This is a genomic window from Polaromonas sp. CF318 (assembly GCF_000282655.1).
GTDB lineage: Bacteria > Pseudomonadota > Gammaproteobacteria > Burkholderiales > Burkholderiaceae_C > Polaromonas.
The window spans coordinates 1-41,635 of sequence record NZ_AKIV01000146.1; the positions used below are offsets into that span (position 1 = coordinate 1).

Annotated in this window: 43 protein-coding genes; 19 read left to right on the forward strand and 24 right to left on the reverse strand. The window is 64.0% G+C overall.

What is annotated here, in order from left to right; genetic code table 11:
• Positions 1–171: 171 nt before the first annotated feature.
• Positions 172–771 carry a DUF4142 domain-containing protein gene (locus PMI15_RS22470; RefSeq protein ID WP_007874583.1) on the reverse strand — a complete coding sequence of 200 codons (600 nt, stop codon included), beginning with the start codon at positions 769–771 and terminating at the stop codon, positions 172–174.
• Positions 772–1,216: 445 nt separating this feature from the next.
• On the opposite strand from PMI15_RS22470, the gene PMI15_RS22475 reads away from it, so the two are divergent.
• A complete protein-coding gene (locus PMI15_RS22475; RefSeq protein WP_007874585.1) occupies positions 1,217–3,667 on the forward strand; it encodes a glucose/quinate/shikimate family membrane-bound PQQ-dependent dehydrogenase in 2,451 nt (816 codons plus the stop codon).
• A 7-nt stretch (positions 3,668–3,674) separates the two neighbouring features.
• Here the strand turns inward: PMI15_RS22475 and PMI15_RS22480 are convergent, their stop codons facing one another.
• The gene (locus PMI15_RS22480; RefSeq protein WP_007874587.1) at positions 3,675–4,571 is read right to left on the reverse strand and encodes a LysR family transcriptional regulator; all 897 of its coding nucleotides are present in this window, start codon (positions 4,569–4,571) and stop codon (positions 3,675–3,677) included.
• A gap of 171 nt (positions 4,572–4,742) precedes the next feature.
• Here PMI15_RS22480 and PMI15_RS22485 point away from each other — a divergent pair, with 171 nt between their 5' ends.
• From PMI15_RS22485 to PMI15_RS22495, 3 genes are all read left to right on the forward strand, one after another.
• Positions 4,743–5,492: a glucose 1-dehydrogenase gene (locus PMI15_RS22485; protein ID WP_007874589.1), complete on the forward strand. Its 750-nt coding sequence runs from the start codon at positions 4,743–4,745 to the stop codon at positions 5,490–5,492.
• Between the two features lie 64 nt (positions 5,493–5,556).
• Entirely contained in the window at positions 5,557–6,456 is a 900-nt protein-coding gene (locus PMI15_RS22490) for an SDR family oxidoreductase (protein ID WP_007874591.1), read from the forward strand.
• Between the two features lie 13 nt (positions 6,457–6,469).
• The gene (locus PMI15_RS22495; protein ID WP_007874593.1) at positions 6,470–6,811 is read left to right on the forward strand and encodes a hypothetical protein; all 342 of its coding nucleotides are present in this window, start codon (positions 6,470–6,472) and stop codon (positions 6,809–6,811) included.
• A 15-nt stretch (positions 6,812–6,826) separates the two neighbouring features.
• Here PMI15_RS22495 and PMI15_RS22500 read toward each other — a convergent pair whose 3' ends face one another.
• The gene (locus PMI15_RS22500; protein WP_007874595.1) at positions 6,827–7,756 is read right to left on the reverse strand and encodes a LysR family transcriptional regulator; all 930 of its coding nucleotides are present in this window, start codon (positions 7,754–7,756) and stop codon (positions 6,827–6,829) included.
• Positions 7,757–7,891: 135 nt separating this feature from the next.
• Here PMI15_RS22500 and PMI15_RS22505 point away from each other — a divergent pair, with 135 nt between their 5' ends.
• Positions 7,892–8,902 carry an aldo/keto reductase gene (locus tag PMI15_RS22505; RefSeq protein WP_007874597.1) on the forward strand — a complete coding sequence of 337 codons (1,011 nt, stop codon included), beginning with the start codon at positions 7,892–7,894 and terminating at the stop codon, positions 8,900–8,902.
• Positions 8,903–8,920: 18 nt separating this feature from the next.
• Here the strand turns inward: PMI15_RS22505 and PMI15_RS22510 are convergent, their stop codons facing one another.
• Positions 8,921–10,078, reverse strand: a complete 1,158-nt coding sequence (locus PMI15_RS22510; protein ID WP_007874599.1) for a Fic family protein — start codon at positions 10,076–10,078, stop codon at positions 8,921–8,923.
• Between the two features lie 224 nt (positions 10,079–10,302).
• A complete protein-coding gene (locus tag PMI15_RS22515; RefSeq protein ID WP_007874600.1) occupies positions 10,303–11,487 on the reverse strand; it encodes an FAD-binding oxidoreductase in 1,185 nt (394 codons plus the stop codon).
• A gap of 214 nt (positions 11,488–11,701) precedes the next feature.
• On the opposite strand from PMI15_RS22515, the gene PMI15_RS22520 reads away from it, so the two are divergent.
• On the forward strand, positions 11,702–12,202 hold the full coding sequence (locus tag PMI15_RS22520; protein ID WP_007874601.1) for a hypothetical protein: 501 nt from the start codon (positions 11,702–11,704) through the stop codon (positions 12,200–12,202).
• Between the two features lie 118 nt (positions 12,203–12,320).
• Here the strand turns inward: PMI15_RS22520 and PMI15_RS22525 are convergent, their stop codons facing one another.
• Both PMI15_RS22525 and PMI15_RS22530 read right to left on the reverse strand, forming a co-directional pair.
• On the reverse strand, positions 12,321–15,077 hold the full coding sequence (locus tag PMI15_RS22525; RefSeq protein ID WP_238541174.1) for a polysaccharide deacetylase family protein: 2,757 nt from the start codon (positions 15,075–15,077) through the stop codon (positions 12,321–12,323).
• A 157-nt stretch (positions 15,078–15,234) separates the two neighbouring features.
• Entirely contained in the window at positions 15,235–16,146 is a 912-nt protein-coding gene (locus PMI15_RS22530; protein ID WP_007874603.1) for a LysR family transcriptional regulator, read from the reverse strand.
• 98 nt (positions 16,147–16,244) lie between these two features.
• On the opposite strand from PMI15_RS22530, the gene PMI15_RS22535 reads away from it, so the two are divergent.
• The 6 genes from PMI15_RS22535 (at position 16,245) to PMI15_RS22560 (ending at position 20,953) form a co-directional block, all read left to right on the forward strand.
• The gene (locus PMI15_RS22535) at positions 16,245–16,733 is read left to right on the forward strand and encodes an ester cyclase (RefSeq protein WP_007874604.1); all 489 of its coding nucleotides are present in this window, start codon (positions 16,245–16,247) and stop codon (positions 16,731–16,733) included.
• A 17-nt stretch (positions 16,734–16,750) separates the two neighbouring features.
• Entirely contained in the window at positions 16,751–17,674 is a 924-nt protein-coding gene (locus PMI15_RS22540; protein ID WP_007874605.1) for an NADP-dependent oxidoreductase, read from the forward strand.
• Between the two features lie 44 nt (positions 17,675–17,718).
• Complete coding sequence (locus tag PMI15_RS22545; RefSeq protein ID WP_007874607.1) at positions 17,719–18,189, forward strand: ester cyclase; 471 nt, start codon at positions 17,719–17,721, stop codon at positions 18,187–18,189.
• Between the two features lie 21 nt (positions 18,190–18,210).
• On the forward strand, positions 18,211–19,200 hold the full coding sequence (locus PMI15_RS22550; protein ID WP_007874608.1) for an MBL fold metallo-hydrolase: 990 nt from the start codon (positions 18,211–18,213) through the stop codon (positions 19,198–19,200).
• Positions 19,201–19,316: 116 nt separating this feature from the next.
• Positions 19,317–20,177, forward strand: a complete 861-nt coding sequence (locus tag PMI15_RS22555; RefSeq protein WP_007874609.1) for an AraC family transcriptional regulator — start codon at positions 19,317–19,319, stop codon at positions 20,175–20,177.
• Positions 20,178–20,254: 77 nt separating this feature from the next.
• Positions 20,255–20,953, forward strand: coding sequence for a B3/4 domain-containing protein (locus PMI15_RS22560; protein ID WP_007874610.1), 699 nt, complete (start codon positions 20,255–20,257; stop codon positions 20,951–20,953).
• 13 nt (positions 20,954–20,966) lie between these two features.
• Here PMI15_RS22560 and PMI15_RS22565 read toward each other — a convergent pair whose 3' ends face one another.
• Complete coding sequence (locus PMI15_RS22565) at positions 20,967–21,566, reverse strand: hypothetical protein (protein ID WP_007874611.1); 600 nt, start codon at positions 21,564–21,566, stop codon at positions 20,967–20,969.
• A 75-nt stretch (positions 21,567–21,641) separates the two neighbouring features.
• Positions 21,642–21,893, reverse strand: a complete 252-nt coding sequence (locus PMI15_RS22570; RefSeq protein ID WP_007874612.1) for a hypothetical protein — start codon at positions 21,891–21,893, stop codon at positions 21,642–21,644.
• Between the two features lie 167 nt (positions 21,894–22,060).
• Here PMI15_RS22570 and PMI15_RS22575 point away from each other — a divergent pair, with 167 nt between their 5' ends.
• The 3 genes from PMI15_RS22575 (at position 22,061) to PMI15_RS22585 (ending at position 24,203) form a co-directional block, all read left to right on the forward strand.
• Complete coding sequence (locus PMI15_RS22575) at positions 22,061–22,498, forward strand: universal stress protein (protein ID WP_007874614.1); 438 nt, start codon at positions 22,061–22,063, stop codon at positions 22,496–22,498.
• A gap of 237 nt (positions 22,499–22,735) precedes the next feature.
• Positions 22,736–23,152, forward strand: a complete 417-nt coding sequence (locus PMI15_RS22580) for a MerR family transcriptional regulator (RefSeq protein ID WP_007874616.1) — start codon at positions 22,736–22,738, stop codon at positions 23,150–23,152.
• Between the two features lie 52 nt (positions 23,153–23,204).
• Positions 23,205–24,203 carry an aldo/keto reductase gene (locus PMI15_RS22585; protein ID WP_007874618.1) on the forward strand — a complete coding sequence of 333 codons (999 nt, stop codon included), beginning with the start codon at positions 23,205–23,207 and terminating at the stop codon, positions 24,201–24,203.
• Positions 24,204–24,226: 23 nt separating this feature from the next.
• Here the strand turns inward: PMI15_RS22585 and PMI15_RS22590 are convergent, their stop codons facing one another.
• The 3 genes from PMI15_RS22590 to PMI15_RS22600 are packed head-to-tail and all read right to left on the reverse strand — an operon-like array spanning position 24,227 to position 27,065.
• Positions 24,227–25,513: a HAMP domain-containing sensor histidine kinase gene (locus tag PMI15_RS22590; protein ID WP_007874620.1), complete on the reverse strand. Its 1,287-nt coding sequence runs from the start codon at positions 25,511–25,513 to the stop codon at positions 24,227–24,229.
• Complete coding sequence (locus PMI15_RS22595; RefSeq protein WP_007874621.1) at positions 25,503–26,210, reverse strand: response regulator transcription factor; 708 nt, start codon at positions 26,208–26,210, stop codon at positions 25,503–25,505. The genes PMI15_RS22590 and PMI15_RS22595 overlap by 11 nt, the downstream gene beginning before the upstream one ends.
• Before the next feature lie 51 nt (positions 26,211–26,261).
• Positions 26,262–27,065 carry a MipA/OmpV family protein gene (locus tag PMI15_RS22600; RefSeq protein ID WP_007874622.1) on the reverse strand — a complete coding sequence of 268 codons (804 nt, stop codon included), beginning with the start codon at positions 27,063–27,065 and terminating at the stop codon, positions 26,262–26,264.
• Positions 27,066–27,275: 210 nt separating this feature from the next.
• Here PMI15_RS22600 and PMI15_RS22605 point away from each other — a divergent pair, with 210 nt between their 5' ends.
• The gene (locus PMI15_RS22605) at positions 27,276–27,458 is read left to right on the forward strand and encodes a hypothetical protein (protein WP_007874623.1); all 183 of its coding nucleotides are present in this window, start codon (positions 27,276–27,278) and stop codon (positions 27,456–27,458) included.
• A gap of 43 nt (positions 27,459–27,501) precedes the next feature.
• On the opposite strand, the gene PMI15_RS22610 is transcribed toward PMI15_RS22605, so the two are convergent.
• The 9 genes from PMI15_RS22610 to PMI15_RS22635 all read right to left on the reverse strand — a co-directional run bounded on the left by PMI15_RS22610 (position 27,502) and on the right by PMI15_RS22635 (position 35,034).
• On the reverse strand, positions 27,502–28,737 hold the full coding sequence (locus tag PMI15_RS22610) for a type II toxin-antitoxin system HipA family toxin (RefSeq protein WP_036840794.1): 1,236 nt from the start codon (positions 28,735–28,737) through the stop codon (positions 27,502–27,504).
• Positions 28,727–29,002, reverse strand: coding sequence for a helix-turn-helix transcriptional regulator (locus PMI15_RS22615; RefSeq protein WP_238541175.1), 276 nt, complete (start codon positions 29,000–29,002; stop codon positions 28,727–28,729). Before PMI15_RS22615 ends, PMI15_RS22610 begins: the two co-directional genes overlap by 11 nt.
• Before the next feature lie 225 nt (positions 29,003–29,227).
• Positions 29,228–29,818 (reverse strand): putative glycolipid-binding domain-containing protein, encoded by a 591-nt coding sequence (locus PMI15_RS22620; RefSeq protein WP_007874632.1) that lies wholly within the window; start codon positions 29,816–29,818, stop codon positions 29,228–29,230.
• A gap of 137 nt (positions 29,819–29,955) precedes the next feature.
• Positions 29,956–30,318: a hypothetical protein gene (locus PMI15_RS22625; RefSeq protein ID WP_007874634.1), complete on the reverse strand. Its 363-nt coding sequence runs from the start codon at positions 30,316–30,318 to the stop codon at positions 29,956–29,958.
• The gene (locus PMI15_RS22630; protein WP_007874636.1) at positions 30,318–31,097 is read right to left on the reverse strand and encodes a tRNA-uridine aminocarboxypropyltransferase; all 780 of its coding nucleotides are present in this window, start codon (positions 31,095–31,097) and stop codon (positions 30,318–30,320) included. Before PMI15_RS22630 ends, PMI15_RS22625 begins: the two co-directional genes overlap by 1 nt.
• Before the next feature lie 105 nt (positions 31,098–31,202).
• Complete coding sequence (locus PMI15_RS24525; RefSeq protein WP_007874638.1) at positions 31,203–32,297, reverse strand: Shedu anti-phage system protein SduA domain-containing protein; 1,095 nt, start codon at positions 32,295–32,297, stop codon at positions 31,203–31,205.
• Positions 32,298–32,360: 63 nt separating this feature from the next.
• Positions 32,361–33,488, reverse strand: a complete 1,128-nt coding sequence (locus PMI15_RS24530; protein ID WP_007874639.1) for a uracil-DNA glycosylase — start codon at positions 33,486–33,488, stop codon at positions 32,361–32,363.
• Positions 33,489–33,490: 2 nt separating this feature from the next.
• On the reverse strand, positions 33,491–34,198 hold the full coding sequence (locus PMI15_RS24985; protein ID WP_157214721.1) for a hypothetical protein: 708 nt from the start codon (positions 34,196–34,198) through the stop codon (positions 33,491–33,493).
• Positions 34,195–35,034 (reverse strand): nucleoside triphosphate pyrophosphohydrolase family protein, encoded by an 840-nt coding sequence (locus PMI15_RS22635; RefSeq protein WP_238541176.1) that lies wholly within the window; start codon positions 35,032–35,034, stop codon positions 34,195–34,197. Before PMI15_RS22635 ends, PMI15_RS24985 begins: the two co-directional genes overlap by 4 nt.
• 344 nt (positions 35,035–35,378) lie before the next feature.
• On the opposite strand from PMI15_RS22635, the gene PMI15_RS22640 reads away from it, so the two are divergent.
• Positions 35,379–35,801, forward strand: a complete 423-nt coding sequence (locus tag PMI15_RS22640; RefSeq protein WP_007874643.1) for a nuclear transport factor 2 family protein — start codon at positions 35,379–35,381, stop codon at positions 35,799–35,801.
• Between the two features lie 75 nt (positions 35,802–35,876).
• Here the strand turns inward: PMI15_RS22640 and PMI15_RS22645 are convergent, their stop codons facing one another.
• The 3 genes from PMI15_RS22645 to PMI15_RS22655 form a co-directional block, all read right to left on the reverse strand.
• On the reverse strand, positions 35,877–36,290 hold the full coding sequence (locus PMI15_RS22645; RefSeq protein ID WP_036840795.1) for an Hsp20/alpha crystallin family protein: 414 nt from the start codon (positions 36,288–36,290) through the stop codon (positions 35,877–35,879).
• Positions 36,291–36,436: 146 nt separating this feature from the next.
• Positions 36,437–36,874, reverse strand: a complete 438-nt coding sequence (locus PMI15_RS22650) for an Hsp20/alpha crystallin family protein (protein WP_007874655.1) — start codon at positions 36,872–36,874, stop codon at positions 36,437–36,439.
• A 297-nt stretch (positions 36,875–37,171) separates the two neighbouring features.
• Positions 37,172–38,299: a pyridoxal-phosphate dependent enzyme gene (locus PMI15_RS22655; RefSeq protein WP_007874658.1), complete on the reverse strand. Its 1,128-nt coding sequence runs from the start codon at positions 38,297–38,299 to the stop codon at positions 37,172–37,174.
• Between the two features lie 144 nt (positions 38,300–38,443).
• Between PMI15_RS22655 and PMI15_RS22660 the strand changes: the two genes are divergently transcribed.
• Positions 38,444–39,085 (forward strand): transcriptional regulator, encoded by a 642-nt coding sequence (locus tag PMI15_RS22660; protein WP_007874660.1) that lies wholly within the window; start codon positions 38,444–38,446, stop codon positions 39,083–39,085.
• Between the two features lie 298 nt (positions 39,086–39,383).
• Positions 39,384–41,486: a D-(-)-3-hydroxybutyrate oligomer hydrolase gene (locus PMI15_RS22665; protein WP_007874661.1), complete on the forward strand. Its 2,103-nt coding sequence runs from the start codon at positions 39,384–39,386 to the stop codon at positions 41,484–41,486.
• Positions 41,487–41,635 lie beyond the last annotated feature (149 nt).

Here is a 41,635-nt window from a genome sequence, read left to right on the forward strand (position 1 = left end):
CGCCAGCCGCAACGCGCAGCCGGCACGGGCGCGCGCCTTCATCGACCTGGCGGTCGAGCGGCTGGTGGGCAACACGCAGTTTTTCCTGGAGCCGCATGAGCTCGTGCCGGCCAGGCAAAAAGCAAAAGGCCGGCGCGCCAGGAAATCCTCAGCGCCCTGAAGCCAGCCGCATCAGGACTTGGCGGCGGCGGTCGAGGCCGCCAGTTCCTTGGCCATCTCCAGGTGGTGTTCCACCGCCGGCAGCATCTTGTCGGCCAGGGCCTTGAGGTCGCTGTCCTTGCCGTCCTTCTGGATCTTCTGCAGCAGCTTCACGGTGCTTTCATGGTCGCCCACGCCCGAGCGCTTGGCGTATTCCTTGTCAAACAGATTGCCCGACAAGGCCTTCAGCGCGGTGGCCTTGGTTTTGGCCATGGCGCCCGCGCCATCCGGCAGCGTGACGTTCTTGGCCCGGGCCAGGGCCTGCACACCGGCCAGGGCCGAGCCGTGCTCGTCGATCATCTGCTGCGCGAATTTTTTCACTTCGGCATTCTGCGATTTCTCCAGCGCCATCTTGCCGGCGTCGACCTCGGCCATATTGCCCTGGGCCAGGTCCTGCAGCATCTTGCGGTCGCTGCGGTCCAGCCTGGAATCGGCGTCGGACTGGGTGGTGGCGGGTGCGGGCGTGCCGCTGCTTTGCGCCTGGACGGCGGGCGCGGCAGACAGCGCCAGGGCCGCGGCGCTTGCCAGCGCCAGGCCGCAGCTGCGAAGTGTGGGTGATGTTTTGAACGGCATGGAAGACTCCTTGCAGGGGTTTGAAAGCGCGGCATGCGCGCGCATCGCGCGCGGGATGCCGCCGAATCCCCAGGATCGCCCCTGCGGCATACGCCCTGCGCCGGGCATTTCCGGCGCCGCGTGTAGGAATCCACTCACCGGGCGGGGCATCACGACTCGATGATTGCCTTCAGGCCCCGGGTGTCGGCGGCCTGGCTGAAAGTGTCATAAGCCTTCCGGATCTGTCTGGCCGCGTCGCCGTTCTCGTTCTGGTTGTCTCCGTGTCGCCGGCGCCAAAGCGCCTGGCCACGGCCTTCCTACAGATATCTCAGCCCCAGGCTGACGCGCGCGGCGGCATGCGCGGACTAGATTGGCTCCACAGCCGCTGTGTTTTTTTCAACGCCTCAATGCCAGGCCCATGGCTGAACCGCGCGGCCCAAACAACACAAAAACACGAAGAACAAAAATGCCGTCTTACAACCCCTCTCCCGTCAATCCCGCGCTCAAGCCTGTCGACCCGCTCAAGCGCCGCACAGCCTGGGCCGCGGGCCTGCTCCTGCTGGTACTCGGTGTGCCCCTGCTGCTTGCCGGGTGCTGGCTCGTGGTGCTGGGCGGCACCTCTTATTACCTGCTCGCGGGCCTGGGCTTTGTGCTGGCGGGCGTGTTGCTGGCGCGCCGCAGCCCGGCCGGCCTGTGGGTTTTTGCCCTGGTGGTCGGCGGCACACTGGCCTGGGCGCTGTGGGAGGCGGGGCTGGACTGGTGGCCGCTGGCGGCGCGCGGCGGCATGGTGTTTGTCATCGGGCTCTTCCTGCTGACGCCCCGGGTCGCCCGCACCTGGCCCATCCACTCCATCGGCCACGAGGGCTTTCTGGGCGCGCGCGGTGGCCGCTGGGCCCTCGGTTCGGTGCTGGGCGCCTTCCTGGTCGCGGCGGTCGTTACCTGGTTCCACGACGACAACCGCCTGGTGGGCATGCTGCCCCTGCCGCCCATGGGCGCCGGCACCGCCGCGCAACCGGCCGACACCGTGCCGGCCGATGAATGGCATGCCTACGGCCGCAGCGGCTTGGGCCAGCGCTATTCGCCGCTGGCGCAGATCACGCCCGACAACGTCAAGAGCCTGCAAGTGGCCTGGGAGTACCGCACCGGCGATGTTCGCGGCCGCCCGGGCGACCCGAAGGAAACCACGTTTGAAGTCACGCCGCTCAAGGTCGGCAACCGGCTTTTCTTTTGCACACCGCACCAGTCAGTGATCGCGTTGGACGCCACCACCGGCGCAGAGATCTGGCGCTTCAATCCCGAGATCCGGGGCCAGCTCGCGCTGCAGCACCTGACCTGCCGCGGCCTGTCCTACCAGCCGCCGGCCACCGCGCCCAAGCCCCCGGCGGCCGACGGCTGCACGGCCAAACTTTTCATGCCCACGGCCGACGGCCGCGTGATCGCGCTCAGCCCCGAGAGCGGCAAACCCTGCACGTCCTTCGGCGGCGGCAAGGGGCAAATCGACCTCTGGGCCAACATGCCCAACCTCAAGCCCGGCGCTTACTACTCGACCTCGCCCGTGGTGGTGAGCTCGCGCCTCCTCATCGTCGGCGGCACCGTGCTCGACAACGTCTCCACCCAGGAGCAGTCCGGCGTCATACGCGCCTTCGACATCAACACTGGCGCGCTGGTCTGGGCCTGGGATTCGGGACGGCCGGACAGCAGCGCGCCGCTGGCGCCCGGCCAGGCCTACACCGCCAACTCGCCCAACAGCTGGTCGATTTCCAGCGTCGACGAGGCCCTGGGCATGGTCTACGTGCCGCTGGGCAACCAGCCGCCCGACCAGTGGGGCGGCAATCGCAGCCCGGCGGTGGAAACCTATTCCTCTTCCGTCGTCGCGCTGGACCTGGCCACCGGCAAGGTGCGCTGGAATTTCCAGACGGTGCACCACGACCTCTGGGACTACGACGTGCCGGCACAGCCGAGCCTGCTGGACCTCAACATAGGCGGCAATAAGGTGCCGGCACTCGTGCAGCCCACCAAGCAGGGCGAGATTTTTGTGCTGGACCGCCGCACCGGCGTGCCGCTGCTGCCCATCACCGAAGTCCCCGCGCCGCAGGGCGCCGCGCAGGGCGACCGCAGCGCGTCCACGCAGCCGAAGTCGGCGCTGTCCTTCAACCCGCCGCCGCTGACCGGCCGCGACATGTGGGGCGCCACGATGTTCGACCAGCTGTATTGCCGCATCGCCTTCCAGCGACTGCGCTACGAGGGCCGTTTCACGCCGCCGTCCACCCAGGGCACGCTGGTCTACCCCGGCAATTTCGGCGTCTTCAATTGGGGCGGCGTGGCCGTCGACCCGGTGCGGCAGATGGTGTTCAGCACGCCGACCTACCTGGCCTTTGTTTCCAAACTCGTGCCGCGTACCGACGACACGACGCTGATGGTCCAGGGCAAGCAGCGGCCCGAAGGCAGCCTGCCCTCGCTCAATGAAAACTTCGGCGCGCCCTTTGCCGTCAAGCTCAGCGCCTTTTTGTCGCCGCTGGGCATTCCCTGCCAGGCGCCGCCCTGGGGTTATGTGGCCGGCGCCGACCTCATCACCGGCACCATCGCCTGGCAGCACAAAAACGGCACCGTGCGCGACCTCTCGCCCGTGCCGCTGCCCTTGCGCATGGGCGTGCCCAGCCTGGGCGGCCCGCTCGCCACGGCCGGCGGCGTCGCGTTTCTTTCCGGCACGCTGGACGACTATGTGCGCGCCTACGACGTCAACAACGGCGACGAACTCTGGAAGTCCCGCCTGCCCGCAGGCGGCCAGGCCACGCCCATGAGCTACACCGGCGCCGACGGCCGGCAGTATGTGCTGGTGGTGGCCGGCGGCCATGGCTCGCTGGGCACGCGCGCGGGCGACTATGTGCGGGCTTACGCGCTGCCGCGCGGCGGTTGAGGCAGGCTCAGCCGGCACGCCCCATCACGTCCGCCACCCAGTCCACGAACACGCGCACGCGCGGTGACAGCTGGCGATGGTGCGGGTACAGCACTGACACCGGCATGGGCGCCGGCCTGAATTGCGCCAGCACTTCCACCAGCGTGCCCGCTTCGAGTTGCGCGGCCAGGTGGTAGCGCGGCACCTGGATAAAACCCAGGTGCGCGGCGCAGCAGGCCTTGTAGGCGTCGGCGTCCGTCACCGCCACCGAGCCCTTGAGCTGCACCTGGCGCGCGGCGCCGTCCACGATGAAATCAAAAGGCAGCGCCTTGCCGGTGCGGCTGGATAAAAAATTCACCGCGCGGTGGCCGCGCAGCGCCTCCAGTGTCTCGGGCGTGCCGTGTTGGGCGAGATACTCGCGGCTCGCGCAGGTCACCTGCTCGAGCAGCGCCACGCGCCGCCCCACCATGCTGGACTCGGCCAGCTCGCCCACGCGCAGCACGCAGTCCACACCCTCGCGCACCAGGTCCACCAGCCGGTCGCCCATGCCGATCTCGAGTTCGATGTCGGGGTAGCGCTCAAAAAACTGCCCAATCACCGGCAGCAAAAAATGCTTGGCCAGCGTGCCGTGCAAGTCCACGCGCAGCTTGCCGCGCGGCTTGCTGCCCACGTTCACAAACGCCGATTCGGCCTCTTCGAGGTCCGTCAACAGCCGCAGGCAGCGCTCGTAGTACGCCGAGCCGTCCTGCGTGGGGCTCACATGGCGCGTCGTGCGGTGCAGGAGCCGCGCGCCCAGGCGTTTTTCCAGCTGCTGCAGCGCGTGCGTCACGGTTGCGCGCGGCAGATGCAGGTCGTCGGCCGCCTTCGTAAAACTGCCCAGTTCCACGATTCGCGTGAACAGCTGCATCGAATGAAACCTATCCATCTGGTGGTCGCCTGATTGTTGGTGTTGATTGAATAGTGATTACAAGTTTACGGTATTTATCACGTATGGACTGAATAGAACAATAGCTTCACTGGCTCACCAAAAGCGCACAACACATCGAGCGCCACGGGCAGTCAGAGCCAAGCCACTTTTCACCATCAGGAGTTTCAAATGACCGCTTCCGCATCCACCCAAGTTGCCATCGTCACCGGCGCCTCGCGCGGCATAGGCGCGGCCGTCGCCCAGCGCCTTGCGCAAGAGGGCTACGCCGTCGTCGTCAACTACGCCGGCCAGGCCGAAGAAGCCCAGGCCGTGGTGCAGTCCATTACCGCCGCCGGCGGCAAGGCCACTGCCGTGCAGGCCGACGTCGCCAGTTCCGCCGCCGTCAAAGCCCTGTTCGACGAAAGCATCAAGGCCTTCGGCCGCGTCGACGTGCTGATCAATAACGCCGGCATCATGCCGCCCACGCTGCCGCCGCTGGCCGATACAGACGATGAGACGTTCGATCGCCTCTTCGCCGTCAACGTCAAGGGCAGCTTCAACACGCTGCGCGAAGCCGCCGCGCGCCTGCAGTCCGGCGGGCGCATTGTCAACTTCTCGACCAGCGTGATCGGCCTGGCCCTGCCCGGCTATGCGGTCTATGGCGCGACCAAGAGCGCGGTCGAAACCTTCACCAACATCATGGCCAAAGAGCTGCGCGGCAAAAACATCCGCATCAACGCCATCGCCCCCGGCCCCACGGCCACCGCGCTCTTCCTCAACGGCAAGACGCCCGAGACGGTGGAGCGCATGTCCAGGATGGCGCCGCTCGAACGCCTGGGTACGCCGGAGGACATCGCGAGTGCGGTTGCTTTCCTCGTGAGCGAGAACTCTGCGTGGGTGAACGGCCAAACATTGCGTGCCAACGGCGGCGTGGTTTAAAGCCACGCGATCTCACCAGCGAATCAACAACCCTTTTCAAACCCTTTCCAGAAAGACACACATCATGAAATCCGTCATCCTCGTCACCGGTGCAGGCACCGGCATCGGCCATCTCACCGCCCGTTCACTCGCACAAGCCGGCCACACCGTGTATGCCAGCATGCGCGACATCCAGGGCCGCAACGCGCCCAAGGTGCGTGAGCTGCGCGACTGGAGTTTTGCCAATGGCTTTGACTTGCGCGCCGTTGAACTCGACGTGCTGTCGCAGCCGTCTGCCGACGCCGCCGTAGCACACATCGTGGCCGAGCAAGGCCGCCTCGACGTCGTCGTGCACAACGCCGGCCACCTGGTGGTCGGCCCCGCCGAGGCCTACACCCCCGAAGAAATCATCAAGGTGCTGGACACCAACTTCCTGGGCAGCCAGCGCGTGAACCGTGCCGTGCTGCCGGTGATGCGCCAGGCCGAAGCCGGCCTGGTGCTGTGGGTCAGCAGCAGCACGGTGCGCGGCGGTTTCCCGCCTTTCCTCGGTCCCTATGCGGCGGCGAAAGCCGCCATGGATTCGATGGCCGTCACCATGTCCTATGAGCTCGCCCGCTTCGGCATAGAGACCTCCATCGTCGTCCCCGGCGCCTTCACCAAGGGCACGGCCCACTTCCCCAGCGCCGGCAAACCGGCCGATGCGGCAAGGACCACCGCCTATGCGCGTTATGACGGCGTGATGGACAAGGTCGGCGAACGCCTCTCGGCCCTGAGTCCCGCCCACGCCGACCCGCAAGCCGTGGCCGACGACATCACCCGCATCGTCGGCCTGCCCGCCGGCACGCGGCCCTTCCGTTCGGTGATTGATTTCATCGACGACGGCGCCGCCGAAGTTACCGTGGTGGCTGAGCGTGTGCGTGAAGAGTTCGCCCAGCGCATAGGCATTGCCGACATGCTCAGGCCGGTAGTGCGCCGCGCGGCTTGAAGGAGAACGCACCATGAATCCCGCACTTGTCCTGGCCCTGGGCCGCGCGCTGATGGCCCTGGCTTTTATCGGCCCCGGTGCTTCGCACTTTCTTGCTTCGGCAAAACAGCGTAACTACACGGGCGCCGCGGTGGGCGCTGTCGAAGTCGCCACCGGCCTGGCACTTGCTTTCGGCTGGCAAGTGCGCTGGCTCGCCTTGGCCGCTGCCGCCTTCCTGCTGGTTGATGCCTTCGTCGCCCACAACTTCTGGGTGGCCACGCCGCAGGAACTGCGCAACCAGGTCCTGCACTTCTTCAAGAACCTGGCGCTGGCGGGCGGCTTTGTGTTGCTGGCCGCATCGGCTGCCGCCAGATAGCGCGCAAGGGAGCCATTACGGATACAGCGTCGCCCCCGCCGCGAACTCCGCCTTGAACACCTCCGCCACCCAGTCGGCAAAGGCCCTGACCTTGGCCGTCAGGTGGCGGTTGCGCGGGTACATCACCACCATGGGCAGGTCTTCGGGCTGCCAGTCGGGCAGCACGCGCACCAGCGCACCGCTCTCCAGCAGCGCGCAGGTGCGCCGTGTGAGTGGCGGTTGCGATAAGCCCAGGCCGGCCAGCACCGCGCCCATGTGGCTGTCGGCGTCGTTGCAGGTCACCCAGTGCGGGCGGTTGATTTGCCGCAGCTCGCCGTTTTTTGAAAACTCGAAGGGAAAAATCTTGCCCGTCTTGGCCGAGTGGAAGTTCACGAAGCGGTGCTGCTCCAGGTCTTCCAGGGTTTTTGGCGTGCCGTACTGCGCCAGGTAAGCGGGCGCGGCGCAGGTCACCACCTTGAGCCGGCCCAGCGGCCGAGCCACCAGGGTCTCGTCGTGCAGCAGGCCGCCGCGTATCACGCAGTCCACGCCCTCGGCCACCAGGTCCACCGGCCTGTCGCTGCTGCCCAGCTCCAGCACCATGTCGGGGTAGCGCCTGAAAAATTCCGGCAGCGCCGGCGAGATCACGTGGCGCCCCACGGCGGCCGGTACGTCCACGCGCAGCCGCCCCGCCGGCGTGGCCACGGAGCGGCGCAGCGTGCCCTCGAGCTCGCCCATGTCCTGCAGCATGGCCTGCGCGCGCTGGTGGTACAGCGCGCCGTCGTCCGTCAGGCTCAGCCGGCGCGTCGTGCGGTTCAGCAAGCGCACGCCCAGGTGCGCCTCGAGCTCCTGCACCGTCGTGGTCACGCGGGCCTTGGGCATGTGCAGCGCCGTGGCCGCCGCGGTAAAGCTGCCCAGCTCGACCACGCGGTTAAACACTTCCATCGCTTTGTAGCGGTCAACACTCATGAATCCGGCCTTATTGTTCTTTAATTTGATAACAGTTATTTAAGTGATTGGCAGTTTATTCCTGTAATTGAAATCAATACAGTCCTTCTACCAAGTCATCCATGCACTGACTCCAAATTCACTGAAAGGCTCCCCATGAACACCACCACCCTTGCCCAAACCCGTCTGGGCACCAAAGGCCCGCAATCCGTTTCCGCCATAGGCCTGGGCGCCATGGGCATGTCCGCCATGTATGGCGCGGCCGACGAAGCGCAAAGCATCGCGACCATCCACGCCGCGCTCGACGCCGGCATCAACCTCATCGACACCGGCGACTTCTACGGGATGGGCCACAACGAGATGTTGATAGGTCGCGCGCTTAAAGGCCGGCGCGACCAGGCGCTGGTCTCCGTCAAGTTCGGCGCGCTGCGCGACCCCAGCGCCGGCTGGATCGGCATGGACGGCCGGCCCGCCGCCGTCAAGAACTTCCTGGCCTACAGCCTGCAGCGCCTGGGCACCGACCACATCGACATCTACCGCATCGCGCGCTTGGACCCGAACGTGCCCATCGAAGACACCATTGGCGCCATCGCCGACATGGTCAAAGCCGGTTTTGTGCGCCACATCGGCCTGAGCGAGGTCGGCGCAGACACCATCCGAAAAGCCCACGCCGTGCACCCGATCACGGATCTGCAGATCGAATACTCGCTGCTCAGCCGCGGCCCCGAGGCCGGGATCTTTCCCGTGCTCAAGCGCCTGGGCATAGGCGTCACGGCCTATGGCGTGCTCTCGCGCGGTCTGCTGTCGGGCTCCAAACCCACGGGCCCCGGCGACTTCCGCGCCCACCTGCCGCGCTTTACCGGCGAGAACGCCGCCAAAAACCAGCGGCTGGTCGATGTGCTGCAGCAGCTCGCCGCCGGCCTGGGCGCCACCGCCTCGCAGGTCGCGATTGCCTGGGTGCTCGCGCGCGGCAAGGCCCTGGGCGTGGACATGGTGGCGCTGGTCGGCTCGCGCACCTTGAAGCAGCTGGGTGAATCGCTCGGCGCCCTCAAGCTCACGCTGGGCAGCGAAGACCTCCAGCGCATCGAAGCCGCGCTGCCGGCCGATGCCGTGGCTGGTACGCGGTATGCGGCTGAGCAGATGGCGCACCTGGACAGCGAGAAGTAAGAGCGACTCCAGGCACGGTCAGGTCGGCGCTTTTCCCTGATTCCAGCCTTCCACATTGACGGCGTAGCGTGTTGCCTTGCCAACGCCGGTCACCATGAGCAAGCCATGCTGCAGCAACTCCGTGAGGTCGCGGTTTGCCGTCGCTTTGGAGGTGCCCGTGATCTTGCTGTATTTGTCGGTCGTCATGCCACCCAGGAAGCCGCCGTCGCCGGCTTCCAGCAGGCGAGTCAACACCTTGCTCTGCCGCTCATTCAGGGACAAGCCGGAGGCGCGCAGGCGGAACGCCGTCTTTTGTAGCGCCTGTATCACCACGGCTTGCGACCTGAGGCAGCAGGCCGTGAAGGCACGCACAAACCATTGAACCCAAGGTGTGGCGTCCAGGCCGCCCCGCTGTGCCTGGTTCAACGCGTCGTAGTACGCCTCCCTTGACTCGAACATCTGCCGCGAGAGCCCGAACAGGCGTGCGGATGAGCCGATGTCCTGGGCGATCGCCATGTCGACGATGGCCCGTCCGACCCGGCCGTTGCCGTCTTCAAACGGGTGTATCGACTCGAACCACAGGTGCGCGATGGCGGCGCGGGCGATGCCGTTGATGGACGGGACTACGGACTGGGTCGCCGTGCGCTGCGCAGGCCGTGTGTCTTCAAACCAAGCCAGAAACAGCTGCATTTGCGCCGCGACGTCGCCCGATGCCGGCGCGATGTAGTGCACCTTCTCCCGTCCCAGCGGGCCGCTGACGATTTGCATTTCGTCCGCATGGTCGCGGTAGCGCCCCACAGCGACTCTGCGCAGGCCCGATGTGCCGCCGGGGAACAGGGCCGACTGCCAGCGGCACAAGCGGTCTTCATCCAGCGCGGATTGATAGCCATCCGTCGCGTCCTGCATCAGCTCGATTAAGCCTTCCACGTGACGGTCCTGCGTAGGGAGATCCGCCAGTCCCAGCCGCCGGCACACGGAGGACCGCACCGCGTCCAGGTTGAGTTTTTCACCCTCAATAGCCGCCGTGGCCATGGCTTCCTGCACCCACAATTCGCCGGTGATCGCCTGCGCGTCCGCCAACCCGATGGCCTGTATTTGTCCCAGCAACCGGCCTTGCTCCAGGCGCGCAATGTTCAGGTCATGCTCAAGAGCGCTGGCGTCAAACACCAGCGCCGGCCAGCCTGACTGTTGCCACACATAGGCCGGCTTGGGAAACGAGGTTTTAGCAAATACGCATCAAAAAATGAGGCGTATTTATCAAAATACGCCTCAGTCTCGGCCGTTTTCCCCGCAAACCTGTCTTTTCCGCCAGTTTGCTGCTGGTGGTGATGACCTTGGTGCTGGCCGTGCTCTCGGTGCGTACCCTGCATTGGGTGTTCAGCGGCAAGTTGTTCGCGGTGTGAGTCGGCGGCGTACCTGGCTTAGATCACATTCTTCTCAACCAGGGCCTCACCGCTTACCAGCCGCCCGGCCGCCAGCGGCGCCAAATCCAGGCTGGTGTAAGTCCCCTCGCAGATCCACTCCGCAAGCCCGCGCCCCACGGCCGGCGACTGTTGCAGGCCGTGGCCGCTGAAGCCGTTGGCCAGCAGCAGGTTGGGCAAGGCCGGGTGCGGCCCCAGCAGCGCGTTATGGTCCAGCGTGTTGTATTCGTAATAGCCGGCCCAGGCGCGCTGCAGGCGCAGAGCCTCAAAACCCGGCACGCGGTGCGCCAGCGTCAGCCAGGCCTGGTCGAAGAGTTCGTAGTCCACGTCCAGCGGCGCGTTGTTGTCGTCATGGCCCTCGGCGGGCGGCAGGCCGCAAATCCAGATATCGCCCTCGGGCCGGAACCACAGGCCGCTGGTGTCGATCACCAGCGGGCAGTCCGGCGTCTTCGCGGGGCTGGCAAACGCATAGACACAGCGCCTGCGCCCGTACACCGGCAGGTCCAGCCCCGTGCCTGCCATCAGCGGCCGCGCCCAGGCGCCCGCCGCGTTCACCGCCCAGTCGCAGGGCAACTGCGCGCCGCCCTGCAGCGCCACCGCCGTCACGCGGCCCGCGCTGTGCACAAAGCCCGTGGCTTCGGCTTTCACATATTGCACGCCCAGGCTGCGCGCCTTTTGTTTAAAGGCCATCAGCAGGCCGTAGCCGTCAAACCAGCCCTCGCCCGCCAGGCCCAAAGAGCCCAGCGCGAGGTCGTCCACATTCAGCCATGGAAAGCGCTGCCGCAACTGCGCGGGTTCCAGCAGCGCGACCTCCACGCCCATGGCGCGCTGCGTCGCATGGTTCGCGCGCAAGGTGGCCGCGCCGGCATCCGTGGCCAGATAAAGATAGCCGCGCTCGGCCAGGCCGATGTCGGGCACGCTGCCGTCAACGGCCAGGTGCTGCTCGATGTTGCGAAGGAACTCAATGCCGAACTGCGAGACCGCGATGTTCACCGACTGCGAGAACTGCTGGCGTATCGAGCTGGCCGACAGGGCCGACGAAGCCTGCGCATAGCTGGGGTCGCGCTCTATGACCGTGACCTCGCCGGCAAAGCGCGGATGGCTTGCAAGAAAGTAGGCGATCGCACTGCCGATCACGCCGCCGCCCGCGATGACGATTTTTTGGGGAGTTGTTGTGTTGCGCATGCCGTCTGTTCTTGTCCTGCATTTTCGATGCGCCACATCCTACATGGCGCGCGGGCAACACGCGCATTTGTCGCCGCACAGCGACAAAGGATGTAAAGCGCCCGCCGCAAATGCAAGCTTGTGTGTCCCGGGTCAACAAGGCCGCGTGCAGTCCGTTGAACACGAGGCTACGTGCTATCAACGTTTCAACCTTCCATATCCAAAGGACTCTCTCATGAACAAACTGCTCGCTACCCTGATCGCCACCCTGTTCGTCGGTATCGCTTCCGCACAAACCACCGCGCCTGCAGCGCCGGCCACTCCGGCCGCTACCAAAGCTGAAGTCAAGGCGGAAGCCAAGGCCGACAAAGCCGTCGCCGGCGCCGTGAAGAGCGAAGCCAAGGTCGATGCCAAGGCAGACGCCAAGGTCGCCAAGGCCGAAGCCGCAGCCGCTGACAAAACCGCCAAGGCCGATGCCAAGGCTGCCAAGGTGAAAGCCAAGGCCGAAGCCAAAGCTGCCAAGGCCGACGCTGACGACCAGGCCAAGGCCAACGCCAAGGCTGAAAAGACCGGCATCAAGGCAGACGCCAAGGCCGCTTCCACCAAGATCGATGCCAATGCCAAGGTCGACACCCTGAAAGTGGAAACCGGCGCCGACAAGGCCAAGGCCAAGCTCGACACCAGCGCCACCAAGGCGGAAGCCAAGACCGACGTGAAAGCCGCCGCTACCAAGTAATTTCGGTTGCGCACAATGATTCGCCGATCAAGTGATTAACTGATCAACTGATCGGCGAACAAAAAAAGGGGGCAGGTTTTAACACCTGCCCCCTTTTGCTTTTTGTCCCCGTAGCGGCTCAGCCTTTTTCCAGCGCCTGCTTCGCATGGCCCGCGCCCGGCCCCGTGGGCGCGAGCTCCAGGTAGGCGCGAAAGGCCTTCTTCGCCTTCTCGCCGTCGCCGGCCTTCGCATGGGCATCGCCCAGGTTCAGGTAGGCAATCGCGCGTGAAGGGTCCATCTTCACTGTGTTCTCAAACCAGCGCGCCGCTTCCTTGAACTTGTCCTGCTTGAAGTAGACAAAACCCAGGTTGTTCGCGGCCAGCGCGAAATCCGGCCGCAGCTTCAGCGCCTCGGTGAACTGCGCCTCGGCTTCGGCGTATTTTTTTTCCTTGTAGAGCTGCAGGCCACGGTCATTGGCGCGCTGCGCCAGCTGGCGCGCCGAGCTCGGCACGGCCAGCGGCGTGACGATCTTCTGCTCGCCGCCCTGCAAATCCTTGACCACCACCGTGGCCGATACCGGCAACGCCACGGGCACGTCACCACCGGTAGCGGTAGCGGGGGGGGCAGCAGCAGGTGCAGGCCGTGTCGCATCCAGCTTGCTGTTCAGCGCGATCGCGTCCACCGACAGCTGGCCGGTCTGTGCGCTCAAAAACTCCGCCTCCGCCGGCAGCGCGAACACAAAGTCGCCGCCTTCGGATCCCGGCAGGCTGCCGAAGGCCGGCGTCTGGCGCGAGACGGCCGACACCGCCGGCGCCACGTACGCGGCCAGCTCGGTCGCGGTGATCAGGCCGTCGCCGTTGAGGTCGGCCTTGCCGGCCATGGCCTGCAGCAGTGTCCAGGTGAACACCGAATGCCCGTTGGGCCCGCCGTCGGCCACCAGCTGGTCGGCGCCGCCGGCCGTCAGCATCTGCCGGCCCAGGCGCCTGGCGTTGTCGCGCAGGAAGTTGGCCGGGCCCGCGCCGCGCGTCAGCCCCAGGCCGCTGTAGCAGGCGTCCATCACAAACAGCACATGTTTGGCCGTCACGCTTTCGGCAATGTTCTGCAGCTCCGTCATCGGCACCGCGTCGGTCGCGAGCTTGTTCGGGTCCGAATCGGCCGGAATGATGTAGCCCAGGTCGCGGCCCGACGTCAGCTGGCGCGTCGCGCCGTGGCCCGCGAAGAACACAAACAGCCTGTCGTTCTTTTTCATGCCGCTGCGCGCCAGCTTGTCATTGAAGGCCGCGAGTATGCCGGCCCGCGTCGCTTCGCGGTTCTCCAGCGACAGCACATGCTCGGGGCTGAAGCCGAAGCGCTGCACCAGCGTCTCGCGGATCGCGCGCGCGTCGCGCACCGCGTACTGCAGCTTGGGCCAGTGGGCGTAGTCGTCGATGCCGATCACCACGGCCCATGAGTCGCTGTAACCCGGGTTGGCCGCCGCCGGGGCCGGCGCCGCCGCCGCGCCCTTGCTGATGCTGAAGCCGCTGCCGTCCCAGTTCGCGAACTGGTAGCCCTCGGCCACCAGCCGGTCCAGGATGGCCGGCAAGGCCTTCACCGTGCGCTCATGGATGTCGTGGAACAGGATGATCCCGCGGCCTTCCTTCTCCACCGTGCGCAGCACGCGCTCCACAATCGAGCTGGGCACCGGGTCGGCCCAGTCCAGCGAATCGATGTTCCACATCACCGAGCGCAGCTGCGCGCCCGACAGCAGGTCCAGGCCCTCGTCGTTGCGCGCGCCGTACGGAAAACGAAACAGCGGCGAACGCCGCGCATCCACCGCCTTGAGCAGCTCGTCGGTGCCCATCACTTCCGACTTGAGCCCGTCGCCCTTGAGCCTGGAAAGCTGCGCATGCGTCATGCTGTGGTTGGCCAGCGTGTGGCCCGCCTCCAGCAGCTTGCGGCTCACCTCGGCGCGCGGGCCCAGCTTGGTCTTGCCATCGGCCGCCACCGTGCCCAGGTTGCTGCCCACCTGGAAGAAGATGGCCGGTGCACTGTATTGCTTGAGGATGGCCGCGATCTCCGCCGTGTACACACCGTGCGGGCCGTCGTCAAAAGTCAGCACCACCGTCTTGGGCGGCAGGCTGTAGCCGAACACTTCGCCCTCCTCCTCGCCCTTGGCCTTGCGTGTGGGCGCCTTGGGCGCCGGGTAGGGCATCACCACGCCGAAGTCTTTCAGGATCTGCGCGCGCGTGTACAGCTTCTTGAGGCTGGCCACATAGTCTTCCCAGCGCTCGCGCTTCAGCTCAATCGCGCGCGGCTCGAAGCGGCCGAAGACCAGGCGTATTTCTTTCTCGTAAGTGCGCTCTATTTCCTGCAGCGCGTCCAGGTCCTCGCCTATGCGCTTGTGCAGCTTGATGGCCGGCAGCGAGGAATCCGCAGCCACCGCGGCCTGCAGGCTGCGCAGCAGCTCGCGAAAGGCCAGCCGGTCCGCGTCGAACAGGGACTTGTCGCTCTCGATATAGTCCAGCAGCCCGGCCATCGCGTCAAAGCGCTGCGCGTTACCTGAGGCCGCCAGCGCCGCCATCTGCGCCTCCAGCCCGGCCATACGCTCGCGGTTTTCATGGAACAGGCCCTGGCCCACCTGGTTGGCCATGGCGCGCTCATTCACGCCCAGGCTTTTTTCATCGGCAAACAGCACAATGATTTTCCGGTAGCCGGCCAGCACCTCCTGCATGCCCGAGAGGATTTTGCGGGTGTCCGGCGGCGCGGTGGTCGCCACCGCCACGGCGGCGGCCGTCGCCTTGTCCTGCTTGCCGCGCCAGGCCCGGCTGTCCACGCTGATCAGCACGGCGGTCGCTACTGTCAGCAGCAGCACGGCCCCGGCGGCCCCCAGTGCCAGTTTGGTGTTTCTTTTCATCATGGTTTTTGTGTTGTGGCCGTCCCGGCCGTCCGGGGCCTGCTTCATTTGCCCTCCGGCGCGCCGCAGGCCTGGCCTGTGGCGGTGCGCCCCCTCTGCGGTGGATCATAGCTTTGCGCCGCGGGCTGCCGGCCCCTCCCCAGCGGGGCAAGGCGCAAGGCTACAAGGCCTTCGCCAGCGACTCCAGCAATGCCCTGAGCCAGGCCTGGGCCGGGTTGGTTTCGCTGCGCCTGTGCCAGATCAGGTCGAACTGCACCTGCGGCAGCGCGACGGGCGGTGGAAACAGCACCAGCATGCGCCGGGCCGGCGAATGCAGGGCCACCCGCTTCATGACCGTGGCGGTCATCCGGGTCTGCGCGACCACCGCCGGCACCGCGAACATCTGCGGCAGGCTCAGTGCCAGCTTGCGGCGCTTGCCGAGTTGCGCGAGCGCTTCGTCCACCAGGCCATGGCGATCGCCTTCGGGCGAGGCCAGCACATGCGGCAGCGACAGAAAGGTTTTCAGGCTCATGCCGCGCCGCGCGTCGGGATGGTCGCGACGCACGATGGTCACGAAATCGTCGCGCAGGATGGGGCGGGTCAATATCCGGCTTTCCGCCTGCGTGGGCGGCACGCCGACCGCCGCATCGATCAAGCCGGCGTCGAGCAGGTCGACGGCGCTGTCCCGGCTGCTGAAGCTGCGCACGCTCAGCGAAATGCCGGGCGCCTTCTTCTCCAGCGCATTCAACAGCGCGGGCAGCAGCACGAAGGCGGGATAGTCCGACAGGCCGAGGGTGAAATCCATCGCCACCCGGGCCGGATCGAACTCGGGCTTTTTCACCAGGGCCGCCTCCAGCCGCCGCAGCGCATCGGCCACGGGCCCGGCGAGGTCCCTGGCGCGCGGCGTGGGCAGCAGGCCTTCGGCGCTGCGCAGAAACAAGGGGTCTTCAAACAGCGTGCGCAGGCGCGACAGCGCGGCGCTCATTGCCGGCTGGCTCACGCCCATGCGCACCGCGGCACGGGTCACGTTGCGCTCCTCCACCAACGCGTCAAAGGCCGCGAGCAGGTTCAGGTCTATCCCATGAAAATCCATAGATCAAATACTCATTTATACAGATCATTTGTTGGACAGATAGTAGCGCGATGCCCAGAATTCCGCCATTGCTTCATCACCCCACAAGGATCACCTTCATGAGCCATTCAAACCCCGGTAGCCGCGGCACGCAGGAGCAGGCGCGGCGCCAGGCCATAGACCTGCTGTACCGCGCGTTCAGCGACAAGAACCCCGACCTTCTGGATGCCGCCGTCACCGCCGACTGGGACGACATCCCGCTGGCGCCCGGCCAGGGCCCCGGGCCCGAAGGCCTCAAGCCCATCATCCGTGGCTTCATCGAAGCGTTGCCCGACGTGCGCATCACGGCCCACGACGTGCTGATGGACCAGGGCCGCGCCGCCGTGCGCGCCGAGATCACCGGCACCCACCGCGGGCCGCTCTTCGGCATTGCGGCCACCGGCAGGAAGGTCAGCTTTCGCATCCATGAGTTCCACGAATTCGAGGGCGAGCGCATCAAGCGGACCTGGCACCTGGAAGACTGGTTCGGCCTCTTCCTGCAGCTAGGCGCCTTTCCCGCGCTCGACAACACCGCCACCGACAACACCAACACGAACACCAACAGCTAAGCCGTCAAGTACCCGCCATGAAAACACTCCGTATCCACGAATTCGGCAACCCCAGCCTGGCCGTGCTCGAAGACCTGCCGCCGGCCGAACCCGGCCCCGGCCAGGTATCCCTGCGCATCGAAGCCGCCGGCGTGAACCCGCTGGACCTCAAGATGCTGGCCGGCCACATGCAACAGGTCTTCCCGGTGAGCCTGCCCTATGCGCTGGGCACCGACCTGGCAGGCGTGGTCCTGCATGTGGGCCCCGGCGTGGCCCGCTTCAAAGCCGGCGACCGCGTCGTCGGCCGCCTCGAGCCCACCGCCGGCGGTGCGTTCGCGCAGGCGGCCGTCGTCCCCGAGCAGGCCTTGAGCCTCATGCCGACCGACATGAGCTTCGAGCAGGCCGCCGCCTTGCCCACGGCCGCAGGCACGGCCTGGCTGGCCCTGTCTGGCGCGGGCAAGCTGCGGGCCGGGCAGCGCGTGCTCATCCATGCGGCCGCGGGCGGCGTCGGCAGCTTCGCCGTGCAGTTCGCCCGGCAGGCCGGGGCGCACGTCATCGCGACGGCCTCGGCGCGCAACCTGGGCCTGGCGAAGGAGCTCGGTGCCCATGAGGCCATCGACTACCAGCGCCAGGACTTCGCGGCCTTGCTGAGCGACGTGGACCTGGTCCTCGACACGGTGGGCGGCGACACGCTGGAACGTTCGTGGCGGGTGCTCTCGCCCCGGGGCGCCGTCGTGAGCACCGTCGACTTTGCCGTCGCGCCTCGCGGTCTTCAGCACGGCTCGTTTGTGTTCTTCAAGAACGACGCCGCGGCCCTGGACAAAATCCTGGACGCCTTCAAGGCCAAGCAATTGCAGATCGTGCTGGACACCATCCATCCGCTGGAAGACGCGCGCGCCGCGCTGGAGCAGGTGGCCGGCGGCCACGCCCGCGGCAAGGTCATCGTGCGGGCATCGCACTGAGGCCAATCCTCTTCTTACAGCTTACCGCTTACCGGAGCCAACCCATGAAAAAAACACTCACCGCCCTCGCCATGGCAAGCGGCCTCGCCGGCACGGCCCTGGCCGCCGACCCCGACGTGGTCCGGGCACTCTACAGCGACGTGCTGAGCGGCACCACCAGTCCCGACCTTCCCGCGCGCATGGCGAAAGTGCTCTCGCCGAACTGGCAAAGCATAGGCGACTACGCCAGCCCGGTGAAGACGCGCGACCAGTTCCTGGCGCAACTGCAGCGGGTGAGCGGCGCCGCCCCCAACCTGAGCTGGAAGGTCGAGGAAATGCTGCAGGTCGGCAATCGCTTTGTGGTCCGCGGCCGCGCCACCGCCACGCCCGTCGCACCCTTCATGGGCGCGCCCGCAACGGGCCGCGGCTTCGAGATCATGGCCATCGACATCCACACCGTCGAGGGCGGCCAGATCGTGCTGAGCTATCACGTTGAAGACTGGCATGGGGCTATTGAGCAGCTCCAGCGCCGCTGAACCCAACCCGCAGGAGCCCCCATGAACCATTACCGTCTTTCCACGGCCCTGGCGCTCTTCACCCTTCTGTCGGTGATGGCCTGCATGCGGGCTTTCGCCGCCGGCCCGGATGTCTCGCAGGAAAAGCTCGTCGACCCGACCCATCTCATCGAGGTCAGCCCGGGCGTGCAGGTGATCGAGGACAGGGACCAGATCGTCCTGGTTCCCAACATCACCCTCATCAGCGGCAGCGATGCCGTGCTGGTGGTCGACACAGGCCTGGGCCCCGACAGCGCCCGGCGCGTCCTGCAGGTGGCCAGGCGCCTGGCCGGCACCCGCCGCCTGTACCTGACCACCACGCACTTCCATCCCGAACACGGCTTCGGGGCGCAGGTGTTCAAGGGCGAAGCGACCATCATCTACAACCGCGCGCAGCGTGACGAGCTGCTCAAGAAAGGGCCCGCCTACCTGCGGCTGTTCAGCGAACGCCTGGGCGTAGGCGCGGCGCTGAAAGAAGTCCGCTTCGTGGCGCCCGACATCGTCTACGAGCGCGAAGCCGAGATCGACCTCGGCGGGCGCACCGTCCGCCTCAACCACTACGGCCGCGCGCACACGCTGGGCGACCAGGTGATCTCCGTCCCCGAACAGGGCGTGTTCATTTTTGGCGACCTGCTGGAGACAAAGTCCTTCCCCATCATGCCCTGGTTCCCCGAAATCCAGGACACGGATGTCGACCCGCTGAATTGGCGCGAAATCTTCCGCACCGTGGAGCGCGGCCATCCCCAAGTCGTCGTGCCGGGCCATGGCCGCGTGGGCACGGCGGCCGACCTGGCCGCGGCGGCCAGGCACCTGGACACCGTCCACGCCGAAGTCGCGCGGCGCTGCGCCGCGGGCCAGGACCTGCCCACCCTGCAGAAGGAGCTCACCCCCATGCTGCGCGCCCAGCACCCGGACTGGGACTTGCCGCAATGGATCCCGGTCTCGATCCAGGTTTACCATGCGCGCCTTTGTGCGCCGGACAAGGCGCCCTGAGAAATCGGTGCTGGGTTTCCTGCTCCTTCTTTCGTGGGGGAGGGAGTGAGGCCAAACCTGCGCCGTGTTTTCCACCGCGCATGGCGCACCGGCACAGCCGGTGGCATCATCCACCCATGCCCGCCCCGCCCCCGCACCAATGCCGCGTCCTGGCCACGCCGTGGGACGGCGTGTACGGCACCCACATCGACAGCGCGCGCCACTACCGCCGCCATTCGCACGCCGTGTTTGGTGTGGGGTGGTTGCAGCAGGGCGCGCAGACATCGGCCAGTGGCCGCGGGCAAGTGGAGGCCTATGCCGGTGACATCCTGATGTGCAACCCCGGCGAGGTGCACGACGGCCAGCCGCTGGGCGGGCCTTCGCGGCGCTGGCGCATGCTCTACCTTGAGCCTGCCGCCATGGCCGCCGCGATGGGTGCGCCTGATGCGGCCGCGTTGGAGCTGACCCGCCCCGTCGCCCAGGATGCGCGGCTCAGGCTGGCGCTGGAGCAGCTGCTGTTGCGCCTCCAGCAATGGAGCGGCGGCGGGCGTGCCGCAGGTGCCGATGCACTCGCCTGCGAAGAGTCGCTGGCGCGCGTCTGCGAACTGCTCACGCGGCGACACACTCTGGCCGCGGAGCGTCCCGCCGAATCCGCCACGGCCATCAACCCGCACATCCACCAGGTGCGTGAGTGCATCGCCGCCGACCTGCTTGCCCCGCCCACGCTCGCCGGGATGGCGCGCATGGCCGGCCTCAGCCGCTTCCAGCTCTTGCGCCATTTTGAAAAAGCCTTTGGCCTCACGCCCCATGCCTGGCTGCTGCAACAAAGGGCCGAACGCGCACGCAGCCTGATACGCGGCGGCGCCGGCCTGGCCCAGGCGGCTGCCGCCTGCGGCTTTGCCGACCAGAGCCATATGACGCGCCTCTTCACGCGCCAGTTCGGCTTCACGCCCGGCGCCTGGCAGCGGGCCACGGCGCGCACGGCCGGCCTGCAATAACGTTCAAGACGCCTGCCCGGCCCAGGGGCAGACTGCGCGGTGTTTCACCTCCTCGCCGACTCATGGAGCGCCCACGCATGTTGTTTCGCCATTCAGACGCCCTTTGGGCCGACTACCCCGCCCTGGTGCCCGGCGTGCTGCATGCCGGCGGCATCAGCGCCGATGTGGATGTGGGCGCGCAGCTCGCCCGCTTCAATGCCATCGCCCAGGCCCGGCTGGCCGTCGGCCCTGAAGGCGAGTTTCCCGAGGTGCAGGCCTGGCGGCGCGTGTTCTCCCGCATGGGCCTCAAGCCCACGCAATACCGCTGCGCGTCCGAGTCGCTGCTGCGCCGCTTTCGCAAAGACAATGCCCTGCCCCCGCTGCACCCGTTGGTGGATTTGTGCAATGCCGTCTCGCTGGCCTTCGCCATCCCGATCGCCGTGTTTGATGTTGACAAGGTGCAGCAGCAGCTCGAAGTGCGCTACGCCACCGGTGCGGAAAACTACCTGACATTCGGTGGAGAAATTGAGTACCCGGAACCGGGCGAGGTGGTATTTGCCGATGGCGCCGAACCAGTCAACGCCCATGCGCGCCGCTGGACGAACCGGCAAAGCGGCCTGTCCGCCGTCAGCGCGGGCACACGCGATGTGCTCATCGTGGCCGAAGCCCTGCATGCCTCGGCGGCCGAAGACGTGGGGCGCTTGCTCAACACCCTTGCGCGGGAACTGGCGGCCGCCTGGCCCACCGAACCCAGGGCGCAATTGCTGAGCCGGGCCTCCCCGCGCTTTGAGTTTTAAGAAAAACCGGGACTCAGCTCATGGGCTTGTTCACAAACGCGATCACCAGGCCCCTGGCCGTTACCGTGATGCTGCCCGGCTGCACGCCCATGCTGTCGGGCAGCGCCAGGTCTTGCGGCTTGAGGGTGTGCAGCACCGCGCCCTGCAGCGCCTGCTCGGCCAGCTGCGGCCCGTAGCTGGCCAGCAGCAGCGAGACTTCCGGCGGCACGCCCTCGAATTGCAGCGTGTTCACGCGCAGTTCGTGCGCGCGTATCGTCATGTCGCTGGCCTGATAGCGCAGCGCGAAGTCCAGGTCGAAGGTGCCGGGGTAGGCGCGCCGCAGCGACTGGCCGCCGGCTTCGACGGCCATCACCGCGCCCAGCCGGTTCTGCTCGGGCATCATGCGCAGCTGCGGCGCCTGCACCGTGATGTCCAGGATGCCGTTGGCGCGCTTGCGCAGCGGAAAGCGCCTGGCAACCGCGTCCTGCAACTGCGCCGTCGTCACCGTGTAGCTGGGCTGGGCCTGCGCGCCGGACAGCGCGAACCAGGCTGCGCCGCCTATCGCCAGGCGTGTGGAGGCGGCCAGCAGGCGGCGCCGTTGCGGGGAATGTGGTGGAGACTGTGCTTTCATCATCGCTTCGATGATGCGGTCCGCCCATGGGTTCCCGCGTCAGCCAATGCCTGGCCCTGCCGGAAGGCAACTACCTGTTTACCGCCCCACCACAGACCAGCCGGCCTTCTGGTTGGTCTTGTCGTTCTCGTACTCCCAGGCCGTGCCGCAGCGGTCGCATTTGTAGCGCGTGATGGTGATCAGGCCATGGCGGCGCGTTTCATGGCGCGGGTCGCCCTGCACCAGCTCCGGGTGGCCGGGCGCCTTGCGCCAGTGGCGCTGTATGCCCGCGCAGGACTCGCAAAGTTCCATTTTCTTGAGTTCCTGCGCGCGCTGGGGGTCTTGGGTCATGGGCTGCTTTGTGGGGTCGGGGAAATCGGGGCTGGGTTCCGATTGTCGCCTGTGTATTTCCCCGCCGCCAGCGCGGCGACCCTGCTGGCGCAGGGGCGATCATTTGACCGGCTCCGGGCACGGGCCTATTCTGGAATCGCCCAGTCACTTCATTCGGGAGACACATCATGTACAAACGAATCTTGCTGGCTTACGACGGTTCCGAACCCGGCCAGAAAGCCCTGCTGGACTGCCGCGAGATCGCGCAGTGGAGCGGCGCCTCCCTGACGCTGGTCGCCGTGATGTCCCTGCAGCGGCGGGTGGTCGCCGCCGAAGGCGTGATCTACGAACAAAGCATCATCGAGGAAGACAAGGCCAGGTACCAGGGCATCCTCAACGACGGCCTGCGCCGGCTCATAGAAGCCGGCCATGAAGCCCAGGGCGAAGTGCTCTACGGCGAAACCGTCGATGAAATCGTGAGCTACGCCAAACAGACGGACGCCGACCTGATCGTCGTCGGCCACAAACACCTCGAAGGCTGGGCCGCCCGCTGGTGGCGCGGCTCGGTGTCCAAATCGCTGATCGCGCATGCGCCCTGCAGTGTGCTGGTGGTGATTACGCGCTGAACAGACAACGCGAGCGGGGGCAGGTCAAAGTCTTTTGGTCCCGTTGCCGTATGTCTTTATCTGCGTAAATCTGCGTCATCTGCGGATGTGAGTATTTGAATTTATCCGCGGATCTGAATTCATCCGCAGATGACGCAGATTTACACAGATTGAAAACAAGGCGACCAACAACGCCAGCAGGGTTTTTTCGGCGGACCCGCTTGACTTCGAGCGCGCTCGAAGTCTTAAAGTCCCCCCATGACCGACGCCCCCACCATTTCCCTGACCATCGCCGAAGCCGCAGAAGCCTCGGGCCTGAGCGCCTACACCCTGCGTTACTACGAACAGATAGGCCTGATCGCCCCCATAGACAGGCGCAGCGGCGCGCGCCGCTACAACGACGCCGACATGCGCTGGCTCGATTTCCTCGTGCGCCTGCGCGCCACCGGCATGTCCATGCGCGACATGCAGCGTTATGCCCAGCTGCTGCGCATAGGCAATGCCTCCGCCGCCAGCACGGCCGAGCGCCAGGCCCTGCTCGAGGCGCACGCCGAACGCCTTGAGGCCGGGATACGCGCCCAGCGCGAGACCCTGGCCTATATCCGCAAAAAAATCCGCCTCTATGAAGAGATGCGCGCTCAACCCCAACACGCCAAACCCGCCAGACGTGCTTGAACTCCATAACCCTATAGCCCCATCCATCCAACCCATTCAAAGGACAAACATCATGATCAAAACCCGTACCCTGGGCCGAAACGGCCCGCAAGTCTCCGCCATCGGTCTCGGCTGCATGGGCATGAGCGAGTTTTACGCCAACCGCGACGACGCCGAATCCATCGCCACCATTCACCACGCGCTGGACCAGGGCCTCAACTTCCTCGATACCTCCGACATCTACGGCCCGCACACCAACGAGTTGCTCATAGGCAAGGCCATTGCCGGCCGCCGCAAGGACGTGTTCATCGCCACCAAGTTCGGCATCACCCGTGACCCGGCCAATGACAGCGTGCGCGGCGTCAACGGCCGGCCCGACTACGTCAAGGCCAGCTGCGAGGCCAGCCTCAAACGGCTGGGCATTGAACAGATAGACCTCTATTACCAGCACCGCGTCGACAAAACCGTGCCGATTGAAGACACGGTGGGCGCCATGGCCGGGCTGGTGCAAGCCGGCAAGGTGCGTTACCTGGGCCTGTCGGAAGCCTCGGCCGCCACCCTCACGCGTGCCTGCAAGGTCCACCCGATCGCCGCGCTGCAAAGCGAATACTCGCTGTGGACGCGCGACCCCGAAAGCACAGGCACCCTGGCCGCCTGCCGCGAGAACGGCGTGGCCTTTGTCGCCTATTCGCCGCTGGGCCGCGGCTTCCTCACGGGTGCCTTCAGCAAACCCGAAGACCTGCCCGCCGACGACTACCGCCGCAAGTTCTCGCCGCGCTTTGCCGAAGAAAACTTCAAACGCAACCTCGCCCTCGTCGATGCCGTCAAAAGCCTGGCCGCCGCCAAAGGCGTCACCGCCTCGCAAATCGCCCTCGCCTGGGTGCTGGCCCAGGGCGAAGACATCATCCCCATCCCCGGCACCAAGCGCCGCACTTACCTTGACCAGAACATCGCCGCGCTCGATGTGGTGCTAAGCCCCGCCGATCTGGCCGAGCTCGACAAAGCCTTCCCGCCCGACGCCGCCGCCGGCCTGCGTTATCCCGAATCGTTTTTGGGTTTGGTGAATGCCTGACGCTTGAAGGTAGAAGGTAGAGGCTAGAAGCGGATTTCCACCACCGAGCCTTTGCTCACCGCCGACGAAATCGCCAGCGACCATTTGAAGCGCTCACAGATCCGCTTCGTCAAAAACAGCCCCAGCCCCCGGCCGCCGCCGGGTTTCATCGACGTCTGCAAGGCCGCGCTGTAGCTGCGCGCGGCCTCCACCGCGTCGAAGCCCTCGCCGGAGTCGCTCACCTGCAGCCTTTGCGGCGTGAGGCTGACCGTGACGTCCCCCTTCTGCGTATTCTCGGCCGCGTTCCGCAGGAGGTTGGCAATGACGATCCTGACCATCGCTTCCGGCGCGTTGACGGAAAGGCTCACGCACTCCACCAGCACAAAGCGCGCGGGCTTGAAGGCCAGCAGGTGCTCATGGTCCTGCATCAGCTCCTGCAGTATCAGGTCGACCCGGGTGGTCTCCACCCTCGTGTTGCCGTCCGGCTCGCGCGACAGGTAAAGCAGGGCGCTCATGGTTTCGGTCAGGTTGTCGACCGTGCCGCGAATCCGCTCCAGCGGGCCTTTCGCTTGCGCGGGCAGGGCTTGCCGGGCCAGCACGTCCACCGCGCCGCTGATCACCGCGACCGGGGTGCGGAACTCATGGCTGGCCTGGTCCAGCAGGCTGCGCTCCCGCTCGATGAAGCGCTCCACCCTTTCCAGGTGGCGATTGACCTGCACCGCGATGTCGTGCAGCTCCGCCTGCGGGTAGTCGACCGACAGCCGCTGCGAGGGCTGCTCCGGGTCCAGGGCCTCCATGCGCTGCGCCAGCGCCCTGGCCGGCTTGCGCAGGCTGCCGTGAAGCCACAGCAGCGTGGCGCCCACCAGTGCCAGGTTGACCAGCACAAAGATCAAGCCGCCTATGCCCACCTTGTTCTGCAGGGTTTCGATGTCGGTCATGTCGATGACGGTGACCACGCGGCCGTCCGAGACCGGCGTGACCAGGGCCGCGTAGTCGTGCTCGTCAAACCGGTCCAGGTTCTCTTCGCTGTAGAACCCGGCGGGCAGCGTGGCCAGGTAGGGCGGCATGTCGGCCGGCAAGGCCGTGCCGCTCTTGAGGTGCCATCCCTTGTAGGCGCCCTGTGTCGGCAAGGGCACGGGCTGCTTGCCCGTGGTGCCGGCAATGTAATGCGCGGTGGTCGAGCGCAGTATCTGCTCCCACACCGGGTGCGTGATCATCACCTGGCCGAACCCGACCGCGACGGTGACCCCCAGGGCCAGCAACACCCCGAACGCGACGAACAGCGCGCTGATGCGCCAGTGCAGGTCGAACAGGCGCCGTTTATTCGCCATCCTGCACCCGTAGGCTGTAGCCCTGCCCGAGCACCGTGTGCAGGATTTTCGGGGCACCCTTGCCATCGACCTCTTTGCGCAGCAGGTGCATGTGCGACCTCAGGATGTCCTTGTCCAGCATCCGTTCGCCCCAGATCCGCGACTCCAGGTATTCGCGGCTCACGACATGCGGCGAACGGCGCATCAGCACCTCCAGTATCTGCCGCTTGATCGGCGACAGCGACAGCTCGCGGTCTCCCCGGGTCACGACCAGCGACTGCAGGTTAAAGCGCAGGTCGCCCACTTCCAGCACCTGCCCCGGGGCCTGCGCCGCATGGCTGCGCGTCACCAGCACGCGCAACCGCATTTCAAGTTCAGGCAGCGCGATGGGTTTGACGAGGTAGTCGTCGGCCCCGGCTTCAAAACCCTGCAGCTTGCTGTCCAGCTGGTCTTTGGCCGTCAGCATGATCACCGGCGTCCTCGACTTGAGCTCTTTCCGCAGCTGCGTGAGCATGGCCAGGCCGTCCATGCGCGGCATCATCCAGTCCAGCACGATCGCGTCGTAGTGGTGGGCCTGCACCATGCCCAGCCCTGATTTGCCGTCGGGCGCGGCGTCGGGTTTGTGGCCGCAGGCTTCCAGGTAGTCGTAGATGTTCGCCGCCATCGGCGCGTTGTCTTCGACGATCAGGATGCTTAGCGGGCCTTCAATCATGTCCATGTCGGTCCTCTATCTCGGGTCCTCGCGCGGTGGTGCGGTGCGCGGCGGGCGTCAGAATTTCCTCGAAACCCCGACAAACATGGAAGTTACCCCATTTGCGTCCCTGTCCACCAAGGGGCTGTTGCGGATCTTGCCCGGCAACGCGCTGTAAGACAGGCCGCCCGCCAGAATCCATTTGTCGGCGAAGGGCCGCATCACGTCGATACCGACACGCGGAATCACCGCGCTTCCCGGCTTGTAGTTCACCACACCCCGGGCGACTTCCGCGTCCAGCGTGCCGTAGTAGTAGTTGGCCAGCTTGCTGGAATAATGGCTGACCGCGATGTGGGGCGTGATCGTGGCCGGTCCCCACTGCAGCGGATAGCCGTATTTGGCCGAGGCCTCGTAACCCTTGCTCGCGCCCGACACGTCGGCCTTCAGCGCCAGCTCCACCACGCCCATCGGGCCCTTGAAGGACCCGGCAATCCCCAGGTCCAGGCCGCCGTCCCGGTCTTCCAGCAGGTTGCGGTTGATGCCCCGGGCCGCGAGTTCCGCCACGCCGAAGTCCTCTTTCTTGATGCCGCCCAGCCTGGCGCCCAGGGTGGCGTCCAGCGTGAAACCCTCGCGGCTGAGCAGGTGATAACCCCCGCTGATCCCGCGCCAGAAGAACTTCTCGCCCTGGTAGCTGATCAGCGGCACCGCGCGCAGCCTGGCGCTTTCCCCCGCGTAAATGTCGGTCCTGGCCGCCACGCCCAGACCCAGGCCCCAGGGTGAAGCCCCGGGCTCCGGCCTGGGCTGCGCATAAGCGCCCGTAGCGGCCGCGAGCGCCGACAGCAACACCACACCGGCGGGAACAACAACAGATTTGCGCTTCATAGGGAACTCCTCTTGGACGGTTTTGGGAAGAAAAAGGCCACCGGCGGACCGCCAGGCTGGACGCACTGTGCCGCTCCGCTGTCGCGGAGATGTCGCGGCCGTGGCGCGGGGTGCAAGCACGCATCGCGACATCCCGGCGACAGCCAGCGCCGACCATCACCGCCTTTCCTCCGTTCCTTTTTTTCTCTTTTTGAAACCGGACACACCAAGATGAACAAGCGCCAAGCCCGTCCTTACACCGCGCCGTCCCCGGCCGCGAAACCCGCCTCCCTTGCCAACGCAAAAGCAAGCCCGCGCCCGCTCAAACACGACCCGCCTGCCTTGCCGCTTTTCGCCATGTATTTCCTGGGGGCGTGGGCCGGCAAACCCGGCGTGGTACGCGGGCGCAAGTGATGAGGATGTGATGCCGGGTTGCCGAACCAGCCAGGGGACGGCATCAAGCGCCGCGGGCAATCTCCTGGGCCAGAAGCAGGCCCTTCTCCCACGCCGAGCTCATCTGGCCGTGCAGCTGCTTTGAAATACGAGGGTCGTTGCGGCACCGGGCAAGCGTCTGCGCCATGCCCTGGGCAATGCGCTCAATCACCGCCTGGGGGTTGGAAACCCCGCAGACCCGCCGGCCAAAGTCCAGCAAGTCCGCGGGAGAGGGATAGACTTTTGAGCCTTTGGGGCCGGCAAAGAGCTTGAGCGCCATGGTGTAGTCCTCCAGCTCCGGGCCGCCATCGTAGCGTTGGTATTTGTAGATGGAGGTTGTCACCACATCGAACATCGGGGCCAGGCGCACATCATCCGTGCCGCTATAAAGAACGCCGAAGTTTTTGAGATGGCCGTCCCCGTTGCGCACCATTGCCGTGAAGGCGACCTGCTCGTAGAAGCGCGCCAGTTCGGCGTCCGGCAGGTTGATCAACTTCAGGGCCGCAACGACCCGCTCGTAGCTGCCGTGGTACTTGCGGTCTGAGAGCGTGTCGCGCACCCGCTGCCCCATGAGCGAGGCCGCATCCTCAAACCCCAGGCGCGAAGCGTCCGGCGCAATGTCGAAACGCTCGATCACCAACAGCGAGCCGTCCGCGGAGAGGTCGAACGGCGCCACGTGAATGCCTGCTTCGCGGGCAGCGCTCAGGCACATGAACTCGTTGGCGGACAGGCCGGGATAGCGTTCAGCCGCCATCTTCACGATCAGGGTAGGCACCGGCACCGTGGCCCGGTCGGGCACCATGATCTTGGGCTGGATGCCCGAGATGCCCGCGCCGGTGGACAGGTAGGCGTGCATCAACTCCTGGAAGAGCGCGGGGCCGTTGCCGCTGGACAGCAGGTCGGCCTTGTTGACCACCGAAGAGAACGTGGGGGGTGGCGCATCCGGGAGCCGATAGCCCAGCCGCCCGATGCCGTTGTTGCCCATGAGGGCAAGCAGGTGCATCGGTGTGATCACCTGCTTGGGAAACAACTCGCGGATCTGCAGGAACAGGTAGCCTTCGGGGAGGTTCATGTCCATGGCCGGGAACAGCGCGCTGCCGCCGTCAAAGTGCAGGATGCTTGCCGGCATGAGCAAAGACACGCCGGGCTGGCCAGGGTCGTCGCGGCTGTAGTCAAACGTGAAGGTCGACGCGTGCGCAAGCCGCCCGCTGTGCGAACCGTTCACGTCCACATCAAGCAGGCGGATTCGCTCAGGCAGCATCGCCATCGTCTTCATCGGCGAACCGGCGCTGCATTTCCTCAAGCGTCGGCATGCCCGCCTTCTCAAGGCTCAGGCAAAGGCCCATGGCGCGCAGGATGTCGAACAGAGAGGCAACCGTCACGTCACCCCCGCGCTCAAGCTTGTGAAGCACGGTTCGGCTGCGCCCAGCCTTGCTCGAGACAGCGACCGCCGAAAGTTTGTTGTCTTCCCGGTATTTGGCGATGGCTTTGCCGAGATCAGCCGGAAGCCTTAATTTGTCCATCATAGTGAACATTATGGCAATAAATCAAAAAATTGTCCACTTTCATGAACATGATTGCCTGCTCGCAAAGGCTGCGGCTCTGGCTTGGCCAGTCCGCAGGCGCCTGCCCGCAGCAAGGGGGAGAAGAGGCTACACGCAGCGAGACGCAATGGGGGTAGGGGTGAGCCAATTTGTTCAAACGCTGGTGGGCAGCGTCTTCCAAATCCAAAGGCTGCTGCTGCTTGGCCTTTAAAGCCGCCGAAACAGCCCAGGGTAGTCCAGCACGATGCCACTTTCATCCACCGGCAGCTCCGCCTTGAAGCCGCTGCCGTCCAGGTTCTCAAAAAGGTACAGCCTGTCGCTCACGCGCGTATAGGCCTGTGCCTGCGGCTTCACCGTTAACTCCGTTCCCAGCACCCAGGCCATGCGAAACATGCGCCGCTCCCCCACGGCCAGGGGCTCGCGAAGAATCGGAAAGCTGTTGGTAAACGGCGTGGGCCAGATGTCGATGTCCATGCATCCATCCAGTTCGGCCAGCGGCCGGCCCTCGCCATCCTGCCAATGGCCCTTGCCGTCCGTGCGCAGGCTCAGCAGCCGGTTGAGGCCGGCTTTGGCCAGGAAGAAATCCGCACTGCGAAGCTGCCAGGCCTCGTCCCAATAGAGCCGGTAGGCCAGGCGAAATGGTTCGCCGTCTTCATCGACGGCAAGCACCACGCTGTCAGCTTGGCCCTGTGCCAGCAGCAAATGCTCCAGCCCCATGCCTTGCGAAGCATCGTTCCACGTGGGCTGCCAGCAAATCGTCCGGAAAGAAGAAGAGGAGGAAGAGGCTTCGTTCACCATGGGCACGGCCCTTTCGAAGGGCCACCATTGTGCGCCGGGCAGGCGCCGGCTTGCCAGTGTTTGCCACCCGAGACTTGTCTACAAACGTAAGCCGCGCAAACGCTGGTGCGCCGCGTCTTCCAGGTCCCCGCGCTTGCCTAGAGAAGAAGGCCCAGGCAGGCGCGGTAGCTGTCCATGGATACCCGGTCTTGAACAAACATCAAGACCACAGCACTGCCGAGAAGAAGCGCAACCCACAGCCAGCCTCTGAAAACCATGGCATTGAGCTCCGCATCCTCGAGTTTTTTATGCTCACCACGCCGCAGGTACTGATGCATGGCAGCGGTCTGCATGTCACCCTCCACAAACATGAGCTTGCGCTGGGCAAGGTCCGCCCACACCTCGGGATGCTTTTGCTCGAAATAGGATTCCAGCTTTCCGTCGTGGAGTGCTCCCCCAATAAAGCCACCCACCAGCCCGATGATGGCCAAGGCATGCAACAGAGCCAGGGGGCTGCACATCAGGCCGCGCCTGCGGAAGGCAGCAGCGTTGCCTCCGTTTGTAGCCCGCGCAAGCGCTGGTGCGCCGCGTCTTCCAGGTCCAGGGGCTGCTGCTGCTTGGCCTTTAAATAGTGGTTGGTGAACACGTCCAGGTAAGCCTCCAGCGTCTCGGCCACCTGCGCCTCACCCGCCAGCGCAAAGCACAGCGCCGCCACTTCCGAGGTGCAGAAATGCTCATCGCGTTGCGAGCGCCTTAGTTTGTAGCGCGACAGCTGCTCGCTCTGCAAACTGAGCACCGGCAAATGATTGAGGTAAGGGCTTTTGCGAAACATCTTTCGCGCCTCAGGCCAGGTCGCGTCCAGCAGCACAAACAGCGGGCGTTTGGCTTTGTGTTTGTTGTTGCCATCGACTGAAGCGATGGCCGGCAACTCCGTCACCACCCGCTCCGCCGCCACAAATTCGCCGGGGAAGACCAGGTACGGTTGCCACTGCGGGTCCGCCAGCAAGGCCAGCAAGCCGGGCTCCACCTCGGTGCGGGCCCAGCCAAACGCAAAAGTGTCGGCCACCACATCGGCAATCAGCCAGCCCGTGTTGCTGGGCTTGAGGGCCTCGATATCCGCCATTACGAGGCAGACACCGGCATTGACACCCGGCGTGACCGGCCGCAGGGCACACATGCAATGGCTGGGAATCAGCCGGCAACCCTCACAGCGTGCGTTGCGTGGGCCGCCGCGGGCTAAAAAAGGTTTGGAGGCGCGCGCCAGGCGGGCGGTGCGCAGGCGGGAGACGGCGTGGGGCATGGATATGGAAAGTTGCAATCTTGACGACGGAGGCATTTGCCGATTGAGGTGGCCTGCAGTGGCTACTGCACCGTAGTTTTCGAACTGATTGTGGTGGTCAATTATTCAAAAAAGCCGAAATCGCTCAATCGAAACACGTCCGTGCGTCAAATTTCCAAGCATGGTTCTGGCGCGCCTTGCAAGAAAGTCAAATCCTATGATCTGCAAGTTGGTTCGCGCCTCGTTTTCTCGACGAAGAGTTTCTAGCTGCTCAGCGTTAAGCGAGTTCTCCATGCCGACAATAACGAGCGCATCGGGAACCCGAAAATCCGGAAAGGTTTGCTGTGCACTTTGATATCGAATTTGTAGAAAATTTCGGTAGTCAAGCGCTTGTGCAATCGCATGCGAAGTTTCTGCAGAAACCTGATTTGAAAGTGTAATCAAACTCTTTGATGGAATTTCAATTTCAATTACCAGATATGTGCCATCTGCTCGTTGAATGAGAAAGTCTGGTTCCTTTTTTCCGTGTAAATCTGGTCGAGGCCATACGCGAACCGCTAAGGGATCTAGTAGTAACGGGTTGGACTCAAGAAAGTGTTGAAGAGCGGGTTCATCATTTGGTGATGCTCTAAGTAATTCCTCAAATTGTTCAATGATCGGAATGCCCACTGTTAGGGTTCGTAGTGCCATTGCACTGAGCAATTTTCTGGTTGAGGAAAAATTATTCCGACCTTGAAAGGCAAAAGACATTTGCAAAGTGACGCCGACCCATGAATTGAGATCGTCCTCATCGGTTATGGAGAGAACGACTTTATTTAGCATTGTTTCCGCAAACTGGCTGATTGAAGCTATAGGCGGCAAATGCGTGGTCACAAGCTCCGCCAAATCAAGTGGTAAGTCGCTGCTTAACGATGGATATTCACCGGACGCAAGTTGCGAAAGAATTTGCAAGATAAGCGTGGCATTGGAGAAACGCGGTTCTTGTTCGAATATTTCTACTAAGCTCGTGATACCTCTTTCTCCAAAAGTCAAAAGACAAAGTGCAGCGGCACGCTTCATCTCCGTTTTCATTGTGAAGCCACCGTAGTCATCACGGGTGAGCAACTGAAGAGATAGCAGCGCTTCCACGCTGTGCTCTTGAATGCAACGACCTAAGACTGCATCAAGTTCTCGTTTACCTCCCGACTCGGTAACCAATTTGGCATCGGTAAGTAGTTTCATTTCATTGATAAACAAGTTGGTAGATTGACTTGACAAACGAATCAATGTTTTGGTGATTTGGAGTTATTTCATTTTTTCCTGATAGGGAAGTACCGCTGCATTAAAAAGATTGACGCGTAAATCTCTCTCTTTACGGAGCAATGTTCGCATTGGCTTGGATAGATAGGTGGCACGTTTAAGATCGGCATCCGTAAGACCTTTGTAGCGGGAAAGAACCCCATCAATTGATTTCAATTCGGCCGCAGATAGTGAGGGCTTTATATCGAGTGATTCCAAGTCTCGTTGAGCATTGAGTCGTAGCCACACAGCACCTTTATGTCGTTCTATAACTAGGCCAGGAATAAGTCCAGGTAATTTAGCTATGTGTAGATCCACGCAGTAAGGCCCATCTTTTTGTCGAACAACATATGAATTAGTTATCCGCTCACTGGCGGCATCCATGTGTGCGACTTCAGCGAGAAAGTACATCTTATGAAGGGCGAAATAGCTCATTCCGTTGGGCTGTTTCTCTAGCAGCCTCTTTGCAACCAGCGCTAATTTTTCCGTGCCACTTCTTGGTCCAGGACGGGTGCTTTTCGTTGATCTTTTGGCTCCGCTCCCTCTCCGCGTCGATTCAGCTATGAATTGGTAGTCGGCTAGCTGATTGGCGAAACTCCGATGCATCATGGCCCGCTGACCGGGGTGATATGTTGGAAGCAATTTCCTGCCAAACCAGTTGTTACTCGTTCGAACGTGGCCCTTCAGCGTTAGCGAATGCTGCTCAATCATTGCGCAGGCTTTCAAAGCAGTGGCTCCAAGTGTCACAACGATTTCTGGCTCTAAGATTCCTAGCTGCTCCTTCAAGAAATGAGCGCAATTCGAAATTTCCGTCTGCGTAGGAGTCGAATTATTTCCTTGCTCATCTTTGGGATTGCAAAGTACCGCATTGGTAACAAACACCTGATATCGACTGATTCCGACTTGCTCTATGAGTGACTCGAAGTTGTGCCCAGACTTATCACCGTGAAACGGAAGATGAGAGCCATCCGCGCCGAGCCGTCCCGGAGCTTCTCCGATAAAGACGACCTTGGCATCGATAGGCCCGCATCCCAGGCCAAGTACGCGAGCACTGCCATTCATGCGTGGACATTTTTGACAAGCCTGCACTCGCTCCACTAGATTTAAAAATTTGGACTCTTTGACGTTTTTCATTTTTAAGCCGCCAGCGACTTGAGAGCTTGTTGCGTACTGTCGTGATAGGCATGAACGGAATGGCAGATAAGCTTGCCGGGATGCTTGCCTGATTGATCGCAGATAAATTGAAGCAACCGGCCGAGGCCGATGAAGTTTCCCAGGACTTTATTAAAAAAGTCGTGATTCCGATATACAACCACTAAATCGAGTGTGCTGTCTGCAGCCCAGAGCAATTCTCCGTAATGCCAGCATGGCCCCCCTCTGGTTCTTGGTGCATCCACAACCGGTGAAGAGAGGTGAAATACTAGCCCTGTTGTGCTACGGGTCGGCCAAGTACGGAGTTTTTCAATGACGCGTTCTAATTGGTTTACCTCTGTAGGAGGAAAGCGGATGAGCCGCTCAAAATAGGTTCCCCAGGCATGCCTCCCTCCTGCCCAACGGTGACTGCGGTCGTGCCGCGCTAAATACAATGCATAAAAGGCGGCCCTGTCTGCTGCTCGAATGGCCAGCCTTTCAGGAAAGATGGTGTTCGCGACATTACGAATGTCGTCACCCGACTCTTTAAAGCGATGTGGTGAATGATCTGCAAGCCACGATGGATCGATGACACATGGTTGCTCTATGGTCGTCAAAAGATTGTTGATCTCCCCACCACTCGCTAGCAACGCCGCTGTTCCCGCACGCCAAGCGTCCAAAGCATTGGCGCCGTCAATGGTTGGAACGCTCATGCTGCATTTCCGTTGGAGGACGGTCGCACATGTATCGTTTGAAGATCGAGGTCGACGACCACGTCGCCGCCATTGCCTTCTTTCAGTGCCGAGAAAGCTGCATACCCTTGGTGGATCGCTTTCTGCCATTGTTTGGCCGTGCACGCTTTCACTTCAAGGCCGTTAACCATACGACGGATGGTTTTCAGCAGAGCTATGTCAATTGATGATGCGTCTGTGTAGAACCCTCGCTCCTGTGCTTGATTGAATATCAGAATGGATACAGCCTCTTCAATGATGGCGGCGCGGGCACCGTCCTCCACTTCATCAATTTTGGAGTTGGACTTGCGTTTGCGCTTTAGCAGTGAACGGGTAACTGGTGACCAACCTAAGATGGCCGCGTAAGCTAAATGAAATACATCGTGATATCGGTAGCCATCGTCTTCGTGCGCGTTGTCTGTTAGAGCATCTCCGATCACAACGTCATTCACTGAAATTTTTACGTACACGCCGCGATCAAGTGGTTTCTCGTAAAAATTGACGACAAATTTCCTTGGAAGCCGCTCATCTGCTGGATAGCCTTCGTCAAAGACGATTACCCCACCCGCTGTATATAGAGACTCTGCCTTTTCGGCATTTGCCTCAGCGATTTCTTGCAACGGAATTTTGTACAGCGATGCTAGGCTCGTTAGATACCAGAGGACGTCCCCAAATTCTTCGCGGAGTTCGGTTCGGAATGAGGGGTTGTCCCTTTGAAGCAGCAGCTTCTTCATCATGCTATGCAGATCGCCAATTTCTCCTACAAGGCCCATCAACGCCACCGTTCGTTGCTTACGCTCATCAGTTTGCTCCACCATTTTTTGGTATGCGGCAAACGTCGCTATTTTTGTTGGAGTAGCCCCTCCGTTCCCATTCGTCCTAGGCATATCGCAGTCCCTATAGAGTGCGAGACCAGTTTGGTCCCAGCGAAGCCACAAACTCACTAACACTTTGTGACAACCATAATGGCCGCGAATGAGAGGCTGCGCTAGGGTGCTTCTGCGGTTAAACCTGTTGGTTCGGTCACTTTCGTTTGAATTTCGTAGGTGAATATTCACCAAACCGCCCACGCAGTACGACTCCTCCGCTTTCCCCCTCCTCCCTTGTCCTACGCCACGCCCCGCGCACCCGGCTTACCTTGGTGGCTTTAAGGGGACAAGTCATGAGCCAGCACCAGGACTTCCAGTCGTTTATGAAAGCGCGCCAGCATGCTGCGAGCGCGTATGTCAGCGGCAATGCCGCGCCGCTCTCGCGCGTGGTCGCGCATGCCTCGCCGGCCACTTTTATGGGGCCGGGCGGCGGGGCTGTTCAGGGGGCGGACGCGGTGTGGTCGCGTTATGAGCACGATGCCCAGCTGTTTGAGCCGGGCAGCACGTCCGAATTTGAAATCCTCGACATGGCGGCAGGCGACACCGTCGCCTACTGGACGGGTTACCAGAAAGCCCAGGCCCATATGAAGGGCCAGGCCAAGACCATTCCCATGACGCTGCGCGTGACCGAGGTGTTTCGCCTGGAGGGCGATGCCTGGAAGCTGGTGCATCGCCACGCCGACCCGCTGGCGGAGCCGGGGAAGAAGAAGCACTAGCTTCAAGAACTCCCTCCCCCGGCGGGGAGGGAGTCCATCAGGGGTGAGGACAGGGCGAGTGTCCCGCCGCCCCGCTCAAGCTACCTTGACGTTGATGCGGCGCGGCTGCGCGTGCGCAGCTTTCGGGATGCGCAGCTTGAGCACGCCCTGGGCGAGCTCGGCGGTCACGTTCTCGGTGTCCAGCTCCTTGCTGAGGCTGAAGACGCGGTGAAAGCGCCCCAGGCCCACCTCAGTGTGGCTGGACTGCAGGCCTTCGGGCGCGGCCAGGGCGGAGTCGGCCTCAATGGTCAGGGTGTCGGCCTCGACCTGGAGTTGGAGCTTCTCCTTGGGTACGCCGGGCAGGTCGGCATACAGGGTGATGCCGGTGCTGTCTTCCACCACGTCGACGGGCGGCGTGAGCGTGGCGTTGGCATAGCGGGCGGAGCGGCCTTGCTGTGTTGGCTGGCCGGCTTGCCGCGTGACCTCGCTGGACGAGCTGCTGTCCTCCATGGCGTTGCCGTTGTTGTTGTTGAAGTTGCCGACGCTGCGGCCGGTGTCGCTGGTGCTTTGGGGGGTGGATTTGCCGAACATGGTTACCTCCTTGTGTCTCTCTGGGTCTCTGTGTGCGTCAGTGCGTTAGTGCATCAGCCGGCACGTCAGTGGATGGTGATGCGGCGTGGCTGTGCGGCCGCGCGGCGCTGGATGCTGATGTGGACTAGGCCGTCCTTGAAGCTGGCGTCCACGGCGTCGGGGTCGGCGTCTTCGGGCAGGCTGATCACGCGGCGGAAGCTGCCGGCAAAGCGCTCGTTGATGTGAAGGGTGGACTGCTTGCCGGCTTCGGGCAGCTCGGATTTGCGTTCACCGGCGATGGTGAGCATGCCGCGCTCCAGGTCGATCTGCAGGGTCTTGGGATCGACGCCAGGGGCAAAGGCATAGACCTCGACGGTCTGCGGCGTGCCGCCTATGTTGAGGGCGGGAAAGCCGCCACGGCCAAAGCCGCGGATGTTGGGAGACAGGTCGAGCGCCTGCTGGATTTCGCGTTGCAGGCGGTCCATCTCCCCGAACATGTCGTACGGAAACAGGGATCGAAACATGGCGATTTACCTCCATTCATTCAGGTTGAACATGGTTCATGAATGGGCGCCGGACCGGCGGCTCGGCGCCCGGATGGAGGAATTAGGAGCCCGCCGGAGAATTTCAAGAGGGGCAAAAGCGCGTTTGCGTTTGCTTGTTTTTGAGGCGCTTTGTTGCAGGGATGAGGGGAATTTTTTAAGACTTTTTTCGCAAATCGGCGGGGTGGTTTCGCCGTGGGTGTTTGGGGGCCGCGCTGGCCCTCACCCTGACCCTCCCCCCAGCGGGAAAGGGAGTAAGAGACGCACGCAAAGACGCGCTCAGCCAGCAAACAACTCCGTCATGAATTGCGTCGACTTCAGCCCGGTACCCGTCAGCAGCACCACCGTGGTTTCATTCGCCTTGATCGCGCCCGAGGCGTGCAACACCTCCAGCGCCGCGGCGGCCGAGGCGCTGGTGGGTTCGGCATACAGGCCGGTGGCGGCCAGGCGGCGCACGGCGGCGGCGATCTGATCTTCCGTCAGGGCCACGGTGCCGCCGCCCGATTCGCGAATCGCCTTGAGCAGCTCCACCAGGCGTATAGGCCGCTTGATGGCCGTGCCTTCGGCGATGGTGGGTTTCACGGCGCGCTCCACGGGGCCGTCGCTGCCGGCGGTAAAGCTGGCATCTATCGGCGAGCAATTGAGCGGCTGGGACGCGAAGAGTCTGGGGATTTTTTTGATCTGGCCCGAAGCCAGCAGCTCGCTGAAACCGATGTGGCAGCCCAGCACATTGCTGCCGGCACCGCAGGGGATGATGATGTTGTCAGGCGCCTTGAAGCCCAGGTCTTCCCAGAGTTCATAGGCGATGGACTTGGTGCCCTGCAAAAAGAAGGGGTGCCAGTTGTGGCTGGCGTAGAAGATGTTTTCCGACTGGCGGATCGCCTCGTATTCGGATTCTTCGCGCGGGCCTTCGACGAACTGCACCTCGGCGCCGAAAGCGCGTATTTGCGCGACCTTGGGCAGCGGCGTGTAGCTGGGCGCGAGGATCTTGACTTTGATGCCGGCCGCCGCACCGGCCGCCGCAATCGCCGCGCCGCCGTTGCCCGAGCTGTCTTCGAGGATGTGGTCTATGCCCAGCTGCTTGAGGAAGGACACCATCACGCTGGCGCCGCGGTCCTTGAAGCTGCTGGTGGGGTTGAACCATTCAAGCTTGAACAAAGGCGAGAGCCCGCCCCAGGATTTTTCGACCAGGGGCGTGCAGCCTTCGCCCATGCTGGCGCGGCTGTCGATGGCCAGCGGCAGGGCGGCGCGGTAACGCCAGAGCGAGCGCTCGCGCGTGTCGATGTCGTCGCGGCCGATGCCGGGCAGCGCGCTCAGCATCAGCGGGTTGCCGTCGTCGGAGCGCCAGCGGCGGTCAGTCAGGGGGTAGTGTTTGGCGGTACGGGGGTCAATGTAGTGGGCTTGCATGGGGCTTTCGGGGACGTCAGGTGTTCGTCCATGTATTGGAAAATATATCCAATATTGGATAAATTGTCAAATAACTCCCCAAGGCGGAGACGCTGGGATACGATCAAAGCCAGACAATTTGTCTGAATTCTGAAAACCGCCGCCATGCCCAAAGCACCCGCCAAGCCCAGCAATGCCACCAACAAGCACCTGCTCGCCGAGCTGAAAAACATCGCCGAAGGCCTGGGCAAGACCTTCGCGCCGTTCTGCGAGGTGGTGGTGCACGACCTCACGCATCCCAAAAACGCCATCCTGGCGATTGAAAACAATTTGAGCGGCCGGCGCGTGGGCCAGCCCGCGACCGAGCTGGGCCTGGCGCGCATCCAGGACCCGGACTACCCGGCGGTGATCGCCAACTACGCCAACCAGTTCGCCGATGGTCGCAAGGTCAAAAGCACCTCGGTGGGCATACGCAATGAGGAAGGCGACTACGTGGCGGCGATCTGCCTCAATGTGGACCTGACTTTGTTCAACGGCTTCCAGGCCGCGATGTCGCAGTTCACCGCGATTGAAAGCAGCGCCGTGACCGAGACGCTGGACGCGGCGAATGCCGACCGCATCCAGCAGTGCATCGACGAGTTCGCCGCCGCGCGCGCGACGACCGCGCGCTCGCTGCGGCCGGCGGACCGCAAGCAGCTGGTGCAGGACCTGAAGAAGGCCGGCTACCTGGAGATACGCCGCGGCGCTGAGATCGCGGCGGCGCATATGGGCGTGTCGCGGGCCACGGTGTATAGCGACGCGAAGTAGCGGCTCGGCGGCTGCTGGTTTATCTGCAGATTCACACAGATTGAAGAAAAGAAATTTCTCGGATTTCACCTGTCCCATACCTTGGCCACGCGGCGTCACATCGGGACATCAGGATGTCTTCATCTGCGTAATCTGCGGATGAATCTCTTGATCCGTACCCGCACCCAACAGGCCTTGGCTGGAACAGAGGCAAAACCCTTACAAATCAAATCGTCCCCGTCGTGCAAATCACGGCGCTTGACCCGATGATGATGGTCGCGGCAGCAGCCGGACAACACCAACACCCACGGAGGACGAGATGCCAAACACCACCATCACCACAGGCCTGGGCCTGCTCACGGCGGCTGCCTTGCTGGCCGGCTGCGGCAGCGGCGCGGGCGAACCCAAAAACACCAAGCCGGCCTACCTGGGCCCCATCAGCGTCGGTGTGTATGACGGCGGCAATGACGACCTGCTGACCGCGGGCCTGGGCAAGAGCGGCCTGGGCGGCGCGGCGCCGCAGCCGGCGGACCCTTTGAAGCCGACGCCGGCCGAGCTGCGGCGCATCGCGATCTACAACAACTACCGCGCGATCCTCGACATCTCGCCGGCCGGCGGTTACGGCACGCTCTACGGCCCGAATGTGGATGCGCGCGGCGTGGCCACCACCGGTGAAGGCAAAATCCCCGGCACCGAATACATCGCCTATTCGGACGACGGCAGCGGCCGCCACAACGTGACCATGATGGTGCAGGTGCCGGCCAGCTTCAACCCGGCCAGCGCCTGCATCGTGACGGGCACCTCCAGCGGCTCGCGCGGCGTTTACGGCGCGATAGGCTCTTCGGGCGAATGGGGCTTGAAGAACGGCTGCGCCGTGGCCTATACCGACAAGGGCACGGGCAGCGGCATGCACGACCTGCAGAACAACACGGTGCATTTGCAGAACGGCCTGCGCGCCGATGCGGTGGCGGCCGGCATGACCTCCAACTTCACGGCCGCCATCAGCCCGGCCGAGCGCACGGCCTTCAACGCGGCCACGCCGAACCGCTTTGCCGTCAAGCATGCGCATTCGCAGCAGAACTCCGAAAAAGACTGGGGCCGCTTCACCTTGCAGGCGGTGGAGTTTGCCTACTATGTGCTCAACGAACGTTACGGCGCGCCGGCGCGCGACGGCGTCTCGCGCCTGAGGACGCTGACGCCGGCCAACACCATCGTGATCGCCTCCAGCGTGTCCAACGGCGCGGGCGCGGCGCTGGCGGCGGCCGAGCTCGACACGCGCGGGCTGATCAGCGGCGTGGCGGTCGGCGAGCCGCAGGTGCAGCTGGTGCCCGACAGCCGGCTCAGCATGCGGCGCGGCAACGTCACGCTGGCCGGCACCGGCCGGCCGCTGTACGACTACACGACGCTGGCTAATCTGCTGCAGCCCTGCGCCGCGCTGCTTTCGCCCGCGACCAATGTGTTCAACACCATCAACCCGGCGATTGCCGCGAACCGCTGCGCCGTGCTCAAGGCCCAGGGCCTTGTCAACGGCGACACCACGGCCGAGCAGGCGGCCGGCGCCATGGCGGTGCTGCAGGCCGCGGGCTGGCAGCCCGAAAGCAACGACCTGCAGGCCTCGCACTATTCGTTCGCCACGCTGCCGGTGGCGCTGACCTATGCCAATGCCTACGGCCGCTTCGGCGTGCAGGACAACCTGTGCGGCTACAGCTTTGCCGCCACGGCGCCGGCCACCTCGCCCACGCCGAATGTGCCGGTGCCGGTTTCAGCCGCCGCGCTGGCGACCTCCTTCGGCACCGGCAACGGCGTGCCGCCCACGGCCGGCATCGCCATCGTCAACAACCTGAGCGTGGGCGGCCCGCTGCTGGACGCGGCCTCGCTGTCGGCCGGCAATGTGCAGGACTACAACAGCGCCGGCGCGCTGTGCCTGCGCGCGCTGGTCAGCGGCAACAGCCCGGCCGCCCTGCGCGTGCGCGAAGGCATACAGCCCGCGCTGCGAACCGCCAACCTGCAAGGCAAGCCGGCCCTCATCGTGCACGGCCGCTCCGACACCCTGGTGCCGGTGGCACTGACCTCGCGGCCTTATTTCGGCCTTAACAAGATGGTCGAAGGCCAGGCCAGCAAGCTCTCCTACATCGAGGTCACCAACGCCCAGCACTTCGACGCCTTCCTCGGCTTCCCAGGCTACGGCGCGCGCCTGGTGCCGCTGCATCGCTACTTCATCCAGGCCATGGACATGATGTATGCGCATTTGAAGACTGGCGCGCCGCTGCCAGGCAGCCAGGTGGTGAGGACGGTGCCGCGCGGGCAGGTTGGCAGCGTTGCCAATCCGATTACGTTGGCGAACGTACCGCCTATTCAGTTGGTGCCGGGTGCCGGCGACCGGATTACGTTTGGGAATAATGTGGTGACGGTTGCTGATTGAGGCCGGGTCTTGCTCCGGCGGCGCGCCCCTTGCTGAGGCTTGCTGGCCGGGAGTGGCCCGGCGGCCAGTAACTTTCTTTTGCTTCGCCAAAAGAAAGTCACCAAAGAAAAGGCGACCCGCAGTCTGGGTCCCCTACGCTTCGCTACGGG

Excerpts from the sequence above, each read along its gene's own strand:
- PMI15_RS22470 (WP_007874583.1), bottom strand. The coding sequence starts at position 771 with ATGCCGTTCAAAACATCACCCACACTTCGCAGCTGCGGCCTGGCGCTG.
- PMI15_RS22475 (WP_007874585.1), top strand. The coding sequence starts at position 1,217 with ATGCCGTCTTACAACCCCTCTCCCGTCAATCCCGCGCTCAAGCCTGTC.
- PMI15_RS22480 (WP_007874587.1), bottom strand. The coding sequence starts at position 4,571 with ATGGATAGGTTTCATTCGATGCAGCTGTTCACGCGAATCGTGGAACTG.
- PMI15_RS22485 (WP_007874589.1), top strand. The coding sequence starts at position 4,743 with ATGACCGCTTCCGCATCCACCCAAGTTGCCATCGTCACCGGCGCCTCG.
- PMI15_RS22490 (WP_007874591.1), top strand. The coding sequence starts at position 5,557 with ATGAAATCCGTCATCCTCGTCACCGGTGCAGGCACCGGCATCGGCCAT.
- PMI15_RS22495 (WP_007874593.1), top strand. The coding sequence starts at position 6,470 with ATGAATCCCGCACTTGTCCTGGCCCTGGGCCGCGCGCTGATGGCCCTG.
- PMI15_RS22500 (WP_007874595.1), bottom strand. The coding sequence starts at position 7,756 with ATGAGTGTTGACCGCTACAAAGCGATGGAAGTGTTTAACCGCGTGGTC.
- PMI15_RS22505 (WP_007874597.1), top strand. The coding sequence starts at position 7,892 with ATGAACACCACCACCCTTGCCCAAACCCGTCTGGGCACCAAAGGCCCG.
- PMI15_RS22515 (WP_007874600.1), bottom strand. The coding sequence starts at position 11,487 with ATGCGCAACACAACAACTCCCCAAAAAATCGTCATCGCGGGCGGCGGC.
- PMI15_RS22520 (WP_007874601.1), top strand. The coding sequence starts at position 11,702 with ATGAACAAACTGCTCGCTACCCTGATCGCCACCCTGTTCGTCGGTATC.
- PMI15_RS22525 (WP_238541174.1), bottom strand. The coding sequence starts at position 15,077 with ATGATGAAAAGAAACACCAAACTGGCACTGGGGGCCGCCGGGGCCGTG.
- PMI15_RS22530 (WP_007874603.1), bottom strand. The coding sequence starts at position 16,146 with ATGGATTTTCATGGGATAGACCTGAACCTGCTCGCGGCCTTTGACGCG.
- PMI15_RS22535 (WP_007874604.1), top strand. The coding sequence starts at position 16,245 with ATGAGCCATTCAAACCCCGGTAGCCGCGGCACGCAGGAGCAGGCGCGG.
- PMI15_RS22540 (WP_007874605.1), top strand. The coding sequence starts at position 16,751 with ATGAAAACACTCCGTATCCACGAATTCGGCAACCCCAGCCTGGCCGTG.
- PMI15_RS22545 (WP_007874607.1), top strand. The coding sequence starts at position 17,719 with ATGAAAAAAACACTCACCGCCCTCGCCATGGCAAGCGGCCTCGCCGGC.
- PMI15_RS22550 (WP_007874608.1), top strand. The coding sequence starts at position 18,211 with ATGAACCATTACCGTCTTTCCACGGCCCTGGCGCTCTTCACCCTTCTG.
- PMI15_RS22555 (WP_007874609.1), top strand. The coding sequence starts at position 19,317 with ATGCCCGCCCCGCCCCCGCACCAATGCCGCGTCCTGGCCACGCCGTGG.
- PMI15_RS22560 (WP_007874610.1), top strand. The coding sequence starts at position 20,255 with ATGTTGTTTCGCCATTCAGACGCCCTTTGGGCCGACTACCCCGCCCTG.
- PMI15_RS22565 (WP_007874611.1), bottom strand. The coding sequence starts at position 21,566 with ATGATGAAAGCACAGTCTCCACCACATTCCCCGCAACGGCGCCGCCTG.
- PMI15_RS22570 (WP_007874612.1), bottom strand. The coding sequence starts at position 21,893 with ATGACCCAAGACCCCCAGCGCGCGCAGGAACTCAAGAAAATGGAACTT.
- PMI15_RS22575 (WP_007874614.1), top strand. The coding sequence starts at position 22,061 with ATGTACAAACGAATCTTGCTGGCTTACGACGGTTCCGAACCCGGCCAG.
- PMI15_RS22580 (WP_007874616.1), top strand. The coding sequence starts at position 22,736 with ATGACCGACGCCCCCACCATTTCCCTGACCATCGCCGAAGCCGCAGAA.
- PMI15_RS22585 (WP_007874618.1), top strand. The coding sequence starts at position 23,205 with ATGATCAAAACCCGTACCCTGGGCCGAAACGGCCCGCAAGTCTCCGCC.
- PMI15_RS22590 (WP_007874620.1), bottom strand. The coding sequence starts at position 25,513 with ATGGCGAATAAACGGCGCCTGTTCGACCTGCACTGGCGCATCAGCGCG.
- PMI15_RS22595 (WP_007874621.1), bottom strand. The coding sequence starts at position 26,210 with ATGGACATGATTGAAGGCCCGCTAAGCATCCTGATCGTCGAAGACAAC.
- PMI15_RS22600 (WP_007874622.1), bottom strand. The coding sequence starts at position 27,065 with ATGAAGCGCAAATCTGTTGTTGTTCCCGCCGGTGTGGTGTTGCTGTCG.
- PMI15_RS22605 (WP_007874623.1), top strand. The coding sequence starts at position 27,276 with ATGAACAAGCGCCAAGCCCGTCCTTACACCGCGCCGTCCCCGGCCGCG.
- PMI15_RS22610 (WP_036840794.1), bottom strand. The coding sequence starts at position 28,737 with ATGCTGCCTGAGCGAATCCGCCTGCTTGATGTGGACGTGAACGGTTCG.
- PMI15_RS22615 (WP_238541175.1), bottom strand. The coding sequence starts at position 29,002 with ATGATGGACAAATTAAGGCTTCCGGCTGATCTCGGCAAAGCCATCGCC.
- PMI15_RS22620 (WP_007874632.1), bottom strand. The coding sequence starts at position 29,818 with ATGGTGAACGAAGCCTCTTCCTCCTCTTCTTCTTTCCGGACGATTTGC.
- PMI15_RS22625 (WP_007874634.1), bottom strand. The coding sequence starts at position 30,318 with ATGTGCAGCCCCCTGGCTCTGTTGCATGCCTTGGCCATCATCGGGCTG.
- PMI15_RS22630 (WP_007874636.1), bottom strand. The coding sequence starts at position 31,097 with ATGCCCCACGCCGTCTCCCGCCTGCGCACCGCCCGCCTGGCGCGCGCC.
- PMI15_RS24525 (WP_007874638.1), bottom strand. The coding sequence starts at position 32,297 with ATGAAACTACTTACCGATGCCAAATTGGTTACCGAGTCGGGAGGTAAA.
- PMI15_RS24530 (WP_007874639.1), bottom strand. The coding sequence starts at position 33,488 with ATGAAAAACGTCAAAGAGTCCAAATTTTTAAATCTAGTGGAGCGAGTG.
- PMI15_RS24985 (WP_157214721.1), bottom strand. The coding sequence starts at position 34,198 with ATGAGCGTTCCAACCATTGACGGCGCCAATGCTTTGGACGCTTGGCGT.
- PMI15_RS22635 (WP_238541176.1), bottom strand. The coding sequence starts at position 35,034 with ATGGTGGAGCAAACTGATGAGCGTAAGCAACGAACGGTGGCGTTGATG.
- PMI15_RS22640 (WP_007874643.1), top strand. The coding sequence starts at position 35,379 with ATGAGCCAGCACCAGGACTTCCAGTCGTTTATGAAAGCGCGCCAGCAT.
- PMI15_RS22645 (WP_036840795.1), bottom strand. The coding sequence starts at position 36,290 with ATGGAGGACAGCAGCTCGTCCAGCGAGGTCACGCGGCAAGCCGGCCAG.
- PMI15_RS22650 (WP_007874655.1), bottom strand. The coding sequence starts at position 36,874 with ATGTTTCGATCCCTGTTTCCGTACGACATGTTCGGGGAGATGGACCGC.
- PMI15_RS22655 (WP_007874658.1), bottom strand. The coding sequence starts at position 38,299 with ATGCAAGCCCACTACATTGACCCCCGTACCGCCAAACACTACCCCCTG.
- PMI15_RS22660 (WP_007874660.1), top strand. The coding sequence starts at position 38,444 with ATGCCCAAAGCACCCGCCAAGCCCAGCAATGCCACCAACAAGCACCTG.
- PMI15_RS22665 (WP_007874661.1), top strand. The coding sequence starts at position 39,384 with ATGCCAAACACCACCATCACCACAGGCCTGGGCCTGCTCACGGCGGCT.